General features: G+C 28.3%; 51 protein-coding genes (2 of these 51 running past the window's edge). 12 read left to right on the forward strand and 39 right to left on the reverse strand.

Going from position 1 to position 57671, the window contains the following annotated elements; genetic code table 11:
* The 3 genes from MKD41_RS04090 to MKD41_RS04095 all read right to left on the reverse strand — a co-directional run.
* Positions 1–721: the 5' end (the start) of an amino acid permease gene (locus MKD41_RS04090; protein WP_240244166.1), read on the reverse strand. Its footprint begins 1463 nt before the window's first position; 721 of the gene's 2184 nt are visible here — the first part of the coding sequence; the start codon lies at positions 719–721; its stop codon lies beyond the left edge, outside the window.
* Between the two features lie 402 nt (positions 722–1123).
* Positions 1124–1258, reverse strand: a complete 135-nt coding sequence (locus MKD41_RS16360; RefSeq protein ID WP_256451670.1) for a hypothetical protein — start codon at positions 1256–1258, stop codon at positions 1124–1126.
* Between the two features lie 86 nt (positions 1259–1344).
* A complete protein-coding gene (locus MKD41_RS04095) occupies positions 1345–1665 on the reverse strand; it encodes a class I SAM-dependent methyltransferase (RefSeq protein ID WP_240244167.1) in 321 nt (106 codons plus the stop codon).
* A 100-nt stretch (positions 1666–1765) separates the two neighbouring features.
* Here MKD41_RS04095 and MKD41_RS04100 point away from each other — a divergent pair, with 100 nt between their 5' ends.
* Both MKD41_RS04100 and trxA read left to right on the forward strand, forming a co-directional pair.
* A complete protein-coding gene (locus MKD41_RS04100) occupies positions 1766–2971 on the forward strand; it encodes a multidrug effflux MFS transporter (protein WP_240244168.1) in 1206 nt (401 codons plus the stop codon).
* A gap of 65 nt (positions 2972–3036) precedes the next feature.
* A complete protein-coding gene (gene trxA, locus MKD41_RS04105) occupies positions 3037–3330 on the forward strand; it encodes a thioredoxin (RefSeq protein ID WP_240244169.1) in 294 nt (97 codons plus the stop codon).
* Positions 3331–3432: 102 nt separating this feature from the next.
* On the opposite strand, the gene MKD41_RS04110 is transcribed toward trxA, so the two are convergent.
* From MKD41_RS04110 to MKD41_RS04135, 6 genes are all read right to left on the reverse strand, one after another.
* Positions 3433–4311, reverse strand: a complete 879-nt coding sequence (locus tag MKD41_RS04110; protein ID WP_240244170.1) for an anti-sigma factor — start codon at positions 4309–4311, stop codon at positions 3433–3435.
* 72 nt (positions 4312–4383) lie between these two features.
* Positions 4384–5055 (reverse strand): Crp/Fnr family transcriptional regulator, encoded by a 672-nt coding sequence (locus MKD41_RS04115; protein ID WP_240244171.1) that lies wholly within the window; start codon positions 5053–5055, stop codon positions 4384–4386.
* A 103-nt stretch (positions 5056–5158) separates the two neighbouring features.
* Positions 5159–5341 carry a CPXCG motif-containing cysteine-rich protein gene (locus tag MKD41_RS04120; protein ID WP_240244172.1) on the reverse strand — a complete coding sequence of 61 codons (183 nt, stop codon included), beginning with the start codon at positions 5339–5341 and terminating at the stop codon, positions 5159–5161.
* 11 nt (positions 5342–5352) lie between these two features.
* Entirely contained in the window at positions 5353–6120 is a 768-nt protein-coding gene (locus MKD41_RS04125; RefSeq protein ID WP_240244173.1) for a sulfite exporter TauE/SafE family protein, read from the reverse strand.
* Between the two features lie 87 nt (positions 6121–6207).
* A complete protein-coding gene (locus tag MKD41_RS04130; RefSeq protein WP_240244174.1) occupies positions 6208–6915 on the reverse strand; it encodes an OmpA family protein in 708 nt (235 codons plus the stop codon).
* The gene (locus tag MKD41_RS04135) at positions 6915–7394 is read right to left on the reverse strand and encodes a lipocalin family protein (protein WP_240244175.1); all 480 of its coding nucleotides are present in this window, start codon (positions 7392–7394) and stop codon (positions 6915–6917) included. The genes MKD41_RS04130 and MKD41_RS04135 overlap by 1 nt, the downstream gene beginning before the upstream one ends.
* A gap of 149 nt (positions 7395–7543) precedes the next feature.
* Here MKD41_RS04135 and MKD41_RS04140 point away from each other — a divergent pair, with 149 nt between their 5' ends.
* Complete coding sequence (locus MKD41_RS04140) at positions 7544–8236, forward strand: pseudouridine synthase (protein ID WP_240244176.1); 693 nt, start codon at positions 7544–7546, stop codon at positions 8234–8236.
* Positions 8237–8257: 21 nt separating this feature from the next.
* On the opposite strand, the gene MKD41_RS04145 is transcribed toward MKD41_RS04140, so the two are convergent.
* From MKD41_RS04145 to MKD41_RS04160, 4 genes are all read right to left on the reverse strand, one after another.
* Positions 8258–8701 carry a hypothetical protein gene (locus tag MKD41_RS04145; RefSeq protein WP_240244177.1) on the reverse strand — a complete coding sequence of 148 codons (444 nt, stop codon included), beginning with the start codon at positions 8699–8701 and terminating at the stop codon, positions 8258–8260.
* Positions 8702–9063: 362 nt separating this feature from the next.
* Positions 9064–9564 carry a c-type cytochrome gene (locus MKD41_RS04150; protein ID WP_240244178.1) on the reverse strand — a complete coding sequence of 167 codons (501 nt, stop codon included), beginning with the start codon at positions 9562–9564 and terminating at the stop codon, positions 9064–9066.
* 326 nt (positions 9565–9890) lie between these two features.
* Positions 9891–11660 carry a translational GTPase TypA gene (gene typA / locus MKD41_RS04155; RefSeq protein WP_240244179.1) on the reverse strand — a complete coding sequence of 590 codons (1770 nt, stop codon included), beginning with the start codon at positions 11658–11660 and terminating at the stop codon, positions 9891–9893.
* 304 nt (positions 11661–11964) lie between these two features.
* Entirely contained in the window at positions 11965–13131 is a 1167-nt protein-coding gene (locus MKD41_RS04160; protein ID WP_240244180.1) for a proline dehydrogenase family protein, read from the reverse strand.
* 88 nt (positions 13132–13219) lie between these two features.
* Between MKD41_RS04160 and aroB the strand changes: the two genes are divergently transcribed.
* Complete coding sequence (gene aroB / locus MKD41_RS04165) at positions 13220–14287, forward strand: 3-dehydroquinate synthase (protein ID WP_240244181.1); 1068 nt, start codon at positions 13220–13222, stop codon at positions 14285–14287.
* Positions 14288–14302: 15 nt separating this feature from the next.
* Here aroB and bshA read toward each other — a convergent pair whose 3' ends face one another.
* From bshA to dnaB, 4 genes are all read right to left on the reverse strand, one after another.
* Positions 14303–15430, reverse strand: a complete 1128-nt coding sequence (bshA, locus tag MKD41_RS04170) for an N-acetyl-alpha-D-glucosaminyl L-malate synthase BshA (RefSeq protein WP_240244182.1) — start codon at positions 15428–15430, stop codon at positions 14303–14305.
* Between the two features lie 209 nt (positions 15431–15639).
* Positions 15640–16485, reverse strand: a complete 846-nt coding sequence (locus MKD41_RS04175) for a transketolase (protein WP_240244183.1) — start codon at positions 16483–16485, stop codon at positions 15640–15642.
* 109 nt (positions 16486–16594) lie between these two features.
* On the reverse strand, positions 16595–17830 hold the full coding sequence (locus MKD41_RS04180) for an asparagine synthetase B (protein ID WP_240245004.1): 1236 nt from the start codon (positions 17828–17830) through the stop codon (positions 16595–16597).
* Between the two features lie 59 nt (positions 17831–17889).
* A complete protein-coding gene (dnaB, locus tag MKD41_RS04185) occupies positions 17890–19389 on the reverse strand; it encodes a replicative DNA helicase (RefSeq protein WP_240244184.1) in 1500 nt (499 codons plus the stop codon).
* 225 nt (positions 19390–19614) lie between these two features.
* Here dnaB and MKD41_RS04190 point away from each other — a divergent pair, with 225 nt between their 5' ends.
* The 8 genes from MKD41_RS04190 to MKD41_RS04225 all read left to right on the forward strand — a co-directional run bounded on the left by MKD41_RS04190 (position 19615) and on the right by MKD41_RS04225 (position 29971).
* Positions 19615–20694, forward strand: a complete 1080-nt coding sequence (locus MKD41_RS04190) for a DUF3810 domain-containing protein (protein ID WP_240244185.1) — start codon at positions 19615–19617, stop codon at positions 20692–20694.
* A gap of 78 nt (positions 20695–20772) precedes the next feature.
* Positions 20773–21576: a TrmH family RNA methyltransferase gene (locus MKD41_RS04195; RefSeq protein WP_240244186.1), complete on the forward strand. Its 804-nt coding sequence runs from the start codon at positions 20773–20775 to the stop codon at positions 21574–21576.
* A gap of 27 nt (positions 21577–21603) precedes the next feature.
* Entirely contained in the window at positions 21604–22836 is a 1233-nt protein-coding gene (locus tag MKD41_RS04200) for a M48 family metallopeptidase (protein ID WP_240244187.1), read from the forward strand.
* 44 nt (positions 22837–22880) lie between these two features.
* A complete protein-coding gene (locus MKD41_RS04205; protein ID WP_240244188.1) occupies positions 22881–25100 on the forward strand; it encodes a RelA/SpoT family protein in 2220 nt (739 codons plus the stop codon).
* 102 nt (positions 25101–25202) lie between these two features.
* Positions 25203–25646 carry a Fur family transcriptional regulator gene (locus tag MKD41_RS04210; RefSeq protein WP_240244189.1) on the forward strand — a complete coding sequence of 148 codons (444 nt, stop codon included), beginning with the start codon at positions 25203–25205 and terminating at the stop codon, positions 25644–25646.
* 27 nt (positions 25647–25673) lie between these two features.
* A complete protein-coding gene (locus tag MKD41_RS04215; protein WP_240244190.1) occupies positions 25674–26948 on the forward strand; it encodes an adenylosuccinate synthase in 1275 nt (424 codons plus the stop codon).
* Between the two features lie 219 nt (positions 26949–27167).
* Positions 27168–28781: an OstA-like protein gene (locus MKD41_RS04220; protein ID WP_240244191.1), complete on the forward strand. Its 1614-nt coding sequence runs from the start codon at positions 27168–27170 to the stop codon at positions 28779–28781.
* 2 nt (positions 28782–28783) lie between these two features.
* A complete protein-coding gene (locus tag MKD41_RS04225; RefSeq protein WP_240244192.1) occupies positions 28784–29971 on the forward strand; it encodes an aspartate aminotransferase family protein in 1188 nt (395 codons plus the stop codon).
* Between the two features lie 20 nt (positions 29972–29991).
* On the opposite strand, the gene MKD41_RS04230 is transcribed toward MKD41_RS04225, so the two are convergent.
* From MKD41_RS04230 to MKD41_RS04335, 22 genes are all read right to left on the reverse strand, one after another.
* Positions 29992–30450, reverse strand: coding sequence for a hypothetical protein (locus MKD41_RS04230; RefSeq protein ID WP_240244193.1), 459 nt, complete (start codon positions 30448–30450; stop codon positions 29992–29994).
* Positions 30451–30691: 241 nt separating this feature from the next.
* Entirely contained in the window at positions 30692–31480 is a 789-nt protein-coding gene (locus MKD41_RS04235) for a hypothetical protein (protein WP_240244194.1), read from the reverse strand.
* Positions 31481–31499: 19 nt separating this feature from the next.
* Entirely contained in the window at positions 31500–31781 is a 282-nt protein-coding gene (locus MKD41_RS04240) for a hypothetical protein (protein ID WP_240244195.1), read from the reverse strand.
* 62 nt (positions 31782–31843) lie between these two features.
* Positions 31844–33211, reverse strand: a complete 1368-nt coding sequence (locus MKD41_RS04245) for a hypothetical protein (RefSeq protein ID WP_240244196.1) — start codon at positions 33209–33211, stop codon at positions 31844–31846.
* A 41-nt stretch (positions 33212–33252) separates the two neighbouring features.
* On the reverse strand, positions 33253–33807 hold the full coding sequence (locus MKD41_RS04250) for an RNA polymerase sigma factor (RefSeq protein ID WP_240244197.1): 555 nt from the start codon (positions 33805–33807) through the stop codon (positions 33253–33255).
* 58 nt (positions 33808–33865) lie between these two features.
* On the reverse strand, positions 33866–34288 hold the full coding sequence (locus tag MKD41_RS04255; protein WP_240244198.1) for a hypothetical protein: 423 nt from the start codon (positions 34286–34288) through the stop codon (positions 33866–33868).
* A gap of 76 nt (positions 34289–34364) precedes the next feature.
* Positions 34365–34889 (reverse strand): hypothetical protein, encoded by a 525-nt coding sequence (locus tag MKD41_RS04260; protein ID WP_240244199.1) that lies wholly within the window; start codon positions 34887–34889, stop codon positions 34365–34367.
* A 1-nt stretch (position 34890) separates the two neighbouring features.
* Positions 34891–35337 carry a hypothetical protein gene (locus tag MKD41_RS04265; RefSeq protein WP_240244200.1) on the reverse strand — a complete coding sequence of 149 codons (447 nt, stop codon included), beginning with the start codon at positions 35335–35337 and terminating at the stop codon, positions 34891–34893.
* A 101-nt stretch (positions 35338–35438) separates the two neighbouring features.
* Positions 35439–35993 (reverse strand): TlpA family protein disulfide reductase, encoded by a 555-nt coding sequence (locus tag MKD41_RS04270; RefSeq protein ID WP_240244201.1) that lies wholly within the window; start codon positions 35991–35993, stop codon positions 35439–35441.
* 205 nt (positions 35994–36198) lie between these two features.
* On the reverse strand, positions 36199–37026 hold the full coding sequence (locus tag MKD41_RS04275; RefSeq protein WP_240244202.1) for a prohibitin family protein: 828 nt from the start codon (positions 37024–37026) through the stop codon (positions 36199–36201).
* Between the two features lie 89 nt (positions 37027–37115).
* Positions 37116–38255, reverse strand: a complete 1140-nt coding sequence (locus tag MKD41_RS04280) for an efflux RND transporter periplasmic adaptor subunit (RefSeq protein WP_240244203.1) — start codon at positions 38253–38255, stop codon at positions 37116–37118.
* Between the two features lie 92 nt (positions 38256–38347).
* Entirely contained in the window at positions 38348–42676 is a 4329-nt protein-coding gene (locus MKD41_RS04285) for a CusA/CzcA family heavy metal efflux RND transporter (protein ID WP_240244204.1), read from the reverse strand.
* Positions 42677–42751: 75 nt separating this feature from the next.
* Positions 42752–43135: a hypothetical protein gene (locus MKD41_RS04290; RefSeq protein ID WP_240244205.1), complete on the reverse strand. Its 384-nt coding sequence runs from the start codon at positions 43133–43135 to the stop codon at positions 42752–42754.
* A 91-nt stretch (positions 43136–43226) separates the two neighbouring features.
* Positions 43227–45254 (reverse strand): VWA domain-containing protein, encoded by a 2028-nt coding sequence (locus tag MKD41_RS04295; protein WP_240244206.1) that lies wholly within the window; start codon positions 45252–45254, stop codon positions 43227–43229.
* Between the two features lie 46 nt (positions 45255–45300).
* Complete coding sequence (gene fabG, locus MKD41_RS04300; RefSeq protein WP_240244207.1) at positions 45301–46047, reverse strand: 3-oxoacyl-[acyl-carrier-protein] reductase; 747 nt, start codon at positions 46045–46047, stop codon at positions 45301–45303.
* Positions 46048–46201: 154 nt separating this feature from the next.
* The gene (locus tag MKD41_RS04305; RefSeq protein ID WP_240244208.1) at positions 46202–48601 is read right to left on the reverse strand and encodes a glycoside hydrolase family 31 protein; all 2400 of its coding nucleotides are present in this window, start codon (positions 48599–48601) and stop codon (positions 46202–46204) included.
* A 140-nt stretch (positions 48602–48741) separates the two neighbouring features.
* Positions 48742–50649, reverse strand: a complete 1908-nt coding sequence (gene glgB / locus MKD41_RS04310) for a 1,4-alpha-glucan branching protein GlgB (protein ID WP_240244209.1) — start codon at positions 50647–50649, stop codon at positions 48742–48744.
* A 3-nt stretch (positions 50650–50652) separates the two neighbouring features.
* A complete protein-coding gene (locus MKD41_RS04315) occupies positions 50653–52281 on the reverse strand; it encodes a trehalose synthase (RefSeq protein ID WP_240244210.1) in 1629 nt (542 codons plus the stop codon).
* Positions 52282–52289: 8 nt separating this feature from the next.
* Positions 52290–54227, reverse strand: coding sequence for an alpha-1,4-glucan--maltose-1-phosphate maltosyltransferase (locus tag MKD41_RS04320; RefSeq protein ID WP_240244211.1), 1938 nt, complete (start codon positions 54225–54227; stop codon positions 52290–52292).
* A gap of 29 nt (positions 54228–54256) precedes the next feature.
* The gene (locus tag MKD41_RS04325; protein ID WP_240244212.1) at positions 54257–55519 is read right to left on the reverse strand and encodes a glucose-1-phosphate adenylyltransferase; all 1263 of its coding nucleotides are present in this window, start codon (positions 55517–55519) and stop codon (positions 54257–54259) included.
* Positions 55520–55549: 30 nt separating this feature from the next.
* Positions 55550–56752 (reverse strand): glycogen synthase, encoded by a 1203-nt coding sequence (gene glgA / locus MKD41_RS04330; protein ID WP_240244213.1) that lies wholly within the window; start codon positions 56750–56752, stop codon positions 55550–55552.
* Positions 56753–57125: 373 nt separating this feature from the next.
* A protein-coding gene (locus tag MKD41_RS04335) for an aconitate hydratase (protein WP_240244214.1) crosses the window boundary here: on the reverse strand, positions 57126–57671 show its 3' portion. Its footprint extends 1719 nt past the window's final position; the window shows 546 of its 2265 coding nt (coding positions 1720–2265); its start codon lies off the right edge, out of view; the stop codon is at positions 57126–57128.

Consider the following 57671-nt stretch of genomic DNA (forward strand, 5'->3'; position numbering starts at 1 on the left):
AAATTGCCAATAAAATATATACCAATAGTCCAACACCAATTGCCCATAAAGTTCCTTTGGGAATAGATCTTTTAGGATCTTTTAAATCGCCACTCATAGCAATACCTGCAGTAAATCCGGTAACTGCAGGGAAAAATACAGCAAAAACAATTTCCATTGGTACAGAATCTTTAGTAGCAAGTAAATTAACAGTTTCTGGAACAAAATCTCGGGTACCAAATACAATTGAAATAATAGAAATTGCAATTGCGGTTAAAATAATATATTGAGATTTTAAAGCTATAGAGGTACTAATTAATGCTAAAATGGTAATGGAAACCAATGCTATAGTTCCTGTTATTCTAAAATCGTTGATAGCCATACCAAAGCCAAAATAACCATTAAAACTTTCTGCAAAACCAATTAAATACAAAGCTATAGAAAGCGCTGTTCCTACATAAAGCGCAATCCCAATAGAGCCACCTATGGGAATTCCCATACTACGTGAAAGCACATAATAAACACCACCGGCACCTATTTTTTTATCGGTTGCAACAGACGAAATACTTAATCCAGTAGTAACAGAAATAATATGTGCTATAATAATAATTATAATGGTACCAATTAAACCAGCATTTCCAACAACCCAGCCTAAACGCATATACATAATTACTCCTAAAATAGTTAGTATTGAAGGTGTAAAAACACCGGCAAATGTTCCAAACTTTTGAATTTTTCTCATATAAATACAGGAAGTATAAATTTTGAAAAGTGAAATTAACTAAATCTTTTTTTTTAACCTAAACTTTTCTATTATCTATTGAATATCCTTTAACATAATTGATCACTATATATTTATTTTATTATTTGGAGTTCACGAATCTCCTAAAGTCGATTTGCCTAACGATATAGACCCTAAAGGCACTATATCTACAATTATGTGTAAATAGCCTGAAATACTGCTATACAAAAATTTCCAAACGCGCCAACTTTCTTAATTATTGCTTCAGCTACTGGCTAAAACAACTATATAAATGTGCTATAATTTATATTATGTTAAATAGAAAGTTTAGAAATATACATTAATCACTTCTTTTTTATAACTAAAGTCGTCATACATCTTTTACCTTCTACTATTGTAGTCTTAACAGATTCTAATAAGAGAAATATTTTTATTAGATTTAATATTGTTAAGTAATTCTTTGGTTAATAAAAAACGTTGTGTACCGTCTGGTAAATTATAAACACCATTTTTGGTATGTTCTACTAGTGATTGCATGCCAAAATTTGAAGCCATTCTAATAAATAAAGTTACCTGAGGTTTTAATATTCGCAGTAATTCTTGAAACATTTTTGAATATTGGCTTAAATCTTAAGCAAAATGTAAAACAGCATACAAATTATATGATTAAAACTTTCAGATGTATACGGCATATGTTGTGCCTTTGCTACTATAAAATTTTGTTGTTGTAATGGATATATTGATTTACAATATGCAATTCTATCATAATTAATTTCTGTACCATGTATTTCAAAACCAGCATTGTAAAACCATTTTAAATTTCTTCCATTACCACAGCCAACATCTAAAATTTTATCAGTTGATTGGAAACGTTCTTTTAAGATTTGATCTATAATATAAATATCAACACCTGCAATATTCTCTTTTAATAATTGAAAATTCATACTTTATTTTTAAGTTAACAAATTACAAAATCTTATTGTTAAATAGCTTTTTACTATAAAAAAAAGGGAAATCGGATTGCAAATCTATTACATTTGCAAAATGTTTAAAAATAAACCATCTCAATTAGAATTTATTGCCTTAATGGCTTCATTAATGTCTGTTGTAGCATTAGCTATAGATGGCCTACTCCCTGCTTTAGACATAATTGGTCAATCTGTTGGTTCTGAATCTAATAGCGATAATCAGTTGTTGATTATAATGATTTTTTTAGGGCTTGGTATTGGTCCTTTATTATTCGGTCCTATTTCTGATGCAATTGGTAGAAAACCAGTGGTTTATGTTGGTTTTTTAGTATTTGTTTTAGCTAGTTTTTTATGTATACATGCACAATCTATTGAAGTAATGATTGTTGGTAGAATTCTTCAAGGAATTGGTCTTTCAGCTCCAAGAACTATTAGTATTGCAATAGTTAGAGATACTTTTAATGGAGATTATATGGCAAGAATTATGTCGTTTATTACAGTGATGTTTTTGCTAGTTCCAACTATTGCTCCTGCTTTAGGAAAATTAGTGTTAGAAATGTATAATTGGCAAGCCATATTTTATTTTCAATTAATAATTGTTGTACTGGTTTCTATTTGGTTTTGGTTGCGTCAACCAGAAACATTGCATCCAGAGTATCGCGTAAAATTCACAAAAACTTTAGCTATTGATGGAGCAAAAGAATTATTTAAATACAAACAAACAATTGGATATACAGTGATTTCTGGTTTTATTACGGGTTCATTTATGGTATATTTAAGTACTGCTCAACAAATCTTTCAACATCAATATAATTTAGAGCATGAATTTCCATTTATATTTGCAGGTTTAGCAATATCAATGGGTGCTGCAAGCCTTTCTAATGGTTCTGTTGTTATAAAATTTGGAATGAAACGCTTAGCGACTGCTGCTTTATACACTTTTTTTGGAGTTTCATTAACCTATGTTTTGTTGTTTTTTAATAGTGAAAATCCAAATATTGAAATTTTGCTAGTATTTTTTGCATTTCAATTTTTTTCTATCGGATTTCTTTTTGGAAATTTAAGAGCTTTAGCAATGCAACCTATTGCACATATTGCAGGTATTGGTGCGGCATTAACAGGATTTATCTCAACTTTAATGGCAGTTCCAATAAGTACATTAATTGGTCGTTATGTTGAAACTACTGCTCTACCTCTATTTATTGGTTTTTGTATTTGTAGTTTTTTAGCAATTTTAATAACTTTTTATCTAAAGTTTAGTTCCAATAAAAATATAAACTAAACACTTTGTTTAATTAGATTTTTAAAGTAAATTTTGTACTTTTAATTGTATAAAATAGCACGATTATGAAAAAGTCTTTTAACGAAATAGTCAATCAAGAAGTACCCGTATTAGTAGATTTTTATGCAGATTGGTGTGGCCCTTGTAAATCAATGGCTCCAGTTTTAAAACAGTTGAAAAGCGAATTAAAAGATACTGTAAAAATTATAAAAATAAACGTAGATACAAATCAGTCGTTGGCTGCAAAATACCAGGTTCAAGGTGTTCCTACATTTATGGTTTTTAAAAATGGAAAACAAACTTGGCGACAATCAGGAATGCAATCTATTACACAGTTAAAACAAGTATTGAGCGTATAAAAAGGTTTGTAGAAACTTCTAAATAGTCCATACAATACCTCTTTAAAGCAAAAAAACGATGCTACATAATGTAACATCGCTTAAAAAAGAACAGTATTCAAATTATCTTGTCACTGTTCCCGTTGGGAAATTTAAATTTTGTCCCATATCATACGTTACGTGATCCAATGCATCCGAAGGAATGTTTCCAACCAAAGGCTTTAATAAAAACGGGCTTGCACTATTATCTGGCGAAGGTTCAATTGAAATAACTGCAACTCCTGCTGCTAAGTCCGTTGGAAATAGTAATCCGCTTGGAGCATTCAATAAAAAGTCTTCCCCTGGAAAATCAGGACCCGCATTTACACCGCTATATCCATTAAAATCATCAGCAACATTCACCGCTGTAAATGTTCCTGTAGAAACAGGTGTTCCATCTATAACAGCCCATCCTTCATAATTCCAACCAGCTGGTAATACTGGTAAATCCAATCCAACTGCAGGAGAACCCGATGCTAAACTTAAAAACCATAGACCACTATTTTCATTGGTATCTAAATCATCTGTAGGTGTTGCTAAAATATAGCTTCCTGCTGCTGTAGTATAATCATTTCCTAAAGCTGCCGCATGTGATATACTTAAGCTTCCAGAATTACCACTAAAATCACCTGCTAAAATATGAACCGCACTTGGAGCAGGATCATCACCTACTGAAGGTTCAATAGTTAAAATAAAGGTTGATGCCTCAGATAACTCATTTTCATCTAATGTAAAAGAGTCTTGTGAAAGCGTTCCAGAAGCGTCTACAGAAAATCTTCCTGTTGAAACGGGTGATCCATCAACAATAATCCAACCTTCATATACATAATCACTTCCTAAATCTTCTAAGCCTGAAATATTCAAACTTAAATCATTGTAATTGGTGGTGTCATCATTATCATCACAAGATGCAAAAGCTAACCCCAACGCTAGTAAACTAAATAATACTTTAATTTTTGCCATATCTAATATTTTTAAATTGTTATATGACAAATGTATTTTACTTTTAAGGTTTAAAATGTTAGCTAGCTAACACTAAGCCGTTTTTTTTAAAAAAAGTAGTTGTTTTCCTTTAAAATCTATCACGCCTTCTTCTTTTAACTCATTCATTAATAAGTTTAATGTAGGTCTTGAAGTTCCTAATAAGTTAGCAATATCCTTTTGGGTATACGGATGTTCAGCTTTCATTTTCCCTGTTTTTTCACAGCAAATTCCATAATCTTCACACAGTTCATCTAAGAAATCTAACAACCTAGTTTTAGCATCTTTAAACAATAACAATTGCAAACGACGTTCTAATTTTTGTATTCTAAAACTAATGAATTTATAAATTTTTAATGTAAACGTTTGATTGTCTTTCATTAAATCGTGTAGTGTATCAACACCTATAGGACAAATAGTTGTTTTATTATCAATAGATTGCGCAAACTCATTGCGTTTATCTTCACCTAAAATAGCCTTTTCACCAAATAGTTCGCCTTTGCATAAAATTGCTTTTACAACTTCGTTCCCGTCTTTAGTATAATAACCTAGCTTTACCTTTCCTTTATCAATTAAATAGACGGTTGAAGAAGCATCTTCTTCAAAATAGATATAGTCATTCTTAGGATAACCGTTAAAATTATGAGCATCTTTATAATCAGCATATTTATGTGGACATAAAATTTTGAAAAGGTTTACGTTTTCTAAGAACCAAAGTTTACTCATAACTACAATTTAAAAGTTTAATAAATTGTCGAGATTTAAATTGAAAACTTACAAAAAGCCTTAAAATAGTAGGGTTTCAGCTATTTACAAGTGATATTTTCAACTATTGTTCAATATTTAAAATATGTAGTGCTACCAATTCTGAATGATTAAATACAGGATTTATTTCAATAGGATTGCAGCAAATTTCGCAATCTTCAATATAAGTTTGGTTGCTTACTGAAGTATCAAATAACATAGAAATTTCTTTCCAACAATACGGACATTGAAAAAAGTGTTCTTTCATACAAATAAATTTTATTTAAATAATAAAACCAATGCTCCAATAGCCGTAACTATTATAATAAATTTACGGTAAGCATCATTATTAATTAATTTTACTAATTTAATTCCCAAGAAAAAACCAATAAGTATTGCCGGTATTAATACTACATTTATGGTTAAAGTTTCAACAGAAATTGTTTTCCAAACAAAGATATGAAAGGGTAATTTAAATATATTAATTATAAAAAATAGCCAAGCTGCTGTACCAATAAATTCATTTTTTGGAAAACGCATTGCTAAAAAATAAATATTTGAAAATGCTCCGGCTAAATTACCTATCATAGATGTAAATCCGGATAAAAGTCCCATAGTGTTAGAAAAAATACGGGTATTTGGAACCGCTGTAGATTTACGCTTTTCCATAATAATCATAAAAATTACAATCCCCAATATTAAAATTGCCATAATGCGTTTAAATACTTCGTCTGAAATATCATTACCAAACCACACGCCTATTAACACACCTATAACCATTGTTGGCATTAATTTGACCAAGTAGTTCCATTGGGTATATTTGTTGTAATAGATAACAGCCATAAAATCTGCAAATAACATCATTGGAATTAATGCTCCTGTAGAAGATTTTCCTCCAAAAACAATAGCCATTAAGGTTACAATTACAACTCCAACACCTTTAATTCCAGCTTTACTAGTTCCTAATAAAAATGCTGCTAAAAATGAAAAAAACCAACTAACTGGTGTTAATTGGTGTGCGTTTATTAATTCTAGTATGTTTTCCACAAATCTTATTCTTCAAATAAATACGACTGCTTAAAAAGTTCTAAAAATAGATTACTTTTTAGACAGTCGCTTTAAATATAATTATTATTAGTTTCCAGCTTCTTTTTCTGCGTCAGCTTTCATTTTATCATTAGGTATAATTCCAATGTTTACCCTTCTGTTTTTAGAACGACCTTCTTCTGTAGTATTATCAGCTATTGGTTGTTCTTCTCCAAACCATTTTGTTGTAAATCTTGAAGCACTTAAACCTTTATTAGTGAAAAAATTTGTTACAGCATAAGCTCTATTTTTAGAAAGCGTCATATTATAAGCATCTGCACCAGTACTATCTGTATGTCCTACAACTAATACATTTGTATCTGGATATTCCACTAAAATACCAGCTAATTTATTTAATAAAGTTTCTGAATCATTATTGATATTGTATTTATTAGTATCAAAATAAACACCACTATTTTCATCAAAAGTAACTACAATTCCATCATCTACACGTTCTACCACTGCTCCAGGAATTTCTTCTTCTATTTGTTGGGCTTGTTTATCCATTTTTTTACCGATAAGTACACCAGCACCACCACCTACTACTCCACCAATAACGGCTCCTAATTCAGCACCATCACCTTTTGTTCCTACATTATTACCAATAATAGCACCTAAAAGAGCACCACCAGCAGCACCAATTGCACCACCTTTTTGAGTATTACTTGCGTTTTTTGTAGCCTCACAACTACTAATGTTTAATGCTAGTAGTACGGCTAATATTCCAAATCCTATTTTTTTAAATATTGTTGTCATTATTCGTTATTTTTTATAAAATTCATATAAATATTAAAAGGTTTACCTTCTAATAAAACTGTTTGTTCCCATTGCATATTTGTATCAGACAATTGTGTTAAATTTAATCTAAAACCTTTATTATCTACAGATTTGTTTTTAGCATCTGTTGGTTTTAATAAAAAATTATACAATCCTGTTTCTTCATCAACTTCTTGTATTGTAAACACAAAATTACGGTCACCTATTACACAGTCTCCATTGTTAATTGTATAAATACCTGTATTGTTATTTGGTATAAATCTCCACGAGCTTCCTTCAAAACATTCTGTTGGTGCATCATTTAATAAAGTAACATTAAATGTACCAGATTCGCTATAAGAAATATCGTTTAAAGTCCAATAGCCTTTAATTACTTTTTTTGATTGAATAACTGTTTTTGATGTACCACAAGATAAAATTGTGCACGCAAAAAGAGTTAGCATTAATAGTTTTTTCATTTTTTTAGCATTTAATTATTTTTAAATAAAATTGTTTTTTTAATATATGAATATTAAAGTTCAAAAGTATAAAAAAAAGAATGATTGGCTATAAATATTTTTAGTGTTTTATATAGTTAATTATTTTATTGAAAATGTATATTTACGCTATGAAAGTTGAAGTTCTTTTTGAAGATAATTATTTAGTAATTGTAAATAAGCCCAACAATGTTTTAGTGCATAATTCTTATTATGCCAGAAATATAAAAGATGCCACTTTATTACATTTATTAAAGGAGCAATTAAACATTGTATTGTACCCTATTCATAGGTTAGATAGAAAAACTTCGGGAGTATTGGTTTTAGCAAAACAAAAAGAACATGTAGCTCAATTTCAAGAATTATTTAATTCTAATACTATTAAAAAAAGCTATTTAGCAATTGTGCGTGGTTTTGTTGAAGAAAAGTTAGAAATAACAACACCTGTTAAAAACCCCGATACAAAAGTTTATAAAGATGCAGCTACTAGCTGTAAACCCATTGAAACAATTGAATTGGATATTGCTGTTCATCCATATAAATTTTCTAGATATAGTTTGGTTGAATTAATTCCTAAAACTGGTAGAATGCATCAGCTTAGAATTCATATGAATAAAATTAGTAGACCAATTGTTGGAGATTATAAATATGGCGATAGATTTCACAATAGAATGTTTGAAAATGAATTTGCGTGCAAAAATATATTTCTACATGCAAATTCAATTCAATTTAAACATCCTGTTTTAGAAACGACTATTTCTGTTAATGCGACATTACCAGATGATTGGAATAAAATTATTGAATTATTTAATTGGAAAAATTAATTTATAAAAACTACCACTCTATTAGTTAGATAACATATGGTGTTTTTTATTGTTTTTCATAATTAATAATACCAACTCATAAATTTGTTCTTTAATAAATCTAAAGTTTTGGATGTAATTAGTTACTTCAACTTCTATTAATTCGTGATTATTTCTAAAATTAGCTTCTCTTTTTAAATATATATTTTCTAATAGAAGCGATAAATTAACATTATGATCATCAATAGAAATTAATAAATCGTCACCTAAAATACTTTCGTGATCAATTCCTTTAAGCAGTAATTTAGCTTTATTAAAATTGTCAGATTCACACAATTCAATAATATGCTCAGCGAGTAATTCTTTTAAAAATTGTTGTTCAATTTTAATAAATTCAATTTCCGCAACCCAATCTTGTGTTTTTTTATACAAATCTTCTATGCTTGTACAAGGTGCTTTTGACTTTTGAGGGATGGTACTTTTCATATTATATGTTTTTATGGTTAAACTTATTTTTTATTTTCTATTCATTGGATGTTTTAAATTTTGTAGTTAAAAGTATTTATTGAATAATCTTATTAAAGAAAATTTATGGTACTATTTTCTTTAGTGTGAATTAAATTAAACACTTAATTTCTTTGAATTAAAGTGAACTTTAAAAGCTATTTTTTTATATACTAACATTATAATAACAACAATTTATGATAAATTTAAAACTTAAAATAGAGTATTTGTATGATTATTATCAGCTTTAATTGAATTTTTGATTAAATTTTATTCTAAATAAGTAGTTTTATTCCAAATAGTTAGCGAAAGTTAAGCGTTTCTATATACAATTATAAAAACACTTAAAAGCTTCGCTGCATTCTTCTTCTTTTTCCATTGCCATTCCCCATTCCATTTGAATGTTCTTCATTGTAATGATTTTGAAACCAATCTGGTTTTTCTAATTCATTATTAAAAACATAAGTAGCTATTTTTACCATTTCTTCTTTTTTAAATGGCATTTTAGGCATTACATTAAAATTTTGTATAGCTCCAAACATTAGTGCATTATCATCTGTTGGATTAAGTGTCCAATTTGTAAATGCAGCAACAAATTCTTTTTCTGAAGCATAAGACATTTTATATCTTTTTTTTATTGCAACCATAGGTGGTGCAATTATATCGTTATGTGATTTTGAATTAATTGAATGACAAGCATAACAGTGTTGTTGTAATAATTTATAGCCTTCACTAGTACTTGATTGTATAGCTACGGTTTTAACTAAATTTTTATTGTTTTTGTTATTTGAGCAAGCAGTTAAAATAGCAAAAGTAAAAATTAGTGAAAATTTTAATACTTTCATTTTCTTAATTTAGAAATCTAAACAAAGTTCAACCTTAAATTTAAATAAAAGAGTGACTTAAGTTGCTTATTTAATTAAAATAACACTTTAAACACTGATTATCAAGCTTATAAAAATTTAAAATATTTTAAATGAATAAAAAATCGTTTTTTTAATTATATTAATAGTTGAAGCTGAAATATTATTTTAGAATCTTATATTACTGATAATCAATTGATAAATATCTAACATTAAAGATTCCTTTATTTTTATATAAAAGAATATTATTGATAAAAAAAACGCTTTCAAAAATTGAAAGCATTTTAAATATTTTAAAAAAAGGATGTTTATTTAAACGTAATTTTACGCATACGTAAACTTACAGGGGTTATTTCTAAATATTCATCTTCTTTTATATATTCCATACATTCTTCTAAAGAATAATCAATTTTTGGAGCAATTTTAACACTGTCATCAGTACCAGATTTACGAACGTTTGTTAGTTTTTTACCTTTAATTAAATTAACAGACATATCTTCTTGTTTGTTGTTTTCACCAACAACCTGACCTTTATAAATATCTTGGTTAGGATCTATAAAAAACTTACCTCTATCTTGTAATTTATCAATAGAATAAGCAGTTGCTTTTCCAGTTTCTGCAGAAATTATAGCACCGTTGTTTGAAGTAGCTATATCTCCTTTGTAAGCATCAAAACCACGTAATCTATGGTTTATAATTGCTTCACCAGCTGTTGCTGTTAAAATTTTATTACGTAAACCTATTAAACCTCTAGAAGGAATATCAAATTCTAAATGTTGTAAATCTCCTTTTGGTTCCATAACTAATAAATCTCCTTTTCTTAAACTTACCAAGTTAATTGCTTTACTTGCAGATTCTTCTGGAACATTTATTACCAATGTTTCGTATGGTTCACATTTAACACCATCAATTTCTTTAATAATTACATGTGGACGACCAACTTGTAACTCATATCCTTCTCTACGCATTGTTTCAATTAAAACTGATAAATGCAAGATTCCACGTCCAAATACATTAAACTTATCTTCAGTATCAGTTTCTTCAACTCTAAGTGCTAAGTTCTTTTCTGTTTCTTTAAATAATCTATCACGTAAATGACGAGAAGTTACATATTTACCTTCTTTTCCGTAGAAAGGAGAATTATTAATTGTAAACAACATACTCATAGTAGGTTCATCTACTTTTAATCTTGGTAAGGCTTCTGGATTTTCTAAATCTGCAATTGTATCTCCAATATCAAATCCTTCAATACCAGTAATGGCACATATATCACCACTTCTAACTTTAGATGCTTTATTTTTACCTAAACCTTCAAAGGTGTGTAATTCTTTAATTCGTACTTTTTTAAAGCTTCCATCAGCTTTACAAAGCATATAATCTTTACCTTCTTCTAAATCACCTCTAAATACACGTCCAATAGCAATTCTACCAACAAAAGATGTAAAATCTAACGATGTAATTTGCATTTGAACTGTACCTTCTTTATAAGGTGCTTCAGGTATATTTTCAAGTATAGAATCTAAAAGAGGTACTATATCAGTAGTTTCATCTTGCCAATCTCTACTCATCCAACCATTTTTAGCTGAACCGTAAATTGTATCAAATTCTAATTGTTCTTCTGTTGCATCAAGAGCAAACATTAAATCAAAAACTTTTTCGTGTACAATATCTGGTGTACAGTTAGGTTTATCAACTTTATTTACAACTACAATTGGCGTTAATCCAAGCTCTAAGGCTTTTCCTAGTACAAAACGTGTTTGAGGCATTGGTCCTTCAAAAGCATCAACTAATAGTAAAACACCATCAGCCATTTTTAATACACGTTCAACTTCTCCACCAAAATCGGCGTGACCAGGTGTGTCAATAATATTAATTTTTACGCCTTTGTAATTAATTGAAACGTTTTTAGATAAAATAGTAATTCCTCGCTCTCGCTCTAAATCATTATTATCTAATAAAAGATCTGTTCTAACTTTACGCTCATCTAATATGTGAGCTTGGTCAATAATTTTATCAACCAACGTAGTTTTACCGTGATCAACGTGAGCAATAATTGCTATATTTCTGATAGATTGCATATTCCGTATTTTTTAGAGGCTGCAAAAGTAATCGTTTTATTTGGTTTATTGTAACAAAAGTTGAATTATGATTTTTTAAAAATGTATATTTTTGAATAAAACCTAGTATTATGATATTAAACAACTTACCTTTAGTTAGCTGGAATTGGGGGATAATAGGTGCAATTTTAATGTTTTTAGTCTTTTTAGGACTGATTGTAGTTTTGCTTATATTTTTGCGTGGAGGCAAGAAAAATGATAAAACTGCTTAAAAATATAAAAGAGTTGCTTTATTTTAATAAAACAACTCTTTTTTTAAGTTAATTTAAATATTTCTTCTTGTTTTTTCTTCTTTTAATAAGCGAAGTTCTCTATTTGTTTGTCCGGCTACAGATGTATTTTCTTCAGCTCGTCTAATTAAATACGGCATAACATCTCTTACAGGCCCAAATGGTAAGTATTTAGCAACATTATAGCCTGCAGCAGCTAAATTGTAACTAATGTGGTCACTCATTCCGTATAATTGTCCAAACCAAACTCGTTTATCATTTTTATCTAAACCAGATTTTGCAATTAAATCCATTAATAAATAAGAGCTAGCTTCGTTATGGGTTCCAGAAAAAATAGCCATATCATCTATGTTTTTAAACATATAAGTTAATACATTATTAAACATAATGTCTGTTGCTTCTTTGGTTTTACAAATTGGATCTTTATAACCTTTTTCTTTAGCACGTTCTCTTTCTTTTTCCATATAAGCACCTCGTACAAGTTTCATTCCTATTTTAAAACTTTGTTTTTTAGCGCGTTCGTGTAGTTTTTTTAAATAATCCAATCGATCCCATCTATACAATTGAAGTGTGCCAAATACAATTACTTTTTCTTTATTATATTTACGCATCATTTCTTCAATTAAATCATCTGCGGCATCTTGCATCCAAGTTTCTTCTGCATCAATTAAAAGTGGAACATCTCTATCAAAAGCTGCTTTACAAACAATATTGTATCGTTCTTTAATACGTATCCATTCAACTTCTTCCTGAGCATCTAAAGGTGTACCTTCAGTAATTTTTTGATAAATTTTAAATTTTCCAAACCCAGTAGGTTTAAAAACAGCAAAAGGAATACCTGGCTTTTCTTTCCCAAATTTTATGGTATTTAAAGTTTTTTCCATGGCAAGGTCAAATTGAGATTCAACCTCTTTACCTTCAGCAGAATAATCTAGAACAGAATGTACATTTTTAGTGTACATTTTGTCTATTGTTGACATACAATCTTCTTCTGTTACACCACCACAAAAATGGTCAAAAACAGTTGCGCGTATAATCCCTTCAACCGGTAAATGCGTTTTTAGAGCAAACTTAGTTACCGCAGTACCAATTTTCACTAGAGGTTCGCGTTTTATCATTTCAAAAAGATAAAAAGCCCTATCTAGTTCAGAATTTGATTTTATCGAAAAAGCAATTTCTGTGTTGTCAAATAAGTTTTCCATTTATTAATTGTAATTAATCAAAGATAATTACAAACATTTTACTTTTTTCAATTTTTTACCTTTAATTTGCACTAAAATATTATCCAAAATGAAACCTATATTATCCAATAACTACTATGTGAACTTTAATGAAGAAGCTTACCTAAAATTGAACGCCTATTTAGCGGCTAATGTACCTTCAAAAATTTTTATTTTAGTTGATGAAAATACCAATCAACATTGTTTACCTATTTTATTAGAAACACTAGAAACTACTTCTGATATAGAAATTATTGAAATTGAAGCTGGTGAAGAAAATAAAAATTTAGATACTTGTACTGGTGTTTGGCAAACATTGACTGAATTAGGTGCAGATAGAAAAAGTTTATTAATTAATTTAGGTGGTGGTGTAATAACAGATTTAGGTGGTTTTGTGGCTTCTTGTTTTAAAAGAGGAATTTCTTTTATAAACATACCTACTACTCTATTAAGTATGGTCGACGCTTCTGTTGGAGGAAAAACAGGTGTAGATTTAGGTGTGCTAAAAAATCAAATAGGTTTGTTTTCTGACCCAGAAATGGTACTTATAGATCCGCAATATTTAGAAACTGTAACCGAACGCGAAATCCGTTCTGGATTGGCAGAAATTATTAAATATGGATTGTCTTATGATATTAAACTCTGGAATGAAATAAAACAATTTAAAGAGCTTTCAATTAGTAATATAAGTAAACTTATTCACCGTTCTATAGAAATTAAGAATGAAGTAGTTACTGAAGATCCTAAAGAACAAGGGTTGCGTAAAATTTTAAATTTTGGACATACTTTAGGGCACGCTATTGAATCTTATTTTTTAGAATCTGAAAATAAAGAAAAATTAACTCATGGTGAAGCCATTGCAATTGGCATGATTACTGAAACATACCTTTCAGAAAAATTATTAAATTTTCCTGTAGATGAATTAGCAATTATAAAGCATAAATTACTTGAAATTTATGGAAATGTTGTAATAGAAACATCTGATTACGACGCTATAATTGAGCTTTTAATTCACGATAAAAAGAATGTAGGCGGACAAGTAAATTTTGTATTACTTTCTAATTATGAAAAATATAAGTTTAACTGTAAAGTAGAAAAAGAACTATTAATTGATGCTTTAGATTATTATAAATCCTAAATAAATCTATTAACTTTATTTACCTAAAACTTCTTTATACGTTTCTATATAACCTGGTAATATATTTTGTAGACTAAATTGTTGAGCTTGTGCAAATGCATTTTGCTTAAATTTTAACAGTCTTTCATCAGATTCTAAAATATATATTCCATTTTTAGCCATATTATCGGTATCACCTATATTGCTTAAAAATCCTGTAACACCTTCAATATTAACCTCTGGCAAACCACCAGAATTAGTAGAAATAACAGGTGTTTTAGCTGCCATAGCTTCTAAAGCTGCTAACCCAAAGCTTTCAGTTTCAGATGGTAATATAAATAAATCTGAATAACACAATAACTTATTCACTTCGTTACTATTTCCTAAAAAAAGTATTTTATCTAGAATCCCTAAATCTTTTGCCATACATTCTATACGTTCTCGGTCTGGGCCTTCTCCAACTAATAATAATTTTGATGGTATTTTTTTCTGAATTTTGTAAAAAATATCAATAACATCCCACGCTCTTTTAACTGGGCGTAAATTACTAATATGGGTTACTATTTTTTCATTATTCTGAGCAATACTACTTCTTTGGCATTCTTCATCAGTAATTTCTGGGTATTTATCAAAATCAATAAAATTGTATATTACTTGAATCTCTTTTTTAATATTAAACAACCTTAATGTATCACTTTTTAAGCTATCTGAAACAGTTGTAACAACATCAGAATGGTTGATGCTAAACTCTACAGCTGTTTTATAATTTGGATGACTTCCAACTAAAGTTATATCTGTTCCGTGTAAAGTAGTTACAACTTTTACAACAATTCCTTTTTCTTTTAGCATTTGTTTTGCCATATAAGCCGCATATGCATGAGGAATTGCATAATGTACATGTAAAATTTCTAAATTGTACATTTCAACAACTTCTACAATTTTACTTGAAAGTGCTAATTCGTATGGTTGAAATTGAAATAACGGATATTCTTCAACAAAAACTTCGTGAAAATGAATGTTATTTGAAATAAAATCTAACCTAACAGGAAGTTTATAGGTAATAAAATGCACTTCATTTCCTTCTTTTGCTAAAGACATACCTAATTCAGATGCTACTACTCCACTACCTCCAAATGTTGGATAACAAACAATTCCTACTTTCATACTAATTATTAAATGATTAAAAAATTTAAAGGTTGAATTTATCTACCCTTTTACTTAGTTGTAAATATAATTTGAAACTTACAATAAGTAGAAATAAATATTATAAATAAATCTTAAAAAAGTAAAAGGCTGCTTAAAAAGTTTTTGCTTCCTAAGCAGCCTTTTATAATTAACGTTTAAACGAATAAATATTTAAACTTATATAATTTTTAGTAATCTCCTAAAGTTTCAGGATTTTGAGCAAGAGCTTCTGCTAATTGAGCATCACTTGGAGCTTTTCCGTGCCATGCATGAGTTCCCATCATAAAATCAATACCGTTACCCATTTCTGTTTTTAATAAAATACAAACTGGTTTTCCGTTATCGGTTAAAGATTTTGCTTCTGCTAAACCAGCTTTAATAGCTTCAATATCATTTCCTTTTTCAATTTCCAAAACTACCCATCCAAAAGCTTCAAATTTAGCTTTTAAATCTCCTAAAGGCATTACGTGGTCTGTAGAACCATCAATTTGCTGACCATTATAATCTACTGTTGCAATTAAATTATCTACATTTTTTCCTGCAGCATACATAATTGCTTCCCAGTTTTGACCTTCTTGTAATTCACCATCACCATGTAAAGAGTATACTAAACGGTCATCGCCATTTAATTTTTTAGCTTGTGCAGCACCTAATGCAACACTCATTCCTTGACCTAAAGAACCTGATGCAATTCTCACTCCAGGTAAACCTTCGTGAGTTGTTGGGTGCCCTTGTAAACGTGAATTTAATAATCTAAAAGTAGCTAATTCAGAAACAGGGAAAAAACCACTTCTTGCCAAAACACTATAAAAAACCGGAGAAATATGTCCGTTTGATAAAAAGAAAACATCTTCATTTTTACCATCCATAGTAAAATCTGTACTATATTTCATTGTGTCTTGGTAAAGTACTGTTAAAAATTCATTACAGCCTAAAGAACCTCCAGGGTGACCTGAGTTTACAGCATGCACCATTCTTACTATATCTCTTCTTACTTGTTGTGCAAAATCTTGCAGTTGTTGTGTAGTTGACATTTTATGTTTTTATTTAAAAAAAACAAAAATACTATTTTAGTACTATGAAGCAATAACTTTTATGAATAAAATTTTAAGTGCTTTATTAACAGTATTGTGTTTTTTTGATTTATGTTTTTTGTTTTTTCTTTTTTGCTGCTGGAAAAAGTACATTATTTAATATTAAACGATATCCAGGAGAATTAGGATGTAAGTCTAATTCTGTTTTAGGATCTCCTACTCTATGTTGGTAATCTTCTGGATCGTGACCTCCATAAAAAGTAAACATTCCTTTGCCTTTAACACCATGTATATAACGTGCCTCTCTATTTAATTTAATTTCTCCCATTACCAATACATTAGATTTTATGGCATCTCTATCAAAAGAAGTAGTTTGTCCCATAAAACCTTTTACTAATTGTGTATGGTTTTGACATAACATAGTTGGTATAGGATCCCATTTTGCAGAATACTCTTTTAATGAAAAATAATCAGCTGTGCGTTTTATATTTTGCCTTTTACTAGTCATATCTATTGAAGAAAATTCATATTCAATTGGATTTCTAACTAGTGTAAAATCTTTAAACGCTAAAGTTCTACTATAATCAATTTTATTCTGATAATCTATTTCTGAGGGATCACCATCAAACATAGTTTCACAAATATCTACACCTTCAGCAGACAATGCAATATCAAAACTATCTGTTGCTGAACACATTGCAAACATAAATCCGCCACCAATAACAAAATCTCTAATTTTTAAAGCTACAGCTAATTTTTGTTCAGACACTTTAGCATATCCTAACTTTATTGCTAGATTTTCAGCTGCTTTTTTTTGTTCTATATACCAAGGCGCAGTTTTATAAGCTCCATAAAATTTTCCATATTGACCTGTAAAATCTTCATGATGCAAGTGCAACCATTCATATAAAAGTAGTTTTTCATCTAGCACTTCTTCATCATAAACTACATCAAACGGAATTTCGGCATAAGTTAAAACCATAGTTACGGCATCATCCCAAGGCATTTTATCTTTTGGAGAATACACAGCAATTTTAGGTGCTTTTTCTAAGACAACCGCTTCCATATTTTTAGAAGGACTGCTAATTTCTTCTAAAATACTTGCAGCTTGTGCATCTGAAATTACTTGAAATGTTACACCTCTAATTTTACATTCATTTCTTGTAGCTTCATTATCTTCTAATAAAAAAGAACCACCTTCATAATTAAGTAACCATTGTGCTGTATTTCCTTGTTCTAAAGACCAAAAGGTAATTCCATACGCTTTTAAATGATTGGTTTGTGTAACATCATCCATTGGAATTAATATAAATGAAGCATAACTAAAAGTTGTAATAAATAACATTACAATAATTAAAATGCGTTTCAGAAAGAAGTTTTTTAACAATTTCAATTAATTAATTTTTAAAATGGTACGTCATCGTCATTTAAATTATCAGGAGCTCCAAAAGCATCTTCTGCTGATATTTCATTATTCATTTTAGAATGGAATTCGTTTCCAAAATCTTCATCTAAATTGCTAAATTGTGCTAAATGTCCTGTAAATTTTAAACGTATATTTTCTAAACCACCATTTCTATGTTTTGCAACAATAAATTCAGCTTGACCTTCACATGGTGTTCTTTCTTCGTCGTCCCATTCAGTTAAACCATAATATTCAGGTCTAAATATAAACGAAACAATATCCGCATCTTGTTCAATTGCACCAGATTCACGTAAATCTGATAGCAAAGGTCTTTTACTTCCTCCACGAGTTTCAACGGCACGCGACAACTGTGAAAGTGCAATTACTGGTATTGATAATTCTTTAGCTAATGCTTTTAAATTTCGAGAAATTGTTGATATTTCTTGCTCTCTATTTCCGTTTGAAGAACTTCCAGCAGTCATTAACTGTAAATAATCAATAATTATAATTTTAATTCCGTGTTGCGATGCTAAACGACGTGCTTTTGCTCGTAAATCAAAAATTGATAATGAAGGAGTATCATCAATAAAAATTGGTGCTTTAGATAAATTTTTAACCTTTACGTTTAATTGCTCCCATTCGTGAGGTTCTAAATTACCTTTTCTTAATTTTCCTGAAGAAATTCCAGTTTCACTAGAAATCATACGGGTAATTAACTGAACAGAAGACATCTCTAATGAGAATATAGCAGCTGGAGTTCCAAAATCAATGGCCATATTTTTTGCCATAGACATTACAAAAGCTGTTTTACCCATACCAGGACGTGCAGCTAAAATAACTAAATCTGAAGGTTGCCAACCAGATGTTAATTCATCTAATCGTGTAAAACCAGTAGCTACACCACTCATTCCACTTTTATTAGATATTTCTTGAATTTTTTTAATTGCTTGCGTAACTAATCCTTGAGCATCTTCAGATCCTTTTTTAAGATTCCCTTGAGTTACCTCAAAAAGCTTGGTTTCAGCATCATCTAATAAATCAAAAACATCTACAGTTTCGTCATAAGCTTCTTCAATAATTTCAGCAGAAATTGAAATTAATTTACGTTGAATATATTTTTGAAGAATAATACGTGCGTGAAATTCTATATGTGCAGATGAAGATACTTTTTGCGTTAAACCAACCAAATAAAAATCGCCACCAACAAGCTCTAACTTTCCAGATTTACGTAACTGATTAGAAACCGTTAATAAATCTGTAGGTTCAGAATTTTGAAACAAAGCATAAATAGCTTCATAAATGTACTGATGAGTTTCTTTATAAAAAACTTCTGGATGTAAAATATCAATAACATCATCTACTCCTTTTTTATCAATCATCATAGCACCAAGCACAGCTTCCTCTAAATCAACTGCTTGCGGAGGAAGTTTACCTTTCTCTAGACTTATAACAGAACTCTTTTTGAATTTTTTAGCTGGTGTTGGTTGTAAATTTTTCAATTGATAGTTTATAATTTATGGTGTTAAACGTCTATTTTTTTTATGAAATTAAGGATTATTATTCTATAAACGAACCTTTTTCAAAGAAAAACAAAAGTATATTTTTAATCTTAATAAGTACCTTAAATATCAATTTAATTTGCACAATTTTTGTTGATAAGTGTATTTTTTGTTAATAACTATTATAACGCTATTTAGTCAATATTTATTTCATATTTTTACAAAATGAATTCAAAAAAACGATATAAAATTCTTACATTATTATTAGTAATGCAATGGGCTTTTATTCAAATAATTGCTCAATTTCCTACTATTGTTGAAACCTACTATTCTAATGGTTTATATATTTATATTTCAAGATTTTTAAGAATTATTTTAGGTTGGATTCCTTTTTCAATAGGAGATTTAATGTATACAGCACTGGTTGTTTTTATTTTAAGAGCACTTTATAAAACTATAAAAAGTAAAAAAATTAATTTTAAAGCTACTTTTTTTAAAATTACTGGAATTCTTTCTATTGTTTTTTTTGTATTTCATTTTAATTGGGCTTTAAATTATTTTAGACTTCCACTAAATACTTCTTTAGATTTTGAAGTTAGTGATTATTCCAATGAAGAGCTTGTTAAGTTTACCAAAAAATTGATTTCCAAAACAAATGAAGTTCATACGTTTATAACAAAAAATGACACCTTAGTTGTTGAAAATCTATTTACAAAAAATCAGATTAAAGCAAAAGTTGGTGAAGCTTACAATCAATTAGAAAAAATTCATCCTCAATTTAATTATAAAAATGCTAAAGTAAAACATTCACTTTTTAGTGTGCCATTAACCTATATGGGTTTTGGTGGTTATATAAATCCTATTACAAATGAGGCGCAAGTAAATTCGTTAATCCCTAAAAATAATTATGCCGCTACAGTTTGTCACGAAGCTGCACACCAAATTGGAATTGCCTCTGAAAGCGAAGCCAATTTTGTGGGTTATTTAGCAACAACACATTCTAAAGATATTTATTTTAATTATGCAGGATATTTAATGGCCTTGCGCTATTGTATTTCTGAAGTTTACAGAAAAGACCCAACAAGTTTTGAAACTTTAAAACCACTTATAAATAAAGGAATTTTAAAAGATATAAAACAAAGTCAAGCCTTTTGGGAATCGTATCAAAATAGATCTGAAAAATATTTTAAAATATTTTACGATAATTTTTTAAAAGCGAATAAACAAAAAGATGGCATTGAAGGTTATAGTAAAATGGTTGTATTATTAATTAATTATCATAAAAACGCTGATTTTACCTCTTAAAACTATTGTTTTTTTTTAAAAAGTTAAAGACATTCAAAATTTTATTTATCACTATCTTTGTGAATTATTAATTCAACTATGCGAAAACAAATTTCAAGTGTACAAAATACGTATGTAAAAGAACTTTTTCAGATTAAAGAAAAATCTCGCATTCGAAAAAAAACAAAAACTTTTTTAATTGAAGGATTACGAGAAACTTCTTTAGCATTAAAAGGTGGTTACCAAATACAAACATTATTGGTAGATTTATCAATTATTGATGAATCAACTCTAACTGCATTGCTTGAAAGCACCGATTTAAACATAGAAGTTATTGAAATAACACATCAAGTACATCAAAAACTTGCTACTAGAACTACAACAGAAGGCATTTTAGCTGTTGCAAAAACCAAAGATTTAGTATTAGATACTCTTATATTTCAATCGGAAAATCCTTTAATTTTAGTTGCAGAAGCTCCGGAAAAACCTGGTAATATTGGAGCATTATTAAGAACAGCAGATGCAGCAGGAATTGATGCTGTTTTAATTGCAAATCCGAAAACAGATATGTACAGCCAAAACATTATTAGATCGAGTGTTGGTTGTTTATTTACAACTAAAATTGCAACGGGAACAACTTCAGAAATTATTGCTTTTTTAAAAACACATAAAATTAATATTTTTGGTGCATCCCTTACTGCATCTGTAGAATACCAAACAGTAGACTACACAAATCCAACGGCAATAGTTGTTGGTACAGAAGCTACTGGTTTAACAGATGAATGGTTGCAAAACACCACTTCAAATATTATAATTCCAATGCGAGGTGCTATAGATTCTATGAATGTTTCGGTAAGTGCGGCAATTATTTTATTTGAAGCTGTTAGACAACGTCAATTATAATTATTTTAAATTTATAGTTTATAAAAAATGACACCACAAATCCTTTTTTACATATTAATAGGTATAATTATCATCAAATTTTTATTTGATACTTATTTAGATGCTCAAAATGCTAAACATTTTAATGATGCTGTTCCTGAAGAATTAAATGATATCTATGATCAAAAAGAGTACGAAAAATCACAAGCTTATAAAAAAGTTAATTATAAATTTTCTAATATAGCTAGTGCATTTTCTTTGCTATTAACATTGCTTTTTTTTGCTTTTGAAGGTTTTGCTTATGTAGATGGAATAGCAAGAAGTATTACAGATAATACCATTTTAATTACACTTATTTTCTTTGGAATTATATTATTTGGTAGCGATATTTTAACCTTACCTTTTTCATATTACAAAATATTTGTTATTGAAGAAAATTTTGGTTTTAATAAATCAACTTTAAAAACATTTATTTTAGATAAAATAAAAGGTTGGCTAATGTTATTGGTACTTGGCGGTGGAATTTTAGCTTTATTAACCTGGTTTTACCAACTAACAACTACAAACTTTTGGTTATATGCTTGGGGGTTAATTGCTGTTTTTACAATTTTTATGAATCTTTTTTATTCAAAATTAATTGTACCTATCTTTAATAAACAGACAAGTTTAGAAGATGGTGAATTAAAAACGGCAATTGATGATTTTGGTAAAAAAGTAGGATTTAATTTAGAAAATATTTTTGTTATAGATGGTTCTAAACGTTCTACAAAGGCAAATGCTTATTTTTCTGGATTTGGTTCTCAAAAAAGAGTTACTTTATACGATACATTAATCAACGACTTAGAAACTGATGAGATTGTAGCTGTTTTAGCACATGAAATTGGTCATTATACAAAAAAACACATTATTTATAATTTAATATTATCGCTAATTTTAACGGGATTTACATTTTATATCTTATCACTTTTTATTGGTAATCAATTACTTTCACAAGCATTAGGAGTTGAATTTACCAGTTTTCATATTGGATTGATATCTTTTGGAATATTGTACAGCCCTATTTCAGAAATTACAGGATTTATAATGAATATTATCTCTAGAAAATTTGAATATGAAGCAGATGATTATGCTAAAGCTAATTTTAATGCAGAAGCTTTAATTTCTTCATTAAAAAAATTATCTAAAAATAGTTTAAGCAATTTAACACCTAGTAATTTGTACGTTAAGTTTCACTACTCACACCCTACTTTATTAGAACGCATATTAAATTTAAAAAAATAAAGATTTGACATTGTTGGGTAATTAAAAAATATTAAATTTAATCGATGACATACAATTTAAGCTTAGAAGAAGAAAATAAAGAAATAGCAAAACGATATAAAAGTTTGCTTAAAGGTGCGTATCAAACCTTTACTGATGCTGATAAAAAAGAAATTAGAAAAGCCTTTGATATTGCTTTAGAAGCGCATAGCACCCAAAGAAGAAAAACTGGTGAACCTTACATTTTTCACCCCATTGCTGTTGCTAAAATTGTAGCTTACGAAATTGGATTAGATACTACTTCAATTGTAGCGGCACTATTACACGATGTAGTTGAAGATACCGATTATACTTTAGAAGATATTGAACGTTTATTTGGTGAAAATGTAGCACGTATTGTTAATGGTTTAACTAAGATTTCACATTTAAAAAAAGATCAAGATGCTTCAATTCAAGCAGAGAATTTTAGAAAAATGCTCCTTACATTAAACGATGATGTTCGTGTAATTTTGATAAAAATAGCTGATAGATTGCATAATATGCAAACTATGGATGCAATGCCCTTAGATAAACAAATTAAAATCTCGTCTGAAACCTTATACATTTATGCTCCTTTAGCACATAGACTTGGACTTTACAATATAAAATCTGAACTTGAAAACCTAGGTTTAAAATATACAGAACCAGATGTTTATAATGATATAGTAAATAAAGTCACTCAAAGTAAAGAAGAACAAAAAATTTACATAGACTCTTTTAGTAATATTATTAAAGAAACTTTAGATAAAGAAGGCTTTAAATATACCATTAAAGGACGTAGAAAATCTATATATTCTATTCGTAAAAAAATGCTCTCTCAAGGAGTTACTTATGACGAAATTTATGACAAATTTGCTATTAGAATTATTTACAAATCTACTTTAAAAGAAGAAAAATTTGATGCTTGGAAAATATATTCTATTGTAACTGATCATTTTAGACCAAACCCTAATAGACTAAGAGATTGGATTAGCCAACCAAAAAGTACTGGGTACGAATCACTTCATATTACCGTAATGGGGCCAAAAGGGAAATGGGTTGAAGTTCAAATTCGTTCAGAAAGAATGGATGAAATTGCCGAAAAAGGTTACGCTGCTCATTATAAATATAAAAATCAGAATGAACGAGAAACAGGTTTAGACGATTGGCTAAATAAAATTAAAGAATCTCTAGAAAATCCTAACGCTAGTGCAATAGATTTTGTAGAAGATTTTAAATTAAATTTATACGCTAAAGAGATTTTTATTTTTACACCTAATGGAGATTTAAAAGCACTTCCAAAGCATGCAACCGCTCTTGATTTTGCATTTTCTATCCATACACAAATTGGTATGAATTGTAGAGGCGCAAAAATTAATGGAAAATTAAAACCAATTAGTGAAGAGCTTTTTAGTGGAGATCAAGTAGAAATTATTACTTCTAAAAATCAAAAACCAAATGTTGGCTGGTTAGATTTTGTTGTTACTGCACGTGCAAGAACACGAATAAAAAATGCTTTAAAAGAAGATCAAAAGAAAATTGCTGAAGAAGGAAAAGAAGTTTTAACAAGAAAGTTAAAACATCTAAAAATTTCTTTAAACGAAAAAGTTATAAACGAACTGGTTGTATTTTTTAAATTAAAAACCAGTTTAGATTTGTTTTATAGAATTGGAAATGGCTCTATAGAAAACTCACAATTAAAAGATTTTGTTGCTAAAAGAAATAATGCTTTTGTTAGCTTCTTTAAAAACAGAATACGTAGAAATACCATTAAACAAGAAGTTATAGATAAAGATGAAGTAGCTATAGAATATGATTCTTTAGTTTTTGGTGCAGAAGAAGAACATTTAGAATATAAAATGTCGCAATGTTGTAATCCAATTCCTGGTGATAAAGTTTTTGGTTTTATTACGATTAATGATGGTATAAAAGTTCATAAAAAAGATTGTCCAAATGCTATAAGCCTCCAAGCAAATTATGCTTATAGAATATTAAGTGCTAAATGGATAGACTCTAATAATCAAGAGTTTAAAGCAATTTTAAAACTTTATGGAGTAGACCATGTAGGAATCGTAAATGAAATTACTCAAGTAATTTCTAGAAGTATGAATGTAGATATTCATAATTTAAATATTTCGAGTAATAACGGTGTTTTTGAAGGAAGTATAACAGTAAGTGTTAAAAATAAATCACAACTACAAAAATTAAGCGATGCTATAAAAAAGATTGATGGAATAGAGAAAGTGGATAGAATTAATAAACATTAGTTTGTTCACAATTATAGTTAATAAATATAAATATTAAGCCTATTTTTTAAAAAAAATAGGCTTAACTTTGTTGTTTAATTTTAGAATTAAAATAGTGAACTTATGAGTGTTGAAAACCAGAAAATTGTAAAAAGCGTTTTTATTAAATTTCTCGAGAAGAATCTTCATAGAAAAACTCCTGAACGTTTTGCAATTCTTCAAGAAATTTATGATTTAAACGATCATTTTGATATAGAATCTCTTTATATTCAAATGAAACTTAAAAATTATAGAGTAAGTAGAGCAACACTTTACAACACAATAGAATTACTCTTAGAATGTGGTTTGGTTAGAAAACATCAATTTGGAAAAAATCAGGCACACTATGAAAAATCTTATTTTGATAAACAACACGATCACGTAATATTAACCGATACCGGTGAAGTTATTGAGTTTTGTGACCCTCGGGTGCAAATCATAAAAAAAACAATAGAAGATACTTTTAATATTGAAATTCATAAGCATTCTCTCTATTTCTACGGAACAAAAAAAGAAAAAAACAATTAATACTAACATATTATTAAGTAACACAACATGGCTGTAAATTTATTATTAGGACTACAATGGGGAGATGAAGGAAAAGGGAAAATTGTAGACGTTCTTACCTCTAACTATGATATAATTGCTCGTTTTCAAGGAGGTCCAAATGCAGGGCATACATTAATTTTTGACGGACATAAACACGTTCTTCATACAATTCCTTCAGGTATTTTTCATGAGAAAGCTGTAAATGTAGTTGGAAATGGTGTTGTAATTGACCCTATTATTTTTCAAAAAGAACTAGAAAACCTAGCAAAATTCAATCTAGATTTTAAATCAAAATTGTTAATCTCTAGAAAAGCACATTTAATTTTACCAACACACCGCTTATTAGATGCTGCAAGTGAAGCTTCAAAAGGAAAAGCAAAAATTGGCTCTACCCTAAAAGGAATCGGTCCAGCTTATATGGATAAAACCGGTAGAAATGGAATGAGAGTTGGAGATCTAGAATTAGAAGATTGGAAAGAAAGATATGCAGCTTTAACAGAAAAGCATATTAAAATGATCGACTTTTTTGATGTTGATATTCAATATGATTTAAAAGAATTAGAAACAGAATTTTTTAACGCAATTAAAATTTTAAAAGAACTAACTTTTATAGATAGTGAAGAATATTTAAGCAATGCTTTAAAAACTGGAAAAACAGTTTTAGCTGAAGGTGCTCAAGGTTCTTTATTAGATATTGATTTTGGAACATATCCGTTTGTTACATCTTCTACAACTACAGCAGCAGGAGCTTGTACTGGTTTAGGTGTTGCTCCTAATAAAATTGGTGAAGTTTTTGGAATTTTTAAAGCATATACAACACGTGTAGGTTCCGGTCCATTCCCAACCGAATTATTTGATGAGAATGGAGAAATAATGTCTAGTGTTGGTCAAGAATTTGGTGCTACTACTGGTCGTGCACGTAGATGTGGTTGGTTAGACCTAATTGCATTAAAATATGCTGTTGAAGTAAATGGTGTTTCGCAATTAATGATGATGAAAGGTGATGTGCTTTCTGGATTTGATACATTAAAAGTATGTACTTCATACAATTATAAAGGTACAGAAGTTGAACACTTACCATACAATATTGAAGAACATAACGTATCTCCAATTTATACAGAACTTAAAGGTTGGAAAGAAGATATTACTTCTATGACAAGTGAAGATACGCTTCCAAAAGAATTAAAAGACTATATTAAATATATTGAAGATTTTGTTGGAGTGCCTATAAAAATTGTTTCTGTAGGTCCAGATAGAAAACAAACAATAGTTAGAAAATAATTAAATAAGCTGTTTAAAATTTAGTTAATCATTCTAAACCTACTACTTTTGGGAAGTAGATTTTTATTTAAGTTGTAAAGTAAATATTTACACTATTAAAACTTAAAATAAATTAGATGATTTAAACAAAAATAGATTTTAAACAGCTTATTTTTTTAACATAGTATTTAAAGTTTCATTATTACTTTTTAATTAGTTTTGTATCTAAACTTATTACACTTGAAAAATATTTTATTCATATTTATTTTACTTTTTAGTATTCAAGCATTTACGCAATCTAAAAAAATTAAAATTTTAAAAGCCGATAATACCATGGTTGATCCTAAATTTCCAGGAGCAACTATTTCTATAGGTAATATATTTGTTGAACATGATGGTGCAACTTTACGTTGTGATAAAGCATATATTTATTCTGAAAAGAATTTAATAAAAGCTATGGGTAATGTTGTCATCAATCAAGGTGATACTATTTTTCAATATAGTAAATATGTAGATTACGATGGTAATAAAAAAATGGCTACTTCTTGGGGAGATGTTGTTTTAAAGGATGAACTGATGGTTCTTAAAACAGATACCTTATATTTTGATAGAGAAAAACAACATTTATTTTATAAAAGTTGGGGAACCATAAAAGATACTACAAACTTGCTTAAAAGTAAAATTGGTAATTATTACTTACAAACTAATAAATTTCAAGCATTTACTAAAGTAGATGTTACAAACAAAGACAGTAAATTAGTTTCAGATCATTTAGATTATTACACAAGTACAGGTATTGCCGAGTTATTTGGTCCATCAACAATTACAAGTAATGAAAATGCTATCTATACAGAAAAGGGGCATCATAACACAAAAACAAATATTTCTCATTTTTTAAAAAAATCTAAAATATTTTATGGTGATAGAACTATTGCAGGTGATAGTTTATATTACAATAGAAATACAGAATTTGCTTCTGCAACCGGAAATATTAAAGTATTAGATACAATAAACGAAACCATTATTAAAGGTGGTTATGCTGAATATTACAAGCTAAAAGACTCTGTATTTATAACAGATAGAGCTGTAGCTATTTCTGTAATGGAAAAAGACTCTATGTATGTTCATGGAGATAAATTAATGGTTACTGGAGTAGCTGGTGAGCGCTTAATTAAAGCTTTTAAAAGAGTTAAAATTTTTAAGTCTAACCTACAAGGTAAATGCGATTCTTTAGTTACAAATGAAAAAACTGGAATTACCAAAATGTTTACAGCTCCTATAATGTGGGCAGAAGGAAATCAAATAACAGGTGATACTATTCATTTTTTATCAAATATAAAAACAGAACAATTAGATTCATTAAAAATACTTAATGATGCATTGTTGGTAAAAAAAGATTCTGCAGGTTTTAGCCAACTAAAAGGTAAAAACATGTACGGAAAATTTAAAAATAATGCTATTGAATCTTTAGACGCCATAGGAAATAGTGAAACCCTATTTTTTTTAAGAGATGAACACGATAAACTTTTTGGAATTGATAAAAAGCAAAGTAGTGATCATATTTTAATTCTTTTTGAAAACGAAGATGTAAAAAGTATAGATTATTACAAAGCTATTACAGGAAAGACCTTCCCTCCTTCTGAGTTTGAAAAATTGAGTGATGATGAAAAATTATTACCAGGATTTATTTGGAGAGAAGATGAAAGACCTCTAACAAAGAATGATATTTTTATAAAAGACGAACCTTTAGAAGATGAAAATCCTGAAAAAATAAAAGAAATTGAAGAAATACCACAGAAAGCTATAGATTCTGTTATAAAACCACCTATAGAAAACGAACTTAAGAGAGAATAAAGTTGAAAACAAATTTTTTTAAACACCAAGCACAAACAAGCCCGTATCCATTAGCCTTACAAATATCACATGCAAATGGAGCGTATGTATACGATTCTAACCAAAAAGAATATTTAGATTTTATTGCAGGCGTTTCTGCAAATACTCTAGGCCATAATCACCCAGCAATATCTAAAGCTATAAAAGATCAGGTTGATAAATATACACATGTAATGGTATATGGTGAATTTATTCAAAAACCACAAGTAGCTATTTGTAGCTTACTTGCTAAAAATTTACCAAAAAATTTAGAAACTGTTTATTTAACTAATTCTGGAACAGAAGCTACTGAAGGTGCTTTAAAATTAGCCAAACGTTTTACAGGAAGAAGTGTAATAATTGCTGCTAAAAATGGCTATCATGGAAATACGCAAGGCTCAATGAGTGTTTGTGGTGCTGAAGAACAAAATAGCGCATTTAGACCATTAGTTCCTGGAATTAAATTTATTGAATTTAACAACACTGTAGATTTAGACAAAATTACAACTAATACTGCGGGTGTAATTTTAGAGACTATACAAGGCGGTGCTGGCTTTATTGAACCTAAAAATAATTATTTACAAAAAGTACTTGATAAATGTAATGAAGTTGGAGCTTTATTAATTTTAGATGAAATTCAATCAGGAATTGGTAGAACAGGAAAATTATTTGGTTTTCAAAATTACATTACCAGCCCTCATATAGTTGTTACAGGAAAAGGATTAGGTGGTGGAATGCCTATTGGTGCTTTTATTTCTTCTTTTGAAATTATGAGCTGTTTACAACAACAACCTAAACTTGGTCATATTACTACATTTGGAGGACATCCAGTAATTGCCGCAGCTGCAAATGCTACATTAGAAAAACTCTTAAATTCTAATTTAATTGAAGAAAGCTTAGCTAAAGAAAAATTAATCAGAAAATTATTAGTACATCCTTTAATTACAGAAATTAGAGGAAAAGGCTTAATGCTTGCAGTTATGGTTGAAACTAGTGAAATTGCATCAAAAGTAATTTTAAAAAGTTTAGAAAAAGGGCTACTACTTTATTGGTTATTATTTGAAGGAAGAGCTGTTAGAATTTCGCCTCCCCTTACTATTACTGAAGATGAAATATACAAAGGCTGTAATATTATTATTGAAGTTTTAAATGAAGTTTTAGCAGAATACTAACAAATATTTAGGCTTATAAATTAATCTAATCCTGTACCACAAAATTCAATTATTCTTTGGTATTCTAATCCTGGACCATCACAAGCATTCCATGTAGAAACTAATTTATCTCCGCTTTCTAAAACCATTAAAACTTCTACTAAATCATTTGTGCAATTACCAATTAAATCTATATCTTCATTAAATAAAAATTCAATATATTTCTGATTATCGATGGTTTTATAAGTATATGTGCCATTTCCATTATAAGTAGAATCGTTGATGAAACGTGTTTTTACAAACGTACTATCAGTATTATTTAATACATAAATTTCTTGCCATTCCATTTTAGCTCCAGTTGTTTCTGATCCTTCAAAACCACCAGTCATTTTCATTAATTCATAATACCCTTGAAAACTATTAATAACTTCTGGCTCATCATCATTAGAACAAGAAATTACCAAAATTAATATTATAAATAGTCTTATTATTTTTTTCATCTTTGATAAATAGTTTATAAAATCTTTGAGACTTTCTAAAAAGTAAGTTTAATAATTTAATTGTTTATTTAAACAGCTGCTGAAACCTGATTAAATACAGAAATTCTTATCAATTTACTTTAAAGTTCGTCTCTTAAGATTTTATATTTTGTAATTAAATTGAAAATCTAATTTATTAACCTATTACCTATACGAAATAAATTAGCAAAACGCTTCACCTTATGTTATTTTTTTAATAAAATTAATAATTTACATTATTCCAACCATAAATAGCAATAGTAACTCCAGAGTTTTCTTCAATAACATTTTTTAAAAAATCATCAAGAATATTTTCTAAATTATAAAATTCTTCAATATTAGTATATCTAAAGTATTTTGAAGGATGATTCACCCAATGTCCATCAGAACTTTCTGGGTAAGGGATTCTCCCTTCTCCTTCAAATTCAAAAGTTGTAAAATTCGGTTTTTTTTCTAATATCGTTAAAAAATCTGTATAAATTTCCGTGTTATTCGTATTTGTTCCACAAACATAGGCTAATGAATTTTCTGGAATTCTAAACGTTTTAGTGTACATTAATTTTGTAAAATTAGTTTCAAAAGGTTCAATAATTACTTTTTCTTCATTAATTTCTATTGAATAAGAATCTATGACGTCACCGTTTATAAAGGTTATTTTAGTTATGTTATCAGTAAGATCAATATAAGACATTGCAGATCCAATTGCAGTTAAGCATAATTCAGGAATAATTAATTCGTCAAACCTTATAATTAGTTCGTTTGCATTTGTAAATACAGTTGTTGCAATGCCATAATTAATACACGGATAAATTTCTTCCGTAATTAATTTCAACTTTAATTGTGGTTCCTGTACCTCATTAATTGAATAAATTTCTTCAGGCATAAAATTTATATCTGAAGTAATACTATTTCCATTTATAAATTCAGAATATCTAGAATTAGTAGATATTTCGTTATTAGAATTACAGTTAAAAATTAAAATTGATAGAAATATGAATAAACTATTTTTCATTTTAAATATTTTAAAGAAATTAATCTATAATTTTTAAATGTGACAATGGTATATTTATTAATTCTTGTGCACCTAGAATGTTATTTTTCTTTACAATTCTTACACTTATAGAATCAATAATTAGTGTTTCAGCTATTACAATTTCATCTTTTTGAAAACACACATCAGTAATACCTACAACTCCACCAACAACAACTCTATCGCAATATTTTTCGATTAAAATATATTCTAAAGAAATATCATCTTTTTTAGTACAAGCTATAAATGATAAAAATAAAAGTGAAAGCAAAAATAGTCTCATAATTATTAGTTTTTATAAAAATCAATACTTTTCATTGCGTAAAGCACTGATTTTAAACGAAATTAATTTTTATTAGAAAAGCTAAAATTATATCTTAAATGAACTCCACCACTATTAAAATCTATTTGTTGATATGTTAGTGGTTTTAACGAATATTTAAAATAAGGCGCAATAATTATTGATTGGCGCTGCTTGTTAATTGGTAATTTTATACCAAATGAAACGTTTAAATAATTTGCAAAATTAAATGTACTAGAATTTGCTTCTGTAGTAACTTTAGAATTTGTTTGCACTAATTCATATTTTACAATATTATTACCTAAATAATCTTGAGTACTTATTTTAGACCTTCCGTTTACTAAATAATTAGATTCAATAGTTTCTTTAATATAAGATGTTGAAGTTACTCCTGCAGCAACAAACAAATCTTTTGTAGCAACAGAAAAATTATAGGTTACATTTAAAGGAATTTCTATTCCTTTTATTATCGCTTCTTCAGTAATTAACTGACTATTGCTTTTAGCGCTAACAACATCTGAATATAAAGCCGTAGATTGACTTAAATTTAGTTTTTGATCTGCATAAAAAACACCGGTATTTACATCTAATTTAGATGAAATTGGAATTTCTACAGTTATACCACCTACAAAACCAATATTAGAACTTCCATTGTCTTGATTGTAATCAAAAATTGGTGACACTTCCACTCCAAATTTCAATGCTTTTTTTGATGTTTTTTCTATAATTTCTTCAGCTTCTTCAAGTTTAGCTAGCAATTCTTCTTTAAATGCTAAAGTATCTTTTTTTAATTGAGTATTTATATAGTTTTTAGCAATATTTTCTGAATTAATAAGACTATCCGAAACTATAGTATTATTATTTAACTCAATATTTGAATTAGCTAAAGCATCATTATTTAATGAATTTTCAGGTGAAAATTCTGTACTATCCACTTTAATACTAATTGTATTTGGAGTAGCTGTTTTGGTATTTTTTGCAATAGCACTTTCTACTTTTTTAGTATTGTTTTTTAATGGTAAAGTATATTTTTTAGGAGCACTAATTGAATCAACAACAGGTGTTTTTGAATTGTTATTTATACTATCAAAATCACTAGAAGTAATAAAAATAGCATTGTTAGTTTTTAAAGAATCTATTCGTAAAGAATCGTTTTTAGTATCTAAAATAATTTGAGGATTTTTATTGTTTTTAATAGTATAATCTTCATTAAATAAATAGGATCCTATTCCACCAGCTAAAATAAAAATTAGCAGAAATGCCGCAATTTTCCAATAGAAAAATACGCGTTTTTTTTCATTCTTTACTTTAGCCTGTAACATATTCCAATGCTCAGGATTGTAAGGAATTTCATTATTATTTGAAACCTCTCTAATTTTATCACTTAATATTTTATCAAAATCATCTTTCATTTAAATCATTTTATCCTATATATTTTAGTTGTTTGTTAAGTTTAAAAATTTTCATTAATTAAAATTCTTAACTTTTTTTTTGCTCTTGTTAAAAACACTCTAGAAGTACTCTCTCCTATTTCTAGTTTATTAGCAATTTCTTGATGACTAAACCCTTGTATTTCATATAAATTAAAAACCATTCTGTGCATTTCTGGCAATTGATCTAACAGTTTTAAAATATCTTTAATTGTTAAATCTTCAATTATATTACTATCCGCATATACAGTTTCTTCATTATCTATTTCTAAATGATAATAATGTTTTAAATTTTTACGATAGCTATCAATTGCTGTATTAATTAATATACGCCTTAACCAATTTTTAAAAGGAATACTACTACTATATCCATTTTTTTTAATTGAGGAGAAAATTTTTAAAAAGCTATCATTCAAAATACTTACGGCATCATCATTAGAATATGTATATAGCCTACAAATACTTAGAGCATATCCGTAAAAATGCTTGTATAACATCTCTTGGTGCAATACATTACCTTTTTTACATTCGGCTATAATTTTTTCTAAATTATTTTTTGTAGCTACTTCTTCTTTCAAATTAAATCAACTTAACGTGTTGTATAAGTTTATTTGATGCTATTAGTGTTTTTATATTTTAATTTTCCGATTGAGTAATTATTATTCTATCAAAATAATTTCCTGCTTGTAAACCAATAAACAGTATTCTTTCAGAGTTTGTTTCATTTTTATTCATTTCTATATGAATTTCAGTTGCATTTTTTCTTTCAATTTTAAATTCAGACTCCTCTATTATAAAATTGCTTGCGCTTGTGTCAATTTCATTCATATCAAAATTTGAATCATCATTTAAAGTAACCATATCAATCCACCACCATTCTCCTTCAGTAGTAATAACAATTGAGTTTTTATCTGAAGAAAATTCCACTGTTTTTTGAGATAATTTAATATTGTCATCCCAAAGTCCTATTGATTCTTTAGAGTCAGAATTACAACAAGATAGACTTAAAATAATAATACTTAATAAGCCAATTCTTTTAATATTTTTTAACGCTTTCATCTTTTATTATTTTATTTAAAACCGTTTTTAGCTATGTTAAATTACACACAACTAACTTTAAAATTTCAACTAAGCTTTAGTTATTACTTTCAATAATTATATCAGCAGTATTTGTTGAATTATTGCCGGTAAAAATATTATAGGTGCAATTATCTTTATAATTATTTTCACCTATTAAATCTTTTAAATTTATTGAGATTGTTTCAGTTATTAAAGCTTCACAATTATCATTATTAGCATTGTGAATGATTAACAAATTCATAAAACAGGGAGGGTCTGTATAAACAATACCATCCCATATTACTTCAAAGCTATGTTGTTTACAACCACCACTATATGAAATACTCAATTCTATTATATCGTCAATCCTATTTGCTTTATTAATTTCAAATAAGTCTGAAGTTTCAATATTACTTAAACGACTCGTTGTTAAAGTGTTAAATACTTCAGAATTAATCCTTAATAATACCGGAGATGCAAAAGACAACTCATCAAAATTATTGCTATAAGTAAGATTATCGTTTTCGTCTAAAGCACTGCATGAATATAAAACAAAAGAAACAATTGTTAGATATAAATAAAAGTGAATCTTATTTTTCATATTAGTTTAGGTCTATTTTTACCTGAATAATTCCTGTAGTATCATCTTCTTCATATTCATAATCTTCAACTTCAAAAGTTGCAACTTCAAAATATGTACAAGAATCTGAAGTTACTTGATCCATATCTAATTTAAAAACGACAGAAATTTCAGGACTTAATTCTATTGTATAGGTTTTAGGCTCTAGCTCCCAACCTATTTGATATAATGATAAAATATATTTTTCATTGTAAAAAACTAATTCAAAATTAACTTCTGTATCAGTATCATCATATATTTTTAAAGCTTCTTCTGTAAAAGCCTCATCCAAAAATAAATTTTCTAATGTTGTTGCATCAACTAAATCAAAATTAAATTGACGTGGAGGAGTATAACAATCTTCGTTATCACCTAAATCGCACGAAATAGTCGAAAATAAAATTACAATTAATAATAAAGTTTTTTTCATTTTTAAATCTTTTAATGTTTATAAATTATTATAACAAAAAGTATTAATTTGTTACAACCTCAATACGTACATTAAAAGCAAAACGCTACACTAAAAACCTTTTATTTTAAAATTAATTGGTCTAGTAGATTTCTAACCTTAGTGCTATTCCAATCTGCAGCTCCCGTTTTAGAAATTAAAATTTTTCCTTCTTTATCTATTAAATAAGTAGCAGGAATACTATTGGTTTCTGTAAATTTTGAAGGTGGTGCATTTACTGAATTATAACTAGGAAGATTGTACTCATTTTTCAAGTAAAATTCCTCTACTGTTTCCCAATTTTCATTGGTAACAAATACAAAGGCTACTTTATCTTTATAATCGTTATACAACTCTTGTATCATAGGCATTTCTGCTCTACAAGGTGGACACCAAGTTGCCCAAAAGTTAACAAAAACTACTTTATCTTCAAGTTCTTTAAAGTTTATACTTGTTGTATTTAAGCCATTTAATTGCCAATTGTAGGTGTCTATTTTCTCAGTAGTTTCAGTGTCTATTGAAGGTGAAAAAGCAACTTGTCTCATAAACCATTCACGAGAAGGAGGATATAATATAAGTGCAATTGCTAAAATAAATATTATATTTGAAATAGACTTTTTGTTTAATTTGAATTTCATAAGTTGCTATTTATTATTTTGATTAAGGTTTTATAATTTGTTGTAATTTATATTAAAACCTTACATTTTAATTTAAAAAGAGGCTTTTAAGCATTATTGCTGTTGTAAATAATATTTAAATTATTTTCACATACTTCTGCTAAAATACTTAGCATTTAATTAGAAGTAAAACAATGTGTTTAAAAGCCTCTTTTAAGCTTGCGCATTATTGATTTCCTAAAATAATAGGCATTCCATCTTTTCCACTTCCAATAACAATTACTTTGCTATTTGGAGAGTTAGATAATTGCATTGTTGCTTCAATACCTTTGTCTCGTAAAATTTGATCATTTAAAGATGCACTTAAAATACGGTTTGCATCTGCTTTACCTTGAGCTTCAATTCTTACTTTTTCAGCTTCTTTTTCTGCAGTTACTAATCTAAATTCATATTCTAAAGATTCTTGTTCTTGTTTTAATTTACGTTCAATCGCATCTTTAATTGTAGGTGGTAAAGTAACATCACGTACTAAAACTTCATTTAATTGAATATGTTGATCTTTTAAAATTATTTTAGTTTCTTCAAAAATTTCATTCTGAATTACGTCTCTTTTACTTGAATATAATTGTTCTGGAGTATAACGTCCAACTACACTTCTAGCTGCTGAACGTAAAGCTGGTTTAATAATACGTTCTAAATAGTTTTCTCCAATTTGTTGATGTAATTTTCCTAATTCAGTTGCTTTTGGTAAATACCACGTAGATGTTTCTAATAAAATATCTAAACCGTTAGATGAAAGTACTTTCATTTTTTCTGAAAGTTCTTGTTGACGTACTTCGTAAACATAAACTTCGTTCCAAGGAGCTACTAAATGAAATCCTTCACCCAATGGAGGCTGATCTGTTACTACCCCTCCATCAAAACGTTTCCATAAAACTCCTGCTTCACCAGAATCTAAGGTTACAGTTGATTTAGATAAAAATATAATTACTATAATCCCAATAAAAATCAAGGGCATTAAGGTTTTTGGTAATTGCAATTGTCCGTTACTCATGTTTAGTCATTTTTAAGTTTAATTACAAAAATACAAAACAGAATTTATATAAATTCTGATTTAAGTTTTATTTAACATCTATCTATTATCTAAGCTTCATCTAAAGGAATAAAAGCTCCTTTTATTAAAATTTGCCTATTATCTAAAATGTCATTAGAGTCAATTATTTCAACCCAATCTTCATTTTTAGAACCAATCTTTACAGGAAGCTTTTCAAAATTATAAACATCGTTATCTTTTGAATTTAGAACAAGTATAAAATAATGTTCACCTTCCTCTAATAAAGCAGTTACTGGCAATGCATTTTTTTTTAATAAATGTGTAATAATTTCTGCTTCCACAAACATACCAACTAAAAATTGCTCTGATTCATCTTCTAAATGTCCATGCACTTTAACTGTTCGTTTTGTTTCATCTATAGATTTCCCTATTAAATGAACTTTAGCTTTATATGCTTTTTCAGAATTTTCTGGTGTTTTAAATAATATATTTTGACCTTCTTTAACTTTTAAAACATCTTTTTCAAAAACAATTAATTCTAAATGCTTATGTTCAGTATTTACAATTTCTAGAATAACATCTGATGCATTCATAAACATTCCAACACCAGAATTTAACTGAGAAATACTTCCTGAAATTGGCGCATACATTGAAATTACCGATGTAAATTTACCTGCTTTTACATTTTCAGTATTAATATTCATCAATCTTAATTTTTGTTCTAAAGAATTAAAATGTGCAACGGAACTTTTATAATCACTTTCGGCTTTTAGATAATTTTTTTGTGAAGTAATTTTCTCTTCAAACAATGTTTTCTGACGCACATACTCGTTTTTCAAATACTTTAACTGCTCAAAAATTTCTAAATAATTTTGTTGAATTTCAATAAAATCTGGATTTTGAAGCGTTAATACTAATTGACCTTTTTTTACTTTATCTCCAATTAAAAGAGGTAATGTTTTAATAAAACCCTCCATAATTGCACTTACCTTTGCTTTTCCAGAAGGTGGAACATCTATAAAACCATTAGTAACAACTCCTTCAGAAAAAGGTTGTAAAGTAATACTTCCCAATTCCATTTTAGAATTAGAAAATTGAGCTTGTGTAACAGTTACTTGAGCAGTATCTTCTTTAGATTCTATTATTTGTTCTTCTTTTTTTGAAGTAGAACACGCACTTATTAGTAATGTTAAAACCAATACTAATTTATATATATTAAATATTTTCATGTGTATATTTTATTTTTTATTAAAGGTCACATGCTGTTCGCTATTTGTCATTCTGTTCAATAATAAACTCTTTAGCATGCTCTTTTTATTTTTTATAAGTTTAAGTAATTTATTTCTAAAGCAATTTTATTGTAAGTATGTAAATTGAATAAATAATCTAAGCTAATTTGATTAGATGTTTCAATGCTTTGTATGTATTGAAAAAAATCTATTTCACCATTTTTATAACTTAAAGTTGCTGTTTTCAAAATTTCTTTTGCAACTTTATTACCACTTTCTTTAAAATAGTTTAATTGAGAATTGCTTTTTTGAAGTTCTTCTAATAACATTTTATACTTAGAATTTAGTTTGAATTTTAAATCAAAAGCTTGTTCATTTGCAATATCTTCTTCAATTTTTGAAGCAGCTATTTTAGATGATTTTTCAAATAAAAATAGCGGAATAGCAATGCCAACCTGAAAACTATTTACCGAAACATTTGCCTTTAAATCTTTACTATTAAAATAGTTAAACTGCAAATCTGGTAATAGTTCTTGTGTTGAAATTCTTTTTTTAACTTTAGATAATTTACTGTTTTGAAAAGTATATTCATTTAATAAATGTTGCTGTAAATCAGGCTGAATTACTTTAATTTCATTCAACACTGCTTTATTAATTTTATAATTTTCTTCACTTTGAAGTAATCCATTAAAAAGGGTTTTACTAATGGAAATGTCATTTTTAACTTGACTTAATAACGCAGCATATTGTTTGTATTTAGACTGTGCTGTTATCATTTCTAAATAATTAGATTCGCCAAGTTCAAATTTTCGTTTTGCAGCTTTAGAAAAATCGGCATACAAACTATCTACATATTTTAAATACGTTTGCTTATTATTTAAATACACTATTTTATAATATGCTTTTGTAACCTCTTTAATTAAATTATCTTTAGCCATTTCATAATTTAAACTTACCAAACTTGAAGTAATCACATTTGCTTTTTTTCTTGCAAAATATACTGTTGGAAACTCAATAGTTTGATCTATTCCGTAGGTTTCAAATGGTTTTCCATCAATTCCTAAATTAGTTCTATCTTTTGTATAATAAAAACTAGTTTTGGCAATATTAAAAGCAATATTCTCTATTTTTTTACTTTTATCTAGCTCTAAATATTTAATAGTTAACTCTTTATTATTTTCTACTGCAATTGAAATAGCATCTTCTAATTCAATTGTTTTCTCTTGAGAATACCCAAAAAATGAAACTGTTAAAAACAATAAAATTAATATTGTTAAACTTTTATTAGTACTTTTCATTTTAAATTTTTTAGTATCAAAAATTGAATATAAAATTGGTAAAACAATCATTGTTAAAATGGTTGCTGTAATTAAACCACCAATTACAACTGTTGCTAACGGACGTTGAACTTCTGCTCCAGCATTAGTTGAAATTGCCATTGGTAAAAAACCAAGAGCAGCCGCAGCTGCAGTTAATATTACTGGTCGCAAACGTTCTTTAGTTCCCTTTAAAATACGTTTGTTAACATCATTAAAACCTTGTTCTTTTAACGATTTTAAATGTTCTATAAGCACAATACCATTTAACACTGCAATTCCAAATAATGCTATAAAACCAACACCCGCAGAAATGCTAAATGGTAAGCCTCTAATCCATAAAAATAACACTCCACCAACGGCAGATAAAGGAATTGCTGAGAATATCATTAATGCCTCTTTTATAGAATTAAACGCAAAATGAAGTAAAATAAATATTAATAATAATGCAATTGGAACTGCAATTTTTAAACGTGCTTTCGCACTGTTTAAATTTTCGAATTGTCCGCCATAAGAAACAGAATAACCAACTGGTAATTTTACTTGCGTGTCAATAATAGCTTTAATCTCTTGAACTACAGATTCCATATCTCTATTTCTAACATTAACTCCAATTACAATGCGTCTTTTAGTATCATCTCTCGAAATTTTTGCAGGTCCTTTTGTATATTTTATTGTTGCAACTTCGTTTAGTGGAATTTTATTTCCAGCAGGGGTATCAACATATAAATTTTTAAGATCTTCAATATTGTTTCTATTTTCAGCTTGTAAACGAACTACCAAGTCAAATCTTCGTTCACCTTCAAAAACATTTCCTACCGTATTTCCTGCAAATGCCATTGAAACAACTTGATTTAAATCCTGAATATTTAAACCGTAACGTGCAACTTTACTTCTGTTATATGTAACTGTCATTTGAGGTAATCCATCAATTTTTTCAACAATAATATCTGATGCACCTTCAACATTTGCAATTTTGCTTTTAATCTCATCTGCTTTAGTTGCCAAAATACTTAAATCTTCACCAAATATTTTAACAGCAACATCGGTTCTAACACCTGTAATCAATTCGTTAAAACGCATTTCAATAGGTTGTGTAAATTCAAAATCAACACCCGGTATTATAGAAAGTTTCTCTTTAAATTTATCAGCTAACTCATCTTTTGAATCAGCTGACACCCACTCGCCTTTAGGTTTTAATTTAATAATTACATCACTTTCTTCCATAGACATTGGATCGGTAGGTACTTCGGCTGCTCCAATACGTGAAACAACTTGAGCAACTTCTGGAAAATTATCTAATAAAATCTGTTCAATTTGTGTAGTTATTTCAGTAGTTTTAGTAAGTGACGTTCCTGTTTGTAAAACCGGTTGAATAACAAAATCTCCTTCGTCTAAAGTTGGTATAAACTCACCTCCCATTTTACTAAAAAGCACTCCTGTAAATACAAGTAACACTACTGATAAAGTAATTACAGTTTTTTTATGAAATAATGACCAAGTTATTACGGGTTCGTACATTTTATAAAAAAATGACATTAAACGTTTAGAAATATTGTTTTTTGTAATTTTTTCTGGCTTAATAAAGATCGATGAAATCACTGGTACATAAGTAAAACATAAAAACATAGCACCTATTAAAGCAAAGCTAAATGCCATTGCCATTGGTTTAAACATTTTACCTTCTACGCCACTTAATGTTAAAATTGGAATAAATACAATTAAAATTATTAGCTGACCAAAAACAGCAGAAGTCATCATTTTAGAACTACTTTTATAAGTAATCTCATCAATACTATCTTGCCGTTCACTTTTGGAAAGTAGCATTAATTCCTTTCTGTCACTTGTTATTTTAAAAGCAATAAATTCTACAATAATTACGGCTCCATCTATTATAATACCAAAATCTATAGCCCCAAGACTCATTAAATTAGCATCTACACCAAAAATATACATCAAGGATAGTGTAAAAAGCAACGATAATGGAATAACCGAAGCAACTACTAACCCAGAACGCATGCTTCCTAATAATAAAATAACTACAAAAATTACAATAATAATTCCAATAATTAAATTTTCAGCTATCGTAAAAGTTGTTTTACCAATTAATTCACTCCGTTCTAAAAAACCATTAATAAAAACACCCTCGGGTAAAGTATTTTGAATTTCTTCAACACGTTCTTTTACTGCATTTATTACCTTATTAGAATCGCCGTCTTTTAGCATCATTACTTGTCCTAATACCTTTTCACCTTCTCCGTTTCCGGTAATTGCTCCAAATCTATTTGCCGAGCCAAATTTAACTTCAGCTATATTATTTATAAGAATAGGAACACCATCTACATTTTTTATAACAATATTATTAATATCGTCTAATGATGTTATCATTCCTTCTCCACGTACAAAATAACTTTTGTTAGTTTTTTCAATATAACCACCACCTGCAATACTGTTATTTTTTTCTAAAGCATCTAACACCTGAGTATGTGTTATGTTTAAAGATTTTAATTTCTCTGGATTTAGAGCAACTTCATATTGCTTTAGAAACCCTCCCCAAGTATTTACTTCTACAACACCTGGAATACCGGATAATTGACGTTTAACCACCCAATCTTGAATAGTTCGTAATTCCATTGCAGAGTATTTATCTTTAAATCCGGGTTTGGTATCTAAAATATATTGATAAATTTCACCTAAACCTGTGGTAATTGGGCCCATTTCTGGAGTTCCAAATCCTTCTGGAATTTTTTCTGAAGCTGATTTAATTTTCTCAGCGATTAATTGACGTGGCAAATAAGTTCCCAAAGCATCATCAAAAACAATGGTAACAACAGATAATCCAAATTTTGAAACAGAACGAATCTCCTGAACACCAGGTAAATTTGCCATTTCTAATTCTACAGGATACGTTATAAATTGTTCTACATCTTGGGTTGATAAATTTGTTGAAGTTGTAATAACTTGTACTTGATTATTTGTAATATCTGGTACAGCACCAATAGGTATTTGAGTAAGAGAAAATATCCCAAAACCCGCTATTGCAGCAGTTATTAAAAGTATGATAAGTTTATTATCTATACTTAATTTAATAATTTTTTGTAACATAATTAATTAGTTAGTAATTTATAAGTGAGGCAATTAAAATTTTAATTACCTATTTTATTTACAAAACGAAATTGATTATGCTATTTTTGGTGGTTGAAAGATTGTAGTTACTAAAAGGCTAGTATATGGTTCTTTATAAGTAAAGTTTTCAGAAGTATTTATCAATATACCATTTTCTATAGCATAATTATTATTACAAATTAAATAAATTAATTGAAAATGTGTATCTGAATGATGGTGTTTAAAAGGTAATTCTTTATGCTCTTTATGGTCTTGTTCGTGATTAGTAACCTCTCCTCCATAATGCATTGCAATAAATTCGGAAAAACTATCTCCACTTTTTAAATGACAAGAAATATGATCAACTAGCGCAGGAATCTTATTGATGTCATCTAAATCAAAGCTAAAGCTTTGAAGTAAAATGGTAAAAGATAATATGATTGCTAAAATTCTAGTCATAATTTACAATTATAAATTTAATAAAAGATATGCATAATTAAATTTTCTTTTATAAGATATTTATTATAGCTATATCAATAAAATCTATAATCTAAATTTTTCCAAAATATTTGCGTAAAAACCACTCTATAGTAAGTGACAGTAAAATTAAGGCTAACAGCCACTTAAAGTTAATTAAAGGAGTTTTGGTTAACTTATTTTTTTGAATACTTTTAAAACGTTCATCTACTTTTAAATCTGCTATAATTTTTTCAGAATTATCTGTAAAATATAATGTTCCATCTGTATTGTTTGACAGCATTTCTAACTGTTTATAATTAGAATTTGTAAATTGTTGTTCTATTTCAAAAGGTACTATTTTAAAACTTCCAGATGCTGTATGTTTCTGATTTTCAACCGTAACTGAATACTCATATTCTCCAGAAGGTATATTTGTCAATTCTATATTAAACTGGTTGTTAAATACCGAAAAAGGAACCTTTTTGCTGAAATTTTTCTCTTTATTTGTAATAGAGATCCAAAGTTTAGCCCTAGCATCAAAATTATAATTATCATCTAAATAACTTGCTGAAATTCTAATTGTTTCATTAGCATAGTACAATGGATTTACTTTAACATTTAGTTTGTTATTTTTTAAGTCTGAAGATAAATATTGCACTAGATTCGATATAAAACCATCAAATATCTCAAAAGTTTTAGTTGAAGCAAAACTATCCATTCTCCATCTCCAACTATTTTCACCAAATAAAACAGCTCCTTTTTGATTGTTTTTCTGAAAGGTTGCAAATAAAGGTTGTTCGGTTTCAATAGCACCTATTTTTTGAAATAACAATGTATTTGTTGGATTTGAAAAAGTAATTTCACCGAAATAATCTTCTAAAGGTGCAAAGCGTGAAAAACCTATATCTGAACTTATAAAACTCGCATAATTTAAATTAAATTGTGGGTGGTATTCTTCAGACTGTGAAAGTACATTTTTTTTAAAATCGTTTTGATTGTTGTTTAAAAAATTCCAATCTGTAGCAAGTCCAGAAACTACTAAATAGTTTGTTTTTTTAGTTAAAATATCAGAAAACACTGATTTAAATAGATTATTTGGTTGATACAATATAACCAACTGATAATTAGATAAATCACCGTTAAAATCATTGATGTTTTTTATAGTTACAGAACGTTGTTTATTACTTTCTATAGATTTTTTAAACATTCCTAAATCTGGATGCGTTACAGAAGTTAAAACTAAAATTTCGGCAACTTCTTCTATAACATTAATACTAAAATTTTTAGTATTATTTAAGGTGTTTTGCTCATTTTCTAAAGCTTCAATGGTTGCAGTATAATAGTGTGTTCCAACAGTTGTAGTAGTTAAATAAAAAGAAATTTCTTGAACATTTTCTGTTGAAGAAAAATTTAAAATTTTGGAATACACTTTGGTATCTTTATCAAAAACAGTTAGTTTTTTTGATATGGTTTTATCTCCTGTATAATTAACAAATAATTCTACGGGTAATTTATTATTTATGTAGGTATACTTATTAATATTTAACCTACTAATTGATATGTCTTCAAAAATAGTTGTATCTCCTACTATATAAGAAAATACAGGGCTTTTATAATTTATAAATTCAGTAGCATTACCTACTGTTTGATTTCCATCAGTAATTAATACAACAGGATTAATTTTTGTTTTATATAAGTTAGAAAACTCTAAAAATGGTTTTGATATATTTGTATTAGTTTCATTAAAACTTAAAGAGTCTAATGTGTTTAAATTTGTTCCAAAAGTATAGTAATCAATAGTATATTTAGCATTTAGTTCAGCATTGTTTTTTAATTTTTGAACCAAATTCTCTACATTTTCAACTTGTAAGTTATATTTTATTGAAGCTGAATTATCTATTGTAACAACTAAATTCGGTTTTTCTATTGTGATATTATTCTTATTAAATGTAGGATTAATAATTAATAATAATAGTGTAAAAACGCTTAAAAAACGCAAAAAAGAAAGCCAATAATTCAATTGGCTTTTCTCTTTATTTTTAAATATATATTGAAAGAATGCTAAAAATAAAGCAGCTAAAACAGCTAAAATAATAAGTAATATAGTTACTGTTTCCATTAATTATCTTGCATTTTTAGTATAAGCTTCAATTTTCAGATTTTAATTAGGTTAACATTCCTCCATCAACACTTAATGTTTGTCCGGTTATATAGGCGCTCATATCTGAAGCTAAAAACACACAGGCATTAGCTATATCCTCTGGAGTACCACCACGTTTTAATGGAATTGAATTTCTCCATTCTTTAACTGTATCTTCTGGTAAACTAGCTGTCATTTCAGTTTCTATAAAACCAGGAGCAATTACATTACTTCTAATATTTCTAGAACCTAATTCTAAGGCCACAGATTTTGAAAACCCTACAATACCAGCTTTAGAAGCGGCATAATTAGTTTGACCGGCATTACCTTTTAATCCAACAACAGAACTCATATTAATAATAGAACCTGAACGTTGCTTCATCATAGGTCTAATTACAGCTTTTGTTAAATTAAAAACAGATTTTAAATTAACTTCAATAACTTTATCAAAATCATCTTCAGTAATACGCATTAACAAGTTATCTTTTGTAATTCCAGCGTTATTTATCAAAATATCAATAGTTCCAAATTCTTTTAAAACTTCTGCAGCCAATTCTTGTGCTGCATCAAAATTAGCAGCATTAGATTGGTAACCTTTCGCTTTTACTCCATAAGTTTCTAACTCTTTTTCTAAAGCAATAGCTGCATCTACAGAAGAACTGTATGTAAAAGCTACATTTGCTCCTTGCTTAGCAAAAACTTGAGCAATACCTTTTCCTATTCCCCTAGTTGCTCCAGTTATTAAAGCTGTTTTATTATCTAAAAGTTTCATTCTTTTTAATTTTTAATAGTGATTTTAATTATGAATCAAATATACATAATTGATATAAAAAAGACTGCTTTTTAAACAGTCTCTTTAATTCTTTAGTATAAATATCTAAATTTAATATTTTAAAATAAGGATATATTATAATTTTAAATTGATATTATTCACTTGTAATGTATATTTCTCTAAATTCTTTAGTAACTTCAAATGTAACATTACCATTAATGTTAGAAATATCAATTTCTTCATTATCAATTTCAATTTTTTGTATTTTAAATGGTAACCCGTGAATATTTATTTTAAAAGTATTATATGGTGAAATATATTTCCCTGACTTAAATTGTTGAATTGTTAATGAATCTTCTTTACCAACTTGTGTAAAGTTTCTTAAACTATATCTTCCTTTTTTATAATCATAACCATCGTGTGCATCTTCATAAACTTCAGAAGTTTCTTTACCTTCTTTATAATATAAATCTAACACTAATTGATCTATTGATTTTTCCCCAACATATTGTTGTACAGGATATTTAGGTATAATTGCGCCTTCTTTAACAAAAATTGGCATACTATCAATATCTGCATCAACCCATTTTTCTTCACCTCCAGATACAATTGTATTGTCCCAGAAATTATACCATTTTCCTCTAGGAATATACATACGTCTTCCTTTAGAATTTGCTTCTAAAATTGGACAAATTAATATTTTTTCTCCAAAAATAAATTCATCATTTCTATAATGTGTATGCGGATCTTTTTGATCGAATAATACCAACGATTTTAAAATTGGAATTCCTTCATTTGTATATTTCCAAAAAGAAGAATATAAATAAGGTAATAATTGATATCTAATTTCAATAAATTTTCTAACAATATCTGTTATTGTGGTTCCAAATACCCAAGGTTCTTGATCTCCGTGATCTCCAGAAGAATGTACTCTACAAAATGGGTGAAAAACACCTAATTGAATCCAACGTGCAAATAATTCTCCTGTTGGTTGTTCAGCAAAACCACCAATGTCTGACCCAGCAAAAGAAAAACCAGACATACATAAACGTTGTGCTTGTTGATTTGCAATTGATAAATGATCCCATGTTGCTACATTATCTCCTGTCCAAGTAGATGTATAACGTTGTGTTCCAGAATAGGCAGCTCTAGTAATAACAAACGGACGTTTTGGATAGCTAAATTTCTTTAAACCGTGGTAAGTTGCACGTGCCATTTGCATACCGTAAACATTGTGTGCTTTTCTATGACTACACTGATTATCATCATAATCGTGACGTACATCATCTGGAAAAGATTTTCCCGGAACGTCCATAACAGCAGGCTCGTTCATATCATTCCAAACACCATTTACACCAATATCTTCAATTAATTCTTTAAACAATTCAGACCACCATTCACGTACTTTAGGGTTTGTGTAATCTGGAAAATAACATTCTCCAGGCCAAACTTTTCCTTTCATATAAGGTCCGTCGGCACGTTTACAGAAATAATCATTTTCTAAGCCTTCTTTAAAAACGCTGTATTCTGGGTCAATTTTAATTCCTGGATCTATAATTGCAATAGTTTTAAAACCATCATCAGCCAATTCTTTCACCATTCTTTTTGGTTCTGGAAAATACTCTTTGTTCCAAGTAAAACATCTAAAACCTTCCATATAGTCAATATCTAAATACAAAGCATCGCAAGGTATTTGTAATTCTCTAAATTTTGAGGCAAGTTCTTTAACTTTACTTTCTGGGTAATAACTCCACTTACATTGGTGAAATCCTAAAGCCCATAAAGGTGGCATATGTTGTGGTCTTCCTGTTAAATCTGTATAATTAGAAACAACATCTTTCATTTCTGGACCATAAATAAAATAATAATTCATTTCACCTCCATCTGCCCAAAAACTAGTCACATTTCGTTTTTCACTACAAAAATCAAAATGAGTTTTAAAAGTATTGTCAAAAAATATTCCGTAAGATTTATTTTTGTGTAATGCTGTATAAAAAGGTATTGCTTTATATATTGGGTCTGTTCCTCTAACATAGGCATAAGAATCTGTTACCCAATTTTGAAAACGTTTCCCTTTTAAGTTATTTTCTACAGGTTTATCTCCTAAGCCATAGTAATTTTCACCTTGCTGTGCTGCTAAAGACATTTTAACTATATCTCCACCAAAGTGATAACTTTCTTCCCAATGAAAACCAATTTCATCTTCTAAAATTAACGAATTATCTTTAGCATCAAATATAGATTTTCTCATATCTTCTTTAGAAATATGACAAATTAATTTTGATGTAGTAATTATATATTTTTTATCATCTTCAGTAATTTCTAAATGATTATACCCTTTACTTGCATACATTGTAATTCCGTAAGAAAAATCATTTTCAAATAAACCCGTTGTACTATATCTAAAGCGTAAAACACTATCTCTTTCAACAGTAAGTTGTAATACTACATTATTTTCACTTTTAAAATAAAGAATATTTACATGCTTTTTATAAAAAATTATTTTTGAAGGGTACAAATTCCCTTTATATTCTAATTCGGTACTTAAAATCATATTTTACATTCATTTTTTTAATTGTGCAAACCTACTAATTTTTATCATATTAAAAACTAAATAAATTGCTAAAAAAACACCATTAATATTAAATATATTTAAAATTAATGGTGAAATTTATGTTATTTTTTAAAATTATACTATTTTATCTCAAAAATAGCGATTCCTAACGGAGATAACTTAATTTCAGCAGAATATGGTTTATTATTCCACGAAACAGCTTTGCTTGTTAGCATTCTAGCATTTTTAATTCCACTACCTCCAAACTTTTCATAATCACTATTAAAAATTTCTTTTATTTTCATTTTTGAAGGAAGTCCAATTCTATATTTTTCAATTACATTTGGTGTAAAATTACAAACAACAATTAGATTTTCTTCTTCTTTATTTCCTTTTCTAATATATGAAATTACAGAGTTTTCTGAATCATCTAAACTTATCCATTCAAAACCTTCTTGACTAAATCCTTTTTCAAATAAAGCTGGCCTAGATCTATACAAAGTGTTTAATTCCTTATAAAAGTTTTGCAAATCTTTATGAGATTTATATTCTGACATGTGCCAATCTAAGCTCTCTTGAAAATTCCATTCATTTTGTTGACCAAATTCACCTCCCATAAACAATAACTTGGTTCCTGGGTGTGTAAACATATAGCCATACATTAATCTAAGGTTAGCAAAACGTTGCCATTCATCACCAGGCATTCTACCTAAAATAGATTTTTTACCATATACTACTTCATCATGTGAAAGAGGTAACATAAAATTCTCGGTAAATGCATAAGCTAAGCTAAAAGTGATTTCATTTTGATGGTATTTTCTATACACAGGATCTTTGCTAAAATACTCTAACGTATCGTGCATCCACCCCATCATCCACTTCATACCAAAACCTAAACCACCCATATTTGTTGGTTTAGAAACCATTGGAAATGCAGTAGATTCTTCGGCAATTGTTTGTACGTCTGGAAACGATTTATAAACTTCTTCGTTTAATTCCTTTAAAAAAGAAATTACGGCCAAATTTTCATTTCCTCCGTATATATTAGGTTCCCATTCTCCATCTTCACGAGAATAATCTAGAAATAACATAGAAGCTACCGCATCTACTCTTAAACCATCTACATGATATTGTTCTAACCAAAATATTGCATTACTTATTAAAAACGAGCGCACTTCATTACGTTCATAATTAAATATTAAACTTTTCCAGTCTTGGTGGTATCCTTTACGCTTGTCTGGATGTTCATATAATTCTGAACCATCAAAATAACCTAAACCGTGTGCGTCTTCGGGAAAATGTGAAGGCACCCAATCTAATATTATTCCAATACCATTTTCGTGTAATTTATCTACTAAATATTTAAATTCGTCTGGATATCCAAAACGAGAAGTTGGTGCAAAATAACCTGTTATTTGATATCCCCAAGACGGATCGTAAGGATATTCCATGATTGGCATAAATTCTACATGTGTAAAATTCATTTCTTTTACATAGGATACCAAATCATCTGCCAATTCAAAATAAGACAAAAATCGATCTTCAGTTGCATGTCGTTTCCAAGAACCTAAATGCACTTCATATACAGAATATGGAGCATCTATTGCATTATGATCTTTTCTGGTTTTCAACCATTTTTTATCTTTCCATTTGTAATTATCATCCCAAACAACAGAAGCTGTTTTTGGTGGATGCTCACAACGTCTAGCATACGGATCTGCTTTTTCGGATATATAACCGTTATTATTTGAATGAATTTTGTATTTATAATTCATTCCTTTTTCTACAAGAGGTATAAAACCTTCCCAGATTCCAGAAGAATCCCAGCGCACATTTAAACGATGTTCGCCATCTTTCCACCCATTAAAATCTCCAATAACGGAAACTTGATTTGCTGTTGGTGCCCAAACTGAAAAGTAAACACCTTCTACTCCATTTACTGTGGTGATATGAGACCCAAATTTTTCGTATAAACGATAATGCTTTCCAGCTTTAAAAAGGTTTATATCAAAATCGGTAAATAAACTATATGGTTGTACGTTTGTCATAAATTAATTGTTAATAAGATTTGAAATTCCTTTTAATGGAATTACAGCCCAAGTTGGGCGTGAATTTAATTCGTAACCTAATTCGTATATTGCTTTTTCTAATAAACAATATTCTAGCATAAAATTACGCTCTTGACTATAGCCAATATTTAAATTAGCTTGTTCTACTGTGTTTATATAAGTGCCTAAAAACACTCCTGTAAAATATCCGTATAATAATTCTGCTGCTTCAAATAATTGGGCTTGAGGCTGCTTATATTTTTCTTTATTATTAAAAATTGTTGCATAAATAGCGTAATGAAAAGAGCGAAAAAGACCTGCAACATCCTTCATTGGTGGTTGCTTTACTTGCCTATCTCTAATGGTGCTTTCTGGCTCACCTTCAAAATCTAAAATATAGAAATCATCATTTTGTACTAAAATTTGACCTAAATGATAATCGCCATGTACTCTAATGCGTTCTCCTTTTAATTTAGTCCAATCAAATTTTAAAAATTTACTTCGTATTAAACTTTTTTTACTTAATAAATCTTTAGCCAATTCTATACTATATTCATCTAATTTATGTAAATTATTTTCAATAGTATTTAATCTGTTTTGAAACTGATAAATCATTCTATTTTTTAACCAAACAGAATAATCTCCATTAAAATGCGTAGGTGTAAAAGCTGTATCTTCAAACTCAGAACCTAAGTTTATATGCATTTCAGCTGTTCTTTTGGCTAAAACTTTAATTTTTAAAAATATGCTTAATCCAACCCAATCTATAATTCTATGTGGAATATCATGTATTTTCAAACTTTTATAGAGTTCAGGTTCTGGTAAATTATTAACATCAATATTTTTAGCGTCTAAGGTTTCAAAAACAGTATCTATAATATTTAAAAAAACATCCCAAGCATCACCTTCATTTGCAATTAATTCTTGCATAACTGCAATAGTTACAACTTCTTCATCTTGATCAATTAGATTAATACTTCCCAAGTATCTTGGTGTGTTTTTAAAATCTTTTTTGTCTGTTAAAAACCTATTCATTTCATAATCTGGGTTTTTATTAGCAAAAATTCTTCTAAAAAATTTTAAAACATATTTATCATTAAAAATTAATGAAGTATTGCTTTGTTCCAACCCCATTAATTTTGATGATTTATATTCTATATTGGTAAATATTTCACTTTTATGGTATTGTACCTTTGTTTTATCAATTAATTCAGCATTCGAAATGCGTTCAAAAACTAATTTTCTAAAAGCTTCTAAATTTACAGCGTCAATGATAAATCCTTCTTGATTTTTAATACTTATAGGAAGAATTCTATCTTTTTTTGCAAAATTTTCATCTGAAACAAAAGCAATTGGGATAAAATAATGATGAAAAAATGCTTCAACAAAATCTACTTCTAAAATTAATCCAAAATAAACTTCGTTATGTTGTTGAATTCTAAAATACTCGGATAATTCTATATATTTTATTTTACTAGCTTTACCTCCAAACCATCGTTGTTTAACAATATAATTTTCGAGCACATCAGATAGAAAGACTTTTAAAAAATCTTTATTATCCAACAGTTCTTCCCAAGCTACATCAAAGTTATATACCGTAGCTAAGTTAGAATCTATAGCATTTTCACCCATGTTACTACTTATTTTGTTATTTTAAATATATGAAATGGTATTGGTGTTTGCAATTTTATAAAATTCCACTCATCATACCAATCGTATGTTATTTCTGTAATTAAATCAGTAACTCTTAAATGATGTCCAGGTCCAATTCCAAGTTCATGCAATGGTACTCGCATCATACCCTGTTGGGTATTGTATTCATCTAAACTTATAATAATAAATAATTCATTTTCTTTAGCGTCATCCCATTTATAAAATGCAATTAAATTATCGTTATTTATTGTACAAAACTTTATATTATTAGTTTGTTGTAATGCTGTGTTATTCTTACGAATTTTATTAACCTTTGAAATTATTGACGTTAGTTTATTTTGTTTAAACCAATCGTAATTACAAATTTGAAACTTTTCTGAATTTAAATATTCTTCTTTACCAATAATAGCTTCATCTATCATTTGTTCAAAAACAGGTCCGTAAATTCCAATATTGGAACTCAATGTTGCTGCTAAAACATAGCGTTGTATGTATTTAGATTCGTTTGCACCTTGTAAATGAAACGGATTAATATCTGGCGTATTTGGCCAAAAATTAGGTCTCATATACTCTTTTTGATCTGTTTTAGTTAATTCTTCAACATATTCAGTTAATTCGTGTTTATTATTTCTCCAAGTAAAATATGTGTACGATTGTGTATAGCCTACTTTACCTAGCTGTTGCATTATTTTTGGGGCTGTAAACGCTTCAGCTAAAAATAAAACATCTGGATATTTAGATTTTACTTCTGAAATAATCCAATTCCAAAAATAAAAAGGTTTTGTATGCGGATTGTCTACTCTAAAGACTCTAATTCCACAATCAATCCAATAAAATAAGGTGTCTAAACACTCATTCCACAGACTTTTAAAATCTTCACTTTCCCAATAAATTGGTAAAATATCTTGGTATTTTTTTGGAGGGTTTTCAGCATATTGAACCGTTCCGTCTGGTCTCCATTTAAACCAAGATGGGTGTTCTTTAACCCAAGGATGATCTGGAGCAGCTTGTAGCGCATAATCCATGGCTATTTCTATTCCTAAACTCGAGGCTTTTTTAACAAGAGCTTTAAAATCTTTTAAGGTACCTAACTGCGGATTAATACTTTTATGTCCACCATCTTTAGAACCAATTCCCCAACAAGAACCTACATCTCCTTCAAAGGCTTCAGTTGTATTGTTTTTTCCTTTTCTATTTACTTCTCCTATTGGATGGATAGGTGGAAAATACAAGGTATCAAACCCCATTTCTAACACTTTAGGTAATAACTTTTCACAATCTTTAAATGTACCGTGCACATTATCTTTTTGTGAAGCAGAACGTGGAAAAAACTCGTACCAAGTACTAAACCTTGCCTTTAACCTATCTACATAAACCTTAAGTTCTTTAGATGTATTTACTAATTTTTTTTCTGGATATTTTAAAAATATTGTTTGTAATTTATTACTAATAGCTTCATGAATAGCTTCATTATATTTTGAAGTATCTGCAAATATTTCTATTAAATTTTTTAAATATTTTTTTTCTGAAGCTGTTCCTTTTTTACTACATTTTTTTAAAAAGTCTATACCTTCTAATAATTCAGAATGTACTATTTGATGATCGTCAATTTTTCTATGTATTCCATGTTGCCAATTTAAGGCATAATCTACCCATCCAATAATTTTGTACGAGTAAAAGCCCTGTTTTTCAACCGTAAAAGAAGCTTGCCAATTATTATCTCTTGGCTGCATTCTTACTTCATTCCATTTTTTAGAGTTTTCGTGCTTGTAAAGTACTGCTGCAGCAATAATATCATGTCCATCTGCTAATATATCGGCATTAACAGTAACAATTTCATTTACAACACGTTTTATTTGAAAATCTCCATTATTTAATTGAGGTGTAATATTTTCAATTAAAACTCTTCTTTGATTCTTCTGCATATAAAAAATTAATTAATATCTAATTTGAATTAAATTGTAAATCCGTTTGGTATTATAGCATCTTTTTTAACAACAACAATACCATCTCTAATAGCATAAATATCGTTTTCTGTATCTTCTAAATGTGGACCACCACTAATTCTTACATCATCACCTATACAACAATTTTTATCTAAGATTGCATTTTTAACAAAACACCTATTTCCAATACCCATTGATACAATATTTTCATTTAAAATATCTTCTAATGGTTGATAAAAATCGCTACCCATCATATAAGTATTTATTACTGTAGATTCTTCTCCAATTTTTGAACGTACACCAATAACAGAATGTTCAATTTTGCCTGCATTAATTATACAACCATCTGCAATAACAGTTTTATCTAAAATTGTACCTGAAATTTTTGTTGTAGGTAACATTCTGGCGTGTGTATAAATACGTTTTTCTCTACTGTATAAATCAAATTTAGGAAAATCATCAGTTAATCCTAAATTAGCTTCAAAGAACGAATCTATATTACCAATATCAGTCCAGTAACCTTCATATTGATAGCTTAACGTTAAATGGTCTTCAATAGATTGTGGTATAATTTCTTTTCCAAAATCTATAGTATCTGGATTTTTCATTAACTCAACTAATAAATCTCTATTGAATATATAAATACCCATAGAGGCTAGATAATTTCTTCCTTCAGCTTTCATTCCATCACTTACATCTGATGTCCAATCAGGTAATAAAGATGCATCAGGTTTTTCAATAAAAGATGTAATTCTATTATTATCATCAGCTTTTAAAATTCCAAAAGATGTTGCGTCTTTAGCATTTACAGGAATTGTAGCAATTGATATAGCGGCTTTTGCTTTTACATGGGCTTTCACCATTTTTTCAAAATCCATTTGATACAGTTGATCTCCAGATAAAATTAAAGCATAATCAAAATCATGTCTTAAAAAATGGTGCATACTTTGACGTACTGCATCTGCGGTTCCTTGAAACCATCCTTTATTTCCTGGTGTTTGTTCAGCAGCTAATACATCAACAAAAGCAGAACTAAAAAAACTAAAATGATAGGTGTTTTTAATGTGTCTATTTAAAGATGCAGAATTAAATTGCGTTAAAACATACATTTGTTTTATGTTTGAATTAATACAATTTGAAATTGGAATATCTACCAATCTATATTTACCTGCTATAGGTACTGCTGGCTTTGAGCGTGTTTCTGTTAATGGATGCAATCTCGATCCCTGACCTCCCCCTAAAATAATGGATAAAACTTTTTGTTTTGACATAACTTTTTCTTTATAGTTTAAATATTTTTTTTATTTAATTAATGATTTATACAGTGCCTCAACTTGAACTGCAATGGCAGCCCAATCAAAGTGTTCTTCAACTCTTTTTCTACCATTAATTTCCATTTTTTCACGTAATTCTTTATTATTAATTACAGTGTTTACTCCTTCTGCTAAATCTCTTGCAAATTTATCTGAATCTACAGGTTCAAACGGAGCTTCTGTTTGTTGTTCTACAGGAATTAAAATACCAGTTTCACCATCTACAACAACTTCTTTAATTCCTCCCACTGCACTTGCTACCACAGCTGTATTACAAGCCATAGCTTCTACATTTATAATTCCAAATGGTTCATAAATTGAAGGACAACAAAATACAGTAGCGTGAGAATACAATTGAATCACCTCTTTTTTTGGTAACATTTCATCAATCCAATTAACATTTTCTCTTGTTTTTTTTACTTCACTAACACTTGCCTTCATTTCTTCTGCAATTTCAGGAGTATCTGGAGCTCCTGCACATAGCACTATCTGTGTTTCTGGATCAATATATTTTATTGCATTTACTAGATGTATTATTCCTTTTTGTCTTGTAATTCTACCTACAAAAAGCACATATGGCTTAGATGCATCTATACCAAAACGTTCTAATGTTGATGTTTTAGAAGTAACAATATATTCTTTTAAATTTATTCCATTGTAAATCACTTTTACTTTTTCATCTTCAACATCAAAATATTTTAAAACATCCTCTTTTGTTTCCTTAGAAACAGCAATTACAGCGTCTGCCATTTCAATAGCCGTTTTTTCAATCCAAGATGAAGCTTCATAACCATGACCTAGTTGTTCTCTTTTCCAAGGTCTAAGGGGTTCTAAAGAGTGTGTTGTAATTACCAATGGTACTCCATAACATAATTTTGCAACTATTCCTGCAAATTGGGCATACCATGTATGACAATGAACAATGTCTGCATCAAATTCAGCGTTCATATGAAGACACGTATTTAAACTATTAAATACTGCTTTTAATTTATCATCTGATTGTTCAAATACTTCATTATTATAAGGAAAACCTTTAACACTCATGTTTCCTGAACTTGAATCTTGATCACCAAAGCATTTTATATCAATTTCCATTAATTTTTCTAACTCATTGGCTAAATATTCAACAACTACTCCTGCTCCACCATAAACGTAAGGAGGAAATTCTTTTGTATAAAATAATGCTTTCATAAATTTAGTTTCAAATAATATTTTTTATATGTTTTTAAAATTTTAGTTTTTTTAATTTCCGAATGAATAAGCAATTTTTAATGAGAGAAAATCAAATTTTAACATAGCTTTTTCAATCAATAAATATAAAGTATTTTAACTAATTTATCACTTAATTTATCCTTGTTCTTTTGAACAAAAAAGTTACAAAAAATTTAGATAATATTTATAATATTTTGGAAAACGTTGTTACATAAATTGCTTTACATTGTTTTTCAATGATTTATAAGTTTTTTTTCTAAAAACAACTCTTTTTTTTGGAATTATACTATAAAAAAAGACGTTATTACACGTCTTTTTTTAGGATTAAATAAATCTAAAAATCATTTGTATACTATTTTAGATTTTCTTTTTTTATTAAGTTTAATGCAGAACCTTCGTTATACCAATCTATTTGACTTTGATTATACGTATGGTTTAGCTTAATTACATCTTTAGAGCCATTAGCATGTACTATTTCTAAAGTCAATTGTTTTTCTGGTGAAAATTCATTTAAATCTATAAAATTAAATACATCATCTTCTTGAATCAAATCATAATCTGCTTCATTATCAAAAGTAAGTCCTAACATACCCTGCTTTTTCAAGTTTGTTTCATGAATACGTGCAAAAGATTTTACAATTACCGCCGCAACACCTAAATGTCTTGGCTCCATTGCAGCATGTTCTCTTGACGAACCTTCTCCATAATTATGATCCCCTACAACAATAGATTTAACACCGGCTGCTTTATAAGCACGAGCTACATCTGGAACACCTCCATATTCATCTGTTAACTGATTTTTTACAAAATTTGTTTTTTTACCAAAAGCATTAACAGCTCCAATTAAACAATTATTAGAAATATTATCTAAATGTCCTCTAAAACGCAACCAAGGCCC

Source organism: Lutibacter sp. A64 (assembly GCF_022429565.1).
Lineage (GTDB): Bacteria > Bacteroidota > Bacteroidia > Flavobacteriales > Flavobacteriaceae > Lutibacter.

Bases quoted from the DNA above. Each gene is read 5' to 3' on its own strand.
- glgB (WP_240244209.1), bottom strand. From the start codon at position 50,649: ATGACAAACGTACAACCATATAGTTTATTTACCGATTTTGATATAAAC.
- MKD41_RS04140 (WP_240244176.1), top strand. From the start codon at position 7,544: ATGAAAGTTGAAGTTCTTTTTGAAGATAATTATTTAGTAATTGTAAAT.
- MKD41_RS04305 (WP_240244208.1), bottom strand. From the start codon at position 48,601: ATGATTTTAAGTACCGAATTAGAATATAAAGGGAATTTGTACCCTTCA.
- MKD41_RS04295 (WP_240244206.1), bottom strand. From the start codon at position 45,254: ATGGAAACAGTAACTATATTACTTATTATTTTAGCTGTTTTAGCTGCT.
- MKD41_RS04285 (WP_240244204.1), bottom strand. From the start codon at position 42,676: ATGTTACAAAAAATTATTAAATTAAGTATAGATAATAAACTTATCATA.
- MKD41_RS04190 (WP_240244185.1), top strand. From the start codon at position 19,615: ATGAATTCAAAAAAACGATATAAAATTCTTACATTATTATTAGTAATG.
- MKD41_RS04115 (WP_240244171.1), bottom strand. From the start codon at position 5,055: ATGAGTAAACTTTGGTTCTTAGAAAACGTAAACCTTTTCAAAATTTTA.
- MKD41_RS04095 (WP_240244167.1), bottom strand. From the start codon at position 1,665: ATGAATTTTCAATTATTAAAAGAGAATATTGCAGGTGTTGATATTTAT.
- MKD41_RS04290 (WP_240244205.1), bottom strand. From the start codon at position 43,135: ATGACTAGAATTTTAGCAATCATATTATCTTTTACCATTTTACTTCAA.
- glgA (WP_240244213.1), bottom strand. From the start codon at position 56,752: ATGAAAGCATTATTTTATACAAAAGAATTTCCTCCTTACGTTTATGGT.
- aroB (WP_240244181.1), top strand. From the start codon at position 13,220: ATGAAACCTATATTATCCAATAACTACTATGTGAACTTTAATGAAGAA.
- MKD41_RS04325 (WP_240244212.1), bottom strand. From the start codon at position 55,519: ATGTCAAAACAAAAAGTTTTATCCATTATTTTAGGGGGAGGTCAGGGA.
- MKD41_RS04245 (WP_240244196.1), bottom strand. From the start codon at position 33,211: ATGAAAGATGATTTTGATAAAATATTAAGTGATAAAATTAGAGAGGTT.
- MKD41_RS04145 (WP_240244177.1), bottom strand. From the start codon at position 8,701: ATGAAAAGTACCATCCCTCAAAAGTCAAAAGCACCTTGTACAAGCATA.
- trxA (WP_240244169.1), top strand. From the start codon at position 3,037: ATGAAAAAGTCTTTTAACGAAATAGTCAATCAAGAAGTACCCGTATTA.
- MKD41_RS04210 (WP_240244189.1), top strand. From the start codon at position 25,203: ATGAGTGTTGAAAACCAGAAAATTGTAAAAAGCGTTTTTATTAAATTT.
- MKD41_RS04150 (WP_240244178.1), bottom strand. From the start codon at position 9,564: ATGAAAGTATTAAAATTTTCACTAATTTTTACTTTTGCTATTTTAACT.
- MKD41_RS04270 (WP_240244201.1), bottom strand. From the start codon at position 35,993: ATGAAATTCAAATTAAACAAAAAGTCTATTTCAAATATAATATTTATT.
- MKD41_RS04240 (WP_240244195.1), bottom strand. From the start codon at position 31,781: ATGAGACTATTTTTGCTTTCACTTTTATTTTTATCATTTATAGCTTGT.
- MKD41_RS04235 (WP_240244194.1), bottom strand. From the start codon at position 31,480: ATGAAAAATAGTTTATTCATATTTCTATCAATTTTAATTTTTAACTGT.
- MKD41_RS04230 (WP_240244193.1), bottom strand. From the start codon at position 30,450: ATGAAAAAAATAATAAGACTATTTATAATATTAATTTTGGTAATTTCT.
- MKD41_RS04320 (WP_240244211.1), bottom strand. From the start codon at position 54,227: ATGCAGAAGAATCAAAGAAGAGTTTTAATTGAAAATATTACACCTCAA.
- MKD41_RS04100 (WP_240244168.1), top strand. From the start codon at position 1,766: ATGTTTAAAAATAAACCATCTCAATTAGAATTTATTGCCTTAATGGCT.
- MKD41_RS04195 (WP_240244186.1), top strand. From the start codon at position 20,773: ATGCGAAAACAAATTTCAAGTGTACAAAATACGTATGTAAAAGAACTT.
- MKD41_RS04160 (WP_240244180.1), bottom strand. From the start codon at position 13,131: ATGGAAAACTTATTTGACAACACAGAAATTGCTTTTTCGATAAAATCA.
- MKD41_RS04260 (WP_240244199.1), bottom strand. From the start codon at position 34,889: ATGAAAAATAAGATTCACTTTTATTTATATCTAACAATTGTTTCTTTT.
- MKD41_RS04205 (WP_240244188.1), top strand. From the start codon at position 22,881: ATGACATACAATTTAAGCTTAGAAGAAGAAAATAAAGAAATAGCAAAA.
- fabG (WP_240244207.1), bottom strand. From the start codon at position 46,047: ATGAAACTTTTAGATAATAAAACAGCTTTAATAACTGGAGCAACTAGG.
- bshA (WP_240244182.1), bottom strand. From the start codon at position 15,430: ATGAAAGTAGGAATTGTTTGTTATCCAACATTTGGAGGTAGTGGAGTA.
- MKD41_RS04280 (WP_240244203.1), bottom strand. From the start codon at position 38,255: ATGAAAATATTTAATATATATAAATTAGTATTGGTTTTAACATTACTA.
- MKD41_RS04315 (WP_240244210.1), bottom strand. From the start codon at position 52,281: ATGGGTGAAAATGCTATAGATTCTAACTTAGCTACGGTATATAACTTT.
- MKD41_RS04135 (WP_240244175.1), bottom strand. From the start codon at position 7,394: ATGAAAAAACTATTAATGCTAACTCTTTTTGCGTGCACAATTTTATCT.
- MKD41_RS04130 (WP_240244174.1), bottom strand. From the start codon at position 6,915: ATGACAACAATATTTAAAAAAATAGGATTTGGAATATTAGCCGTACTA.
- MKD41_RS04215 (WP_240244190.1), top strand. From the start codon at position 25,674: ATGGCTGTAAATTTATTATTAGGACTACAATGGGGAGATGAAGGAAAA.
- MKD41_RS04275 (WP_240244202.1), bottom strand. From the start codon at position 37,026: ATGAGTAACGGACAATTGCAATTACCAAAAACCTTAATGCCCTTGATT.
- MKD41_RS04180 (WP_240245004.1), bottom strand. From the start codon at position 17,830: ATGTTATTTATTACAACTTTTAGTTATGCTTCATTTATATTAATTCCA.
- MKD41_RS04265 (WP_240244200.1), bottom strand. From the start codon at position 35,337: ATGAAAAAAACTTTATTATTAATTGTAATTTTATTTTCGACTATTTCG.
- MKD41_RS04120 (WP_240244172.1), bottom strand. From the start codon at position 5,341: ATGAAAGAACACTTTTTTCAATGTCCGTATTGTTGGAAAGAAATTTCT.
- MKD41_RS04200 (WP_240244187.1), top strand. From the start codon at position 21,604: ATGACACCACAAATCCTTTTTTACATATTAATAGGTATAATTATCATC.
- MKD41_RS04255 (WP_240244198.1), bottom strand. From the start codon at position 34,288: ATGAAAGCGTTAAAAAATATTAAAAGAATTGGCTTATTAAGTATTATT.
- MKD41_RS04110 (WP_240244170.1), bottom strand. From the start codon at position 4,311: ATGGCAAAAATTAAAGTATTATTTAGTTTACTAGCGTTGGGGTTAGCT.
- typA (WP_240244179.1), bottom strand. From the start codon at position 11,660: ATGCAATCTATCAGAAATATAGCAATTATTGCTCACGTTGATCACGGT.
- MKD41_RS04175 (WP_240244183.1), bottom strand. From the start codon at position 16,485: ATGTCAACTACACAACAACTGCAAGATTTTGCACAACAAGTAAGAAGA.
- MKD41_RS16360 (WP_256451670.1), bottom strand. From the start codon at position 1,258: ATGCAATCACTAGTAGAACATACCAAAAATGGTGTTTATAATTTACCA.